Below are 56351 nucleotides of genomic sequence, written 5' to 3' on the forward strand. Positions count from 1 at the left end.
CGAATTCAAAAGAATTCTGTCCTGCTCCCTTTTTATTTTAATAAAACTTAATTAAAATTATCAGAAAGTGAAATATTTTTGATAATTTAATAATAATAAATTTTCATAAAATGATTTAAAATTGACACATCAAAACCGCTTACATTTATGGTAAATTAATAAAGGAACTGTATACATAGTATAGTTATCGATAAAATAATTGAATATCGTACGTATTGGGAGTGAACGGAATGTTTAAGTTTTTTCAAAAATTAGGTAGATCCTTAATGTTGCCTGTTGCTGTATTACCTGCAGGCGCAATTATTGTTGGTATCGGTAATTTGCTTAAAGCATTAAATGTATTACCAACAATATCACTATTCTTCACTACTGTAGGGTCAGCTATATTGGGCCAACTTGGTCTTATCTTCGCAATTGGTGTAGCAATAGGCATGGCTAAGAAAAACGATGGTGCAGTAGCATTAGCAGGTGCATTAGGATATGCACTGGTTGTAAAAGTATTATCTCCAGAGTTCATCGCACCATTATTTAACATCAAAGTAAGTGCTGTCAACGATGGATTTAGTAAGATGGATAATTCAAATGTATTTATAGGTATTATTATAGGATTAATTGCAGCATACTGTTATAACAAATTCAGTGATGTTGAATTACCAACAGCATTATCATTCTTTAGTGGTAAGCGTTTAGTTCCAATTATGACTGTTTTTTATTGTACATTTTTAATTGCGATTTTACTATTTGCTTGGCCATTTATTTACTCTGCAATTGTAGCTTTTGGTAAATGGCTAATTGGTTTTGGACCATTTGGGGCATTTTTATACGGCTTCTTCAACCGACTATTAATTCCTACTGGACTTCACCATGCATTAAATGCAGTGTTCTGGTTTGATACAGCAGGTATTAATGATATCGGCAAATTCCAAACTGGACAAGATGCTATTAAAGGTATCACTGGTCGATATCAAGCAGGATTTTTCCCAATTATGATGTTTGGTATGCCTGCTGCAGCGCTAGCAATGTATCATACTGCTGAATCAAGTCAGAAGAAACAAGTGTATGGTTGGTTTGTAGCAAGTGCTATTTCAGCATTTATGGTCGGCGTAACAGAACCGATTGAATTTGCGTTTATGTTTGTTGCACCAGTACTATTTGTGATTCATGCGTTATTAACAGGTTTATCATTATTTGTCGCAGCATTATTCCACTGGACAGCAGGCTTTTCATTTAGTGCAGGCTTAATAGATTATGCATTATCATTAATTAATCCTGTAGCTAACCACCCGTTAATGATTCTGGTTCAAGGGATTGTATTTTTCGCGCTATATTACTTTATCTTTAGATTTGTTATTAAAATATTTAATCTTAATACAATTGGACGTGGCGATAATTTATTAGCGGATCCTACAGCTAATACAACTGAAAATGAAGATACAAAAACTTCATCAAGTAAAAGTAAGTATTATCAATCTGCAAGTCAAATTCTTGAGGGGTTAGGTGGTAGTGACAATATTACTACGCTAACAAATTGTGCTACAAGATTAAGAATGGAATTAAAAGATAATTCTATAATTGATGAACAAAAAATTAGAAATGCTGGCGCAGTAGGTGTGACAAAAAGTGGTCAACATTCAGCACAAGTCATCATCGGCACACACGTACAACAAGTTGCGGATGAAATAGAAAAACAACTATAAATTGAAGAGAATCATTTTAAAAGTACGTCGACAGACACAATATGTCTTAGTGATTTGATAAGATATAAGCATATTGATAAATATATGTTGTTCAACTAACTGATGAATTTTAGGAGGCACCTATAATTCATCAGTTTTTTTATAATAGCAATATTGACATTAAGTGTGAAGACGTTAAGATTATAAGTATCAGAATATTCAAAAATAATGGAGCGAAAAAGCTATGAAATCAATACTATTTGATGTAGATGGTGTATTCTTAAGTGAAGAACGTTGCTTTGATACGTCAGCACTAACAATTGAAACACTACTTAAAAGTGAACAATTTTTAGGTATGGGTAAATCTTTTAAACTAAATGAATTAAATGACCAGCGTATTACTAAAATACGCAACAATATTTTTAAAAATGATATCATTCTAAATCGGTTAAAATCGATGGGGTTAAATTCAAATTGGGATATGTTATTTGTCGTTTTTAGTATTCATTTTATACAACTGTTGAAACAACTTTCATTACAAGAACGAGAAGAGATATTAAGCGAAAGTCATATCTCTGCTACAAACATGCGCGAAATTCAACCATTTATCGACAAAGCGTATCAAATTAATTATGAATTGCCTATTGCGTTTATTAATCAAAGTCAAAGTGGTAAAGATAATATTTATGCAGAACTAGAACGCTATGCGATGGAGCAGTTAAGTGTTAAAGATGCGAGTTTCTTCAAGCTCAAGGGACCATTATGGTATCTTACGAGAGACGTATACCAAGAGTTATACTTAGGATCTAACTTATTTGAACAAGTCGAACAAAAGCAACCGACGCTAAATGGCATAGACGGCTTTATTTATCACGAAACTGTGCTAAGACCTGTTGAAGAAATTCAATCATTACTTAACATGTTACAAGAGAAAGGCTATCATCTTGCTATTGCCACAGGTAGACCTAGAACTGAAACGTTAGTACCATTTGAATCACTTGGAATTAAATCATTCTTTTCAGATCAACATATTGTGACTGCAAGTGACGTAATGCAAGCTGAAAATGACTATCCTGACTTTGTACCACTTGGCAAGCCCAATCCGTTTTGTTATATTGCCACGTTAAATGGAAATAAAAAGGAAAATTATAAACAGTACATTACGGAACAAAATCACATAGTAAATAAAGAAGATGTAGTGATTGTTGGAGATTCATTGGCAGATTTATTTTGTGCTAAGCAAATAGGTGCCACATTTATTGGTACATTAACTGGGTTGAAAGGGCAAGACGCACGTGAGGAATTAGAACATTATGAAGCGGATTATATCGTCGACCATATAGGTTTAATTAAAGATATTTTATGCTAAAGTTAAAATTTTAAGTGTTTAAATTGTAAATTATAAATATTAAAAACCCCTTAATGATATAACGAAATCAATCATTAAGGGGTATAATCATGGGATTCACAAGATGTTTAATCTTAACTTAAGATAAATTATTTAACTGAAAGCGTAGTACCGTAAATTTTATTAAAACCACCTAAGCGGTATAATGCTTCAATGATTTCCTCTGTGACGGGTTGGTCAATAGATAATACCATCATGGCTTGGCCACCTTGTTCATTTCTTCCTAATGACATTGATGCAATATTTATATGATGTTCACCTAATAATTGGCCAGTCAAACCAACGATGCCAGGTTTATCACCATGATAAGAAACAAGTTGATAAGCATTAGGTTTAAAGTCAACTGAGTAATTATTAATACGTACAATGCGTGCTCCGAAACCAGCAATGACAGTGGCACCAATTTTAACTTCTTCTGAATCACTAATTAAGTGAACTTGAATATAATTGTTGAAAGTACCTTGTGATGCTCGTTTCTCTACGTTTCGTGTAACACCTTGTTCATTTAATAGTGCGAATGCATTAATGATATTGACACGGTCACCTAAATCTTGTTCTAATATTCGCTTAACAATTGAACGTGTAATTAAATCTGTTTCTTGTTTGGCTACATCACCATTAAATGTGACTTTGATTTCTCTTGGTGCACCATCAAGCAATTGAATGGCTAATTCACCAGATAACTCACCAATATCAATCCATTGTTGTGTTATGTCATCTATATCATTGAAACTAATTTTTGGTGCATTGACTGCATGAGTGACGTTTCCTTTTTCCAAAATATCTATTATTTCTTCTGAAACTGAAACTGCAACTTTTTCTTGAGCTTCTACTGTTGATGCGCCTAAATGCGGTGTCACAATAATTTTCTCATGTTCTAATAGCGGTGAATCGGTAGGTGGTTCATGTTCAAAGACATCTAATGCTGCACGCGCAATTTGGTTGTGATTCAGTGCATGCAATAATGCTTCTTCATCAATAATGCCGCCTCGAGCAACATTAATAATTTGTAATGTTGGCTTTGCTTTTGAAAAGAATTCCGCATTAACGATACCTTTTGTTTTAGGTGTTAATGGTGTATGAACAGTTACAAAGTCAGCTTGCTTTGCGATTTCGTCAATAGTAGCAAGTTTAACACCGAGTTGTTGCGCTTTATCTTCAGTAAGGTAGGGGTCATAAGCTAATACGTTCATACCGAAACTTTGAAGGCGTTGTGCTACACCGATACCAATTCGCCCAGCCCCAATGACACCTAATGTTTTTTGATACAGTTCTACCCCTTTGAATGCTTTACGATTCCACGCTTTATTTTTTAAAGATGCGTGTGCTTGAGGGATATTACGAGCCATCGCTAAAATCATCGCTACTGAATGTTCTGTTGCAGAGATGGTATTTCCATCAGGTGCATTAATTACAAGTATACCTTGTAGTGTTGCTGCATCAATATCAATATTGTCCACACCAACACCAGCTCGTGCAATCACTTTCAAGCTACTAGCGTGTTTAATCACTTGTTGGGTAACTTGAGTTTGGCTTCGAACGATTAAGCCCTCATAATCACCTATAATATTAATTAAAGCTTGTTCATCTAAATCCGTCTTAATATCTACGTGAAAATCAGGATGGTTTAATAAACTTTGTAAACCATCAGTTGAAATAGGATCTGAGACTAGAATGTTATGCTTCACTATGAATCACCTCTGAAAATTTTGTTATACCTTGTCCAATATAATTTGTCTGACGATAATCAGTAAGTATGACTTCTAATGCACTCACGACAGCTAGAATATCGAAAGGAGATACTTTACCCATATGTCCAATGCGTAAAATCTTTCCTTTTAATTTTCCTTGACCGCCAGCGATAGTGATATTGAATTTTGTTTTTAACGTTGACTTGATATGAGTCAGTTCGTCTTTATCTGTCGGTATAAACGATGTTACCGTAGGGGAAGCGAAATCATCTTCAACTAAAAGTTCCAAATCTAACGCACGTAATGCCGCTCTTAAACCATCTCTAATAATGTAATGACGTTTAATTGTGTTTTCAAAGCCTTCTGCATTAATTAAGTCAGCATAAGCGTTAACGGCTCTAAATAATCCAACATTTGGTGTGAAAGGGGTTGAGTCCTGCTGCAATGAATCAAAGTATTTATTTAAATTTAAGTAAAAGCGTGGTGTCGTAACTTCTTGGAAACGTTGCAATGCACGGTTAGAATAAGCTACGAAGGCTAGTCCGGGCGGTAGCATGATTGCTTTTTGGCTTCCAGAAACTAAAACATCAATGTAATCGCGTTTCAAGTTAACATCGACTGCACCAATACAACTAACTCCATCTACTATGAAATAGATAGCTTGATTGAATAGTTTCAACGCCTTACCTAATTCGGCTACAGGATGTAAAACAGCAGTTGAAGTTTCACAGAATTGTGTAAATACAGCTGTAATGGTATGTTCTAAATGACTGAGATATGTCATAAAATCATTTACATTAACGGGCTGTCCCCATTCTACGTTATAAATATGGACATTCGTGTAATACGTTTCTGCAATTTGTTTGAAACGATTACCAAATGCACCTGACACAATAACGACGAAATGATCATCAGGATTGACGATATTCAACATGCTTGCTTCTAAGACACTTGTCCCACTTGATGTTAAAATCATAACTTCATTATCAGTACCAAAAATGGGCTTCAAGTTGTTGAAGGCTTTTTTGGCGATGATTTCAAAATCTGGAGAGCGATGACCGACCATTGGCAATCCTAATGCATGATTAATTTCATTTGGAACTGGCGTAGGTCCTGGTGTTAATAATAGTGGTTCATAATAATTCATTAAAATTCCTCCCACGGTATAAGATTTTACCATTTTACCAAATATTCTGATAATTTAAAAGTGCAATCACCACCACATGGTTAGGCAAATGGTGATTGATGTTGTTTATTGTATGGTTGCTTGAATTTGAATTTCTACATTATTACGAATCGCATTTGATATCATGCAGTTGTGATCTGCGACTTCTAATAGTTTAGGTAGTCGATTTTCAAGTTTTTCCTTTTCTGATGAAGTGACTAAAATTTTTGGATAATGTGAAATCGTCGCCATCTTGAATTTGCCATTTTCAAATAGGGCGGTACCTATCGAATCATTTGTAATTTGAATGTTAGTAAATTTGGCTCTTTCTAATGTAGCTGCTAAAGAGATGATATAACAAGAAGATGCGGCAGAAACGAGTAATTCGTCAGGATTAGTACCTGTTCCGTTACCGCCGAGTGGTGCAGGTATGGAAATTTGTTCAGTAATCACATCGCCGCTAACAGTTCCAACTTCTTCGCGACCTCCACGCCATTGGGTTTGTATTTTAAAGTCATGCTTAACCATTTATATTTGACCTCCAGTTATATTATGGTAACTTTAGTGTAGTTTAAAGTGTGACATAATTAAAGAAAGGTGACTTCAATGAAAATAAATAGACCGAATCAAGCATTTCAAATCGTTGCGCATCGTGGTTTATCTAATCAATTTCCAGAAAATACACTACTTAGTTTTAAGGCTGCATTAATGCAACATGTTGATATGTTAGAAATTGATGTACATTTTAGTAAAGATCATCATTTAGTCGTTATACATGACGATACTATCGATCGTACTTCTAATGGTAAAGGTAAAGTCAAAGACTACACATTTGAAGAATTATCAACATTTGATTTTGGGATACAACATAATCCTTCTTTTATAAATACAAAAATTTCTAAATTTGAAGACGTATTATCCTTAAGTAAAAACTATTCAAAAACGTTACTTATTGAAATAAAAGTGCCACATCAGTATCCGGGTATTGAAGAAGCTGTTCTAAAAGCGCTTAAAGCTTATAATGTGCCTGAGCATAAAGCGATTATTCAATCGTTTGATGACACATCTGTGAAGCGGTTAAGGTCATTGGGAAGTGTGTATCCATTAGGGTTACTTGTTAGTAGAAAGAAATATTGGTATAAAGCTCCGGATTTTGAAGCAATATCACAGTACGCGAATTTTATTAATCCTAATTATAAATTAGTTACTTCTAAATTTATTAAAAATGCACACCGCCATTCATTGAAAGTTATACCGTACACTGTTAATCACTCGAAAGATGCTAAAAAACTAATACGTCTAGGTGTAGATGGCATCATATCTGATTTACCTGAAGCGCTCTTTAAGTTATAGAATTAAGCGAAAGGTTTATAAAAAAACCACCCATTCCATGAGGAAGGGTGGTTGTTCATTGTTATGAACTTATCTTGAGTAGTACTCAACGATTAATTGTTCATTGATTTCAGCTGGTAATTCGCTACGTTCAGGGAAGCGTACGAAAGTACCTTTTAAGCTATCTGCATCAAAGTCTAAGTATTCTGGTACGAAATTGTTAATTTCAACAGATTCTTTGATGATGTCTAAGTTTTGTGATTTTTCACGTACAGTGATAACTTGACCAGGTTTTAATGAGTAAGATGGGATGTCAACACGACGACCATCTACTTCAACGTGACCGTGACCAACTAATTGACGAGCTTGACGACGTGTACGAGCTAAACCTAATGAATATACAACTGCGTCTAAACGACTAGCTAATAAAATCATGAAGTTTTCACCGTGTACACCGTGTTGTTTACCAGCGATGTCAAATGTGTTACGGAATTGTCTTTCAGTCATGCCATATAAGTAACGTAATTTTTGTTTTTCACGTAATTGTAAACCATATTCTGATAATTTTTTACGTTGGTTTGGACCATGTTGTCCTGGTGCGTAAGGACGTTTTTCTAATTCTTTACCAGTACCGCTTAATGAGATACCTAAACGACGAGATTTTTTCCAGTTTGAACCTCTGAATCGAGCCATATTAAGACTCCTCCTTTTTCTTTTTTGTTGTTATGAATAAACAAAAAAGAGTGTTGCATGCCCAATAGGATATGTTGTTTTATGTGTCTTCACCTTATAGCGTCAGTTACGCGACACGTCCGCATTGGGAACAACATAGAGCTTATTGATATACAACTGCTATTTTCGTTAATTCACACAAAATCCATTGTAACAGTATTTATCAATGTGTCAATACTTTTTAATTAATTCGTTAGTTGTTTTTCGAGAACTTGAACAATATTTTCTAAACCTTGCTGATCTTCTATTGTAAATCGGTCTTTAATTGGTGCATCGATATCTAAAACACCTATAATGTCGTTGTTAACGTGGATAGGAATAACAATTTCAGATTTACTATTTGCATCACATGCAATATGGCCTGGAAAAGCATGAACATCTTGTACTAATTGTGTTTGATTCTCTGCTACTGCAGTACCACAAACACCTTTACCAATTGCAATATGAACACAGGCTGGATGACCTTGGAAAGGGCCAAGGATAAGCTCGTCATTGTCAATAAGATAAAAACCGACCCAATTGATTTGATCTAAATTATCATTTAACAGGGCTGATGTGTTACTTAAAATGGCAATAAGATTTTGTTCATCTTCAATTAAACTTTGAAGCTGCTTCATCAATAGATTGTAATTTGTTTCTTTTATTATTGGCATACACATACCTCATTTGTTATTTTTATTAAAATTATAAATGGAAAAATTTATTCTATCAATTCATTCATTTACTATTTTAATGAAAGCGGTAATTGCGTTATAATGATGATAATATAGGAGGAGAATGAGATGGTTTTATACACAATATTAGCAATAATTGTCATTGTTTTAATCATTGTAGGAATCATGTTTTATTTGCGTTCCAATAAACGAAAAGTTGTTGAAGACGCTGAAGAACGTAAATTAAAAGTTCAAAAATTACCTTTTGAAGAAAATTTAAAACAACTTTCTGCATTCAATTTAAAAGGTGAAACTAGAACGAAATATGATGCCTTTAAGCAAGACACCTTAGATTATACAAACAACTACTTAGCACCTGTGGAAGAGAAAATTCACGATGCTGAAATTCAACTTGATAAGTTTCAATTTTCTGGAGCACAAAGTGACATTGATGACGCACATGAGTTAATGGACAAATATGAGGCTGGCTACCAACAACAAGTTGAAGAAGTAAATGAAATCGTAGCTTTACATAAAGAAAACGATCAAGTTTTTGAAAAATGTAAAACGAATTATCGAGAAATGAAACGTGATGTTTTAGCAAACAGACATCAGTTTGGTGATGCTGCATCACCTCTTGAAAAGAGAATAGAATCATTTGAACCAGAACTTGAACAGTATGAATTACTTAAAGCGGATGGTAATTATGTTCAAGCACACAACCACATTATGGGGCTAAATGAATCGATGGAAGAAATTCAAGAATATATGGAAGAAATTCCGGAATTAATTCGAGAAGCGCAAAAAGAACTTCCTGGTCAGTTCCAAGATTTAAAATATGGTTGTCGTGATTTGAAGATGAATGGCTATGATTTAGATCACGTCAAAATTGATGGTACATTACAAAGTTTAAAAACAGAGTTAAATTTTGTGGAGCCAATGATTAGTCGTCTTGAGTTAGATAATGCAAATGATAAATTAGAACAAATCAATGATAAGCTTGATGAAATGTATGATTTAATTGAGCATGAAGTCAAAGCAAAAAATGAAGTTGAAGAAACTAAAGAACAAATCACTGATGAATTATTTAAAGCACGTGAAATGAACTATACTTTACGTACTGAGATCGACTATATTCGTGAAAATTACTTCATTAACGAAAGTGATGTTCATAGTATTAGACAGCATGAGAACGAAATTCAAAACTTAGTCGCTGTTTATGATGACATTCTTAAAGAGATGGCAAAATCTGCAGTCCGTTATAGTGAAGTCAAAGACAACTTAGAATATTTAGACGATCATGTTAAAGTCATTAACGAGGACCAAGAAAAATTACAAAATCATCTCATCCAATTGAGAGAGGACGAAGCTGAAGCGGAAGATAACCTCTTACGTATCCAATCTAAAAAAGAAGAAGTTTATCGTCGACTTTTAGCTTCAAACTTAACGAGTGTGCCTGAACGCTTCATTATTATGAAAAATGAAATTGATCATGAAGTACGTGAGACAAATGATCAATTTAGTGAACGCCCAATCCACGTTAAACAACTTAAAGATAAAGTTGCTAAAATTGTTATTCAAATGAATACATTTGAAGATGAAGCAAATGATGTATTGATAAATGCGGTATATGCAGAGCGCTTAATTCAATACGGAAACCGTTATCGTAAGGATCATAATAATGTAGATAAAAGTTTAAATGAGGCAGAACGCTTATTTAAGAATAATCGTTATAAACGCTCAATCGAAATTTCAGAACAAGCATTAGAAAGTGTAGAGCCTGGAATTACAAAATACATTGAAGATGAGGTAGCGAAAGGCTAGTTAAACTTTTAACGTTGTATATAACTTTATCGCGTTACTTTAAAATGAAACCTGTCTAATGAAAATAAATGTAAGCTACATCGCAATGTTGCAGTAGCGAATTGAATTGAGAATGAAGGTTAATGCAAATGTTCTCAAAGCCAGTCATCCTCGTAAGGGGTGGAACAATGAACTCTAATTGAGTTCTGTTCCACTCCTTTTTATATTTATCACTATGCTTCATACTAAAATGAATTTGATTATAAATTTATCTATTTCGAAGTTGAAGTATTGCTTTATAGATGAGTTTATTTAAATTTATGTTTGACGTCTTTTAATTTTATTTAAAAATAGTATAATGCTTTAGTATCTATTTTTGTAAAATATGTATATTAGAGTTCAATTTGACATAAATAAAATTAATAATTAAACGGAGAATGAAAGAGAGTGTTATAAGTGATATATTTTGACAATGCTGCCACTACAAAGCCCCATAGAGACGTGCTCGATTCATTTATTAAAGTTAATGAAGCGGTTTATTTTAATCCTAATAGTCCGCATAAGTGGGGGTTGCAAGCGGAAAAAGTGCTGCTACAGTCTAAGGAACGCATTCAAGCCATGCTACCCATTGGACAGAATACAGATGTTATATTCACAAGTGGAGCCACAGAATCTAACAATATAGCTTTAAAAGGGATAGCTTATAGAAAGAAACAGTTTGCTAATGAAATTATAACTTCTGTTCTAGAACATCCATCAGTTTTAGAAGTAATGAGACATTTAGAAGATGATGGTTTTAAATTAAAATATGTGAATATCACTTCAGATGGTCGTATCGATATCAATCATTTAGCATCGTTAATGAATGATAGAGTCGGGCTTGTTACTTGTATGTATGTCAATAATATTATGGGACAAATACAACCTATAGATGAAATAGTGACATTATTAAAAGATTATCCTAAAGCCCATCTACATGTAGATGCTGTTCAAGCATTGGGTAAAATTCCATTGCACCTTGAAGGGATTAATAGTGTAAGTTTCAGTGGTCATAAATTTAATGGACTTAAAGGTCAGGGATTACTATTAATTGATAATAAAGATAAATTAGAGCCCATTGTACATGGTGGAGGCCAAGAATATGGTATACGAAGTGGAACGGTTAACTTACCTATGAACGTCTCCTTAGTGAAAGCAATTGCTTTAGCACTAGATGATTTAAATGACCGTAACCATCGTATGCGTCATTTTAATAATGAGCTTCGTCAATTTTTCAAAAAATATAAAGGCGTTTATATTAATTCACCTGAAGATGGTGCACCACAAATATTAAATATTGCGTTCCCAGGGGTAAAAGGTGAAGTGTTAGTTAATGCATTTTCAAAATCTGATATTATGGTCTCAACGACAAGTGCTTGCTCATCTAAAAGAGGGAAATTAAATGAAGTATTAATGGCGATGGGAATTGCTGACAATAAAATAGAAGGTAGTATTAGATTATCATTTGGTGATTTGACTACAGAAGATGATATTAATCATTTTAAAGAAAAATTTGAAATAATATTTACAGAAATTAAGGAGTTGTTAAAGTAAATGAAGTTCGATCACTTATTAGTTAGATATGGAGAATTAACTTTAAAAGGAACGAATCGTAAAAAGTTTGTTAATGCATTGAAAGATAATGTGATTAAATCATTACAAACGATTGAGGGTACCCATGTAAAGGGGAAAAGAGATAGAATGTATATCTCATTAACTGAAGAAGCGGATGCGCAAGAAGCCATCGATCGATTAACTAAAATTTTCGGTATTAAATCGGTAAGTCCAGTGCATAAAACATCACAAGAATTAGAAGATATTAAAAAATTATGTGTTGATTTAGCTCAGGATTTCAAAGCGGGAGATACATTTAAGATTGATGTTAAACGTGTAGATAAATCATTCCCATTTGATACGTATGCATTACAACGTGAACTTGGAGGCACAATATTACAAGGCACGGAAGATATATCTGTAGATGTAAAACATCCAGATCATAATGTCAGAGTTGAAGTAAGAATGGATGGAGTTTATGTCTTTACACAAGTATTTGAAGGTGCCGGTGGTTTGCCAGTTGGTACAGGTGGTAAAACGCTCTTAATGTTATCAGGTGGCATAGATTCACCTGTAGCTGGAATGGAAATTATGAAACGTGGTGTAAACATAGAGGCGGTTCACTTCCATAGCCCACCTTTTACAAGTGAAAAGGCTAAAGACAAAGTGATTGAACTTACACGTATTTTATCAGAGAGAGTGGGACCAATTAAATTGCATATTGTGCCATTTACAGAACTACAGAAACAAATAAATAAAGTAGTTCACCCTAGATATACGATGACATCAACACGTCGCATGATGTTACGTGTAGCCGATATTGTATTAGAGAACGTTGGTGCACATGCGATTGTTAATGGTGAAAATTTAGGACAAGTTGCAAGTCAAACGCTAAAGAGTATGTATGCGATCAATGATGTCACATCTACTCCAATTTTGAGACCACTTGTTTCGTTAGATAAAGAGGATATTATTAAAAAAGCACGTGAAATAGGTACATTTGATGTGTCCATTCAACCTTATGAAGATTGTTGCACAATCTTCACACCAAAAAATCCTGTGACTGAACCAGATTTTGATAAAGTAGTTAAATATGAAAGTGTATTTGACTTTGATGACATGGTACAACGTGCGGCAGATAATATTGAAACCTTAACAATTAATAAAGATTATAAAAGTGAAAAAGACCAAAACACTGATGCATTAATGGATGAGTTATTTTAAAATAGAATAAACATACATTCAAATAAAGGGGAATTGCATCATGGAGATAACGTTAAATGTCATTTTAATTATTATTGCGTTTGGCTTCTTAGCTGCATTTATTGATGCTGTCGTAGGTGGGGGTGGCCTCATATCAATACCAGCACTATTAGCCATTGGAATGTCACCTTCTCTAGCTTTAGGTACGAATAAACTGGCTAGTTCGTTTGGCTCACTTACAAGCGCAATCAAGTTTATACGGTCGGGTAAAGTAGATTTAAACATTGTACTCAAACTTTTTCCATTTGTGTTTATCTTTGCAGCCTGTGGGGCGAGTTTAGCTACATTGTTGCCTGCACAAGTTTTGAAGCCATTAGTGATTATCATATTAACGCTTGTGCTTATTTATACAATATTCAAAAAAGATTGGGGAAATGTGCGCACCTTTTCAAAGCTGACAATTGGTAAAGCCATTATGTTTACATCTTTACTGTTACTAATTGGATTTTATGATGGTTTTTTAGGTGGGGGTACAGGTTCCTTTATGTTATTTGTGTTACTGATGTTTGGCTTTGATTTTTTGAGTGCAGCAGGTAACGCTAAAGTATTGAATTTTGCGTCCAATCTAGGTGCATTGGTTCTTTTTATTATTTTGGGCCAAGTTGATTTTGTATATGGATTGATTATGGCAGCGAGTATGGTGATAGGTTCCTTTGTAGGTGCACAATTTGCCATAAGTAAAGGTGTAGGATACGTCAAAATACTGTTTATCATTGTTACGGCGCTACTCATTTTGAAAAATACGTATGATTATATAATACAATTGTTACAACATTAACATGTATCAGTTCCAATTGATTGATTTCAGTTTTATGACTGTCGTATGATAACAATATAATGAAAATACTATAGGAGGTCATTTCATCATGACACAAATTACTTTTAAAAATAATCCAATTCATTTAACTGGTTCTGAAGTTTCAGAAGGGCAACAAGCGCCTGACTTTAAAGTACTGGATAATGATTTAAATGAAGTTAGTTTAGAAAATTATAAAGGTCAAAAGAAATTAATCAGCGTAGTACCTTCTATTGATACTGGTGTGTGTGATCAACAAACACGTAAATTTAATGAAGAAGCTGCACAAGAAGATGGCGTTGTTCTAACAATTTCTGCCGATTTACCATTTGCTCAAAAGAGATGGTGTGCATCTAATGGTTTAGATAATGTGATTACGTTAAGTGACCATAAAGATTTATCATTCGGACAACAATACGGTGTTGTTATGGAAGAGTTAAGATTATTAGCGCGTTCAGTCTTCGTATTAGATAGTAATGATAAAGTGGTTTATAAAGAATTAGTAAGTGAAGGTACAGACTTCCCTAATTTTGATGCTGCATTAGAAGCATACCGTAACATTTAATATTCAATTTAGATAATAGATATAACGTAAAAGTGTCCATATTTATTTCAATAATGCTATCTAAAGCTAGCGTTGATTATTTTACAGAAATAAACCTGATGGACACTTTTTTATTGGAGAGGATTAGGTATATGAGTGAAGAACAAACAGTGATGGAGAAGCTTTTCAAAACATTAGATGAAAATGCTAAAGCTTTAAATGAGCAAAATGGGCAAAGTTTCATTGAAAATTTAGGACTTGCAATGGAGGATGTATATCGCAATAAACGCGAATTGTTAGAACAAGCAACGTTGCAAGACCGTAGAAAGGCATTTCAATTTGCTTACTTAAGTTTAATGCAAGAGGAATCAATCCAAGCAAATCATCAGATTACGCCTGATTCGATTGGACTAATTCTTGGCTTTTTAGTTCAGAAATTTACTGAGAATAAAAACGAATTACATGTTGTAGATATGGCTAGTGGAGCTGGTCATTTAAGTGCTTCTGTTAATGAGGTGCTTAAAGACACAACAGTGATGCATCATCTAATTGAAGTAGACCCTGTATTATCAAGAGTGAGTGTCCATCTTGCTAATTTCTTGGAGATCCCTTTTGATGTTTACCCTCAAGATGCAATTATGCCATTACCATTAGAAGAAGCGGATATTGTGATTGGTGATTTACCGATTGGCTATTATCCTTTAGATGAGCGAAGCCATGAATTGCAATTAGGCTTTAAAGAGGGGCATAGCTACTCACATTATTTATTAATTGAACAAGCAGTCACTGCCTTAAAACAAACAGGTTTCACTTTTTTAGTCGTTCCAAGTAATTTATTTGAAGATGACAATGTAAAACAGTTAGAAAATTTCATTGCAACAGAGACAGAAATGCAAGCATTTTTAAATTTACCTAAGACGTTATTTAAAAATGAAAATGCGCGTAAATCAATATTGATCTTGCAAAAGAAAAAAGTGAATGAAACTAAGCCAGTTGAAGTATTATTAGCAAATATTCCTGATTTTAAAAATCCAAATCAATTCCAAGGATTTATTAGTGAATTGAATTCTTGGATGGAAGAAAATCATCCCAAAAAATAAACTGTGATATTCTTGAATTATGACTGTATTAATGGTTAAATAAATATGGATATTAATTAATAAATTGGAGGACAATATATATGTCTAGTTTAGTTTTAGCGATTAACGCTGGTAGTTCTTCTTTAAAATTCCAACTCATTAGAATGCCTGAAGAAACTATAGTAACAAAAGGTTTAGTAGAACGTATCGGTATTAAAGACTCAATTTTCACAATTGAAGTGAATGGTGAAAAAATTAAAAACGTTAAAGATATCAAAGACCATGAAGAAGCAATCAACATCATGTTAGATAGCTTCAAAGAACACGGTATCATTGATGATATTAACGATATTGCTGGTACTGGACATCGTGTCGTACACGGTGGTGAGTTATTCCCAACTTCTGCATTAGTTACTGACGAAGTTGAAGAAAAAATTGAGTCACTATGTGAATTAGCATCATTGCATAACCCAGCTAACTTAATGGGAATTCGTGCATTCAGAAAATTATTACCAAATATTCCACATGTCGTAGTGTTTGATACTTCATTCCATCAAACAATGCCAGAACAATCATATTTATATAGCTTACCTTACCAATATTATAAAGATTATGGCATTCGTAAATATGGTTTCCACGGCACAAGCCATAAATACGTGTCACAACGTGCAGCCGAAATCATGAATAAACCAATTGAAGAATTACGTATCATCTCTTGCCATATTGGTAATGGTGCTTCAATCGCGGCCATTGATGGCGGCGAATCAATTGATACTTCAATGGGATTCACACCATTAGCAGGTGTAACAATGGGTACACGTTCAGGTAACATTGACCCTGCATTAATTCCATTTATTATGCACAAAACAGGTCAAAGTGCTGAAGAAGTGCTTAATGTATTAAACAAAGAATCAGGTTTATTAGGTATTTCAGGTACTTCAAGTGATTTACGTGACCTTGAAAGTGATGCTGAAGAAGGTAAAGAGCGTGCGCAATTAGCATTAGATGTATTCGCTTCTAGAATCCACAAATACATCGGCTCTTATGCAACAAGAATGCATGGTGTAGATGTAATTGTCTTCACAGCTGGTGTAGGTGAGAACTCTTCAACAGTGCGTGCGAAAGTATTAGAAGGATTAGAATTCATGGGCATCTATTGGGATCCTAAGAAAAATGAAGCAATTCATGGTGAAGAAGGATTTATTAATTACCCACATTCTCCAGTTAAAGTTATTGTTATTCCAACAAATGAAGAAGTTATGATTGCTAGAGATACAGTTAAATATGGCGAATTATAATCGTTAGGAAGATAAAATCAAAAAGCACAAAAATGATTGTTGTTTTAAACATCATTTTTGTGCTTTTTTTATGATTACAAATTCGATTCATTGTTTAAAATGAGTATGAGCATGCTTGAGTGATACCATCGACTTCCTACGGTTTAGCTGTATGATATGACAGTAGTAATATTATTTTAGGACTCCAAGAAATTTTAACAGGGACTAATGTTGTATTGGTGATAAATAAAAAATGAGATAGAGCATTAAACTCTATCCCATTCATGATTACATCGATTGTGCTTTAATCTTATGAATATTGTTGTCTAAATTCAGGTGTTGCAACTTCAGGTTGGAAATCTTCAGGAATTTCTTCTGTACGTACAACTAATACATCACATGGTGCATGACGAACGATAGCCTCTGATACAGAACCTACGATAAATCGTTCTACTGCGTTTAAGCCTGAAGTACCACACATAATTAAATCGGCACCTAATTCACTTGCTAATTTCTTAGGGATGATAGCTTTTGGAGAACCAAATTCTAATCGAGTTTCGACATTAGTTACGCCTGCGCGTGTTGCTACTTCTTGGTAACCTTTCAATAATTCTTCAGAGAAACTTTTAGATTTCTCAGTGAATTGTGCATCATATACTTCATAAGAAGAATATGTTCTTGAATCGATAATGTTCACTATAGTTAATTTAGCGTCATTACGTTTAGCTACGTCTACTGCTTTATTGAAAGCCCACTCAGCTTCGTGTGAACCATCAACTGCGATTAAAATGTTTTTGTATGTTAACATCTTAATAACCCCCTTAGCTTTTCTTACTTATATTTTACCACAAATTTCAGAATATTTATTCTTTATATTTTAACAATAATGTGTACTTTTTCTGATTGCGCTTTCATTGGTTTAGCGTTACGATAGTGATGGAGGTGGATGGAATGAAAATTGGTATTCCAAAAGAGATAAAAAATAACGAAAATAGAGTTGGTTTATCACCAAGTGGTGTACATGCATTAGTAGAACAAGGTCATACTGTACTTGTTGAGAAAGATGCTGGGTTAGGTTCATTCTTTGAAGATAAAGACTACAAAGATGCAGGTGCTGAAATTGTATCTGAACAATCATCTGTATGGGATGTAGAAATGGTTATCAAAGTTAAAGAACCATTAGAAGAAGAGTATAAATATTTCAAAGAAGACTTAATCTTATTTACATACTTACATCTTGCTAATGAAGAAAAATTAACTCAAGCGTTAGTTGACAATAAAGTCGTAGGTATTGCCTATGAAACGGTTCAATTACCTGACCGTTCATTACCATTATTAACACCAATGAGTGAAGTTGCAGGACGTATGTCTGCACAAGTTGGATCACAATTCCTACAAAAATTTAACGGTGGAATGGGTATTTTACTTGCCGGTGTACCTGGGGTACCAAAAGGTAAAGTAACTATTATCGGTGGCGGTCAAGCTGGTACAAATGCAGCGAAAATCGCATTAGGTTTAGGTGCCAACGTTACTATTTTAGATGTTAATCCTAAACGTTTAGCTGAATTAGATGATTTATTTGATGGCCGTGTGAACACAATCATGTCTAACCCATTAAATATCGAAAATGCTGTTAAAGAAAGTGATTTAGTTATCGGTGCCGTATTAATTCCTGGTGCCAAAGCACCTAACTTGGTAACTGAAGACATGATCAAACAAATGAAAGATGGATCAGTTATCGTCGACATTGCTATTGACCAAGGTGGTATTTTTGAAACGACTGACAAAATCACAACACATGATGATCCAACATATGTCAAACATGGTGTTGTTCACTATGCTGTTGCTAATATGCCAGGTGCAGTACCACGTACGTCTACAATTGCATTAAATAATGCAACATTACCATATGCGCAATTATTAGCAAGTAAAGGCTTCCGTGAAGCATTTAAAGCTAACCATGCGTTATCATTAGGTTTAAATACTTACAAAGGACATGTTACACATAAAGGTGTAGCTGAAGCCTTTGGTTTAGAATATACTTCTATCGAAGAAGCACTTAAAGAAGATTAATAAACGATTGTAATAAAAATAATCCAGTTGTTTATAGATTATCTTAGTCTATAAGTACAACTGGATTTTTTAAATTTTATTTATCGTAATGTGTCAGAATTTCACAACCATCTTCAGTGACTAATATATCATCCTCAATACGAACGCCTGCAACATTCGGTACGTAAATTCCTGGTTCAATCGTAATAACCATTCCAGCTTCAAGTAAATTCGTATTGCTACTTGAAACATCTTGGTATTCATGTTCTTCTAAGCCAAGACCGTGGCCTAATCGATGTGGGAAATACTCACCATATCCAGCGTTACTGATGATATCTCTAGCAATTTGATCGATATCTTGTAAAGGTACACCTGCTTTTATGGCTTTTATAGCGCTTGTTTCCGCTTCTAAAACAATTTTATAAATGGTTTGTGCTTCTTCAGAAGGGGTACCAAATTTAACTGTGCGTGTCATATCACTGCAATAGTGATTGTATATTACACCTAAATCAAATAATACATATTCATCATTGACTAATTTTCGGTCACCTGGTGTTCCATGAGGTGAAGCAGCGTGATCACCAAATAGTACCATTGTGTCGAAACTCATTTCACTCACACCATATTTTTTGATTTCATTTTCAATGTGATTAACAACTTCTCGTTCTGTTATACCAACTTTTAAGAATGCTGTTCCGATTTCAATACACTTATCGGCTAGTTTTGCAGCTTCACGAATATTTTCGATTTCTGAATCATTTTTAATGTTACGTAAATCTTTGATTGTTTGATCAATATCACCATAGTGTTGTACGCCAAAGTTCTGAGTTAATTCACGTTGACGTTTGACAGTTAAATGTTCGCTTTCAATTAATAATTTATTAAATGAGCGTGGTTCAATTTCAAATGGATTCTCAGTGTCCAAATAACCAATGATTTTTCCATCAAACGAAGAACGTTTCACTTCTTCAACTTCCATCTTAGGACAATATAACGTTTGACTTCCATCTGAAGTAATTAAAAGAGCGAATAATCTCTCATGAGGTTCACTTCTATATCCAGTGAAGTAGAATACATTCAGTGGCGTTGTTATCCATGCCGCATCAGCTTTCGCTTGGTTTAATTGTTCAATTATTGTTTCAATTTTACTCATCTAATCATCTCCATTAAGTATTTAGTTTAATTTTACGTCTAATTGAACGATAATTCAAAATGATTTAATAAAGTAAGGTTTATTTCCAGTTTATGTTATAAGTTTTTATAGCTAGGGTATAATACAATTAATCAAGCTATAGGAGGCTATAATTATGAAACTTTCTTTTCATGGTCAATCAACGATTTATTTTGAAGGTAATGGTAAAAAAGTAATTGTAGATCCATTTATTTCAGGTAATGACAAATGTGATTTAGATGAACAAACCTTAGATGTAGATTATATCATCTTAACGCATGGTCATGCTGATCACTTTGGGGATGTAGTAGAATTAGCAAATCGTAATCACGCAACTGTAATAGGCTCTGCTGAGTTACAAGGGTATTTAAGCACTTATTATGGTGTAGAAGACGTGCATGGCATGAATATTGGTGGGAAAGCAACATTTGATTTTGGTAGTGTAAAATACGTACAAGCTTTCCATAGTTCTAGCTTTACGCATGAAAATGGTATACCGGTATATTTAGGAATGCCTATGGGACTCATTCTAGAAGTAGAAGGTAAAACAATTTATCACATGGGTGATACAGGATTATTTAGTGATATGAAGTTAATCGCTGATAGACACCCAGTTGATGTTTGCTTTGTTCCGATTGGCGATAATTTTACAATGGGTATTGATGATGCGAGCTATGCCATCAATGAATTTGTAAAACCAAAAATCTCTGTTCCTGTACATTACAATACATTCCCTTTAATTGAACAAGATCCTCAGCAATTTAAAGATGCAGTTCATGAAGGTGAGGTACAAATATTAGAACCTGGTGAATCAGTCACTTTCTAATTTAATCGTAAATGAATTTATAAATCATTTCATAATGCACACAAAAGAGGCTGGGACATAGTCATATGTCTCAGCCTATTTATCATTTTGGCAGTAGGTGGCTGATTTGAAAATAAACTTAAATCAAGCTTTTTCAAACCTAGCCCTCCTTAACGGCCAGACCCAGGCGACGAGAACTTCACTAAGAAATTCTACAAACAAAGCCGGATGGGGAGGACAACGAATTTTGTTATTTCTGTCCCGCTCCCTAGTAAATTAATTTTTATTTCAAACAGTTTACTAACTATTTTACAATTAATACAGGGATGGTAGCACGTTTTGCTACTTTGTGACTTACGCTTCCTAGTACGAATTTTTTCTGTGATTCAGCTTTACGGTTACTCAATACAACAATTTCGTATTTACCGCTATTTGCGTGTTTTACTAATTCATCTTTAGGGTTTCCACGTACAATGATTTGATCGTAATCAATGCCATAATTTTCTAAAGTAGTACGTGTTTTTTCTAATAATCGACTACGTTTCTCAGTCAATTCATTAATATGTGTACCAGCTTTAATTGATGCTTGGGCATCTTGCTCACCAATCGCATTTAAAATAGTTACTACAGTATCTGGACCTGCCAATTTTGATACTTCTTTTAACGCTTTCTCATTTTTTAATTGAGTATCTACACCTAATAAAATATTTTTATACATAGGTCATCCCTCCTCACATTCAATTATATATAAAATATTTTAATTTTACCAATGTATATAATTAAAATAATTAAATATTTAATTTACATAACTTGATTTAATATTTAATAAAAAATCAAACTCATTATGCTTATTTAAGACGGATGAATTTGCATTTTCTAAATCGATTTTTTTGGCTTAAAAAGTTATAATAAATACAACACTGTACATTATAAAGAGGTATTTCAATGACTAAACATGAACAAATCATAGCATACATAGAATCATTAAATGTTGGCCAAAAAATTTCTGTCAGGAAAGTTGCCAAAGCAATGAAAGTATCAGAGGGGACAGCATATAGAGCTATTAAAGATGCGGGTCAACTCGGATTAGTAACTACCATAGATAGAGTTGGTACAGTACGTATTGATAAAAAGAACCGAGAAGAAATTGAAAATTTGACGTTCAAAGAAATATTAAAAATAATTGATGGCGATATCATCGGTGGTAAAAATGGATTATCGAAAAGTGTTTCTAAATTTGCGATTGGCGCTATGGAACTTAAAGATGTCGTTAAGTATTTAAGTCATCATACACTTTTAATTGTTGGGAATAGACCAGATGTTCAATTAGAAGCTTTAAAAAGAGGGAGTGGCGTACTGATAACAGGCGGTTTTAAAACCACTCAAAAGATTATTGATTATGCCAATAAACATGATTTACCAATCCTATCTTCAAATTATGATACATTTCTAGTAGCAAATATTATTAATAGAGCGATGTATAACCAAATGATTCGAAAAGAAATTCTAATCGTAGAAGATATCGTAAAACCGATTAATGATATGACAGTTGTTTTTGATGAGATGGGAATAAAAGATTATAAATCACGTGCAAAAGTAACTGGACATTCCAGATTTCCTGTTGTAGATAAGGATTGGAGATTAGTTGGTATCGTTACGAGTAAAGAAGTTATTCAAATGAATGCCGATGATACGATTGCTAAAGTGATGACTAAACGTCCTATCAATGTGGAATTAAACACAACAGTAGCGAGTTGCGCACATATTATGATTTGGGAAGGTATTGAAATATTACCAGTAACACAAAATAAAAAAGCGATAGGTGTCATTACGAGAGATGATGTTCTAAAAGCAATGCAACTGATTGGCAGACAACCCCAAATCGGTGAGACCATTAATGATCAGATAGCAAAACATATCACAATTGCCCAAAATGCTATTTCAGTGGAAGTATCTCCATTATTGACGAATCAGTACGGTACACTCAGTAAAGCCGTCTTCGTTGCAATTATTGAAGAGACAATTAAACACCAATTACGTAAATATAAAAAAGTCGATGTAATGATTGAAAGTTTAAACATTATTTATATTAAAACAGTGCCTATCGAAGCATCTATAAGCGTAGAATACGATATGCTTGATGTTGGACGTAATTTTGCTAAATTAGAAGTCACGATGTTAAGCGGTAATGATAAAGTAGCGAATGCGATGATTATTTGTCAGATGTTCGAAGATATGCAAAATAATTAATTTTTGAAGAAATATTTTTAGAAGGAGATTTTACAATGGTAGAAATTTTTAATGAGATTATGAAGAAAATAAAAGAAGCGAATACAATTATTATTCATAGACACGTAAGACCCGATCCAGATGCTTACGGTTCTCAACTTGGATTGAAGTTGTATCTTGAACGTAAGTTTCCTGAAAAAAATATTTACTCAACTGGTGAAGGAGAGCCATCTTTATCATTTATAGGAGAGTTAGATACAGTCGAAGATAATGTATACAACGATGCACTCGTCATAGTCTGTGATACAGCTAATGCACCTCGTATTGATGATCAAAGATACGCTAACGGACAAGCGTTAATTAAAATCGATCATCATCCGGCAATCGATCAATATGGGGAAATCAATTATGTTAATACAGAAGCATCATCAACAAGTGAAATTATATTTGATTTTATTACTCATTTTAATGATCTTAGCATTATCGATGAACATGTCGCACGTGTATTATATCTAGGTATAGTGGGGGATACTGGACGTTTCTTATTCAGTAATACATCGACGCATACGATGGAAGTCGCTAGTCAATTATTAGCATTCCCATTTAATCATAATGCTGAGTTAAATAAGATGTCAGAAAAAGATCCTAAATTAATGCCGTTTCAAGGATATATTTTGCAGCATTTTGAGCTTTCAGATTCCCATGAATATTGTCAAATTCGAATTACAAATGATGTATTAAAACAATTTAATATCCAACCCAACGAAGCATCTCAATTTGTAAATACTGTAGCAGATATTAGCGGTCTGAAAATATGGATGTTTGGTGTAGACGAAGGGGATCAAATTAGATGCCGCATTCGCTCAAAAGGGATTACTATTAATGATATCGCTAATCAATTTGGTGGTGGAGGACACCCTAATGCGTCCGGTGTATCTGTATACAGTTGGGACGAATTTGAAGACTTAGCGCAAGCATTACGCCAAAAATTATAAAATTTAGAAAGGAAGTCATCAATGGTTGCACACTTAAATCTTCATACAACCTACGATTTATTGAATTCTAGTTTGAGAATTAATGATGTAGTCAAAAAAGCACAGCATAATCAATATGATTCGTTAGCAATTACTGACACTAATGTTTTATATGGCTTCCCTAAATTTTATGATGCTTGTATAAAAGCCAATATTAAACCAATTTTTGGAATGACCGTACACGTAACGGACGGTTTATATACAATAGAAACTGTGATTTTGGCGATGAATAATGATGGTCTAAAGTCACTGTACCAACTCTCTTCTGCGATAAAGATGAAACAAAAAGATGTCATCTCTATTGATTGGTTAAAACGCTATGCAAGCAATTTGGCAATTATTTTCAAACAAGCAGATCAATCACATTATGCCATTATTGATCAATTCAGTGATCACGACTATATATATATTAATCATTCAAGTGATATAACTTTTTATAACCAATTAAAAATAGTATGGCTTGAAAATGCGCGTTATTTGAATGAAGAAGATGTAGAAACCATAACTGCGCTTGAGGCGATTAAAAACAACTCTAAGTTGGATTTAGTTCATGAAACTGAAAGCATGGGAGAACATTTTCCGAATCAAGATGATATAGCGTCATTAAATGTAACGACAGAAGTGTGGGATAATACACTCGAATTGGCCAATATGTGTAATGCCAATATAGAATATCATCAAAATTTACTACCTAAATTTGATGCGCCATCAGGTGATTCCTCTAAACAGTATTTATGGTCTCAATTACAATCGCGTTTACAGAAGTTTGGATTACATCAAGATGAACGTTATATCCAAAGGTTGAATCATGAATATCAGGTTATTACGGAAATGGGCTTTGAAGACTACTTCTTGATTGTAAGTGATTTAATTCATTATGCTAAAACACATGATGTAATGGTTGGACCTGGACGTGGTTCTTCAGCGGGATCGCTAGTAAGCTATTTGTTAGGTATCACAACCATCGATCCTATTAAATTCAACCTACTATTTGAGCGATTTCTAAATCCAGAACGTGTGACAATGCCAGATATTGATATTGATTTTGAAGATACAAGGAGAGACAAGGTCATCCAATATGTACAAGACAAATATGGACACCATCGTGTCTCAGGTATCGTAACTTTTGGGCATCTATTAGCTAGAGCAGTTGCAAGAGATGTGGGCCGTATTATTGGTTTTGATGATACGACATTAAATGAGATTTCTAAATTAATTCCTCATCAACTTGGAATAACATTAGACAAGGCATATGAAGATGAGCGATTTAAACAGTTTGTACATAGAAATCATAGACATGAGAAATGGTTTGAATTAAGTAAAAAATTAGAAGGATTACCCAGACATACTTCTACGCATGCAGCAGGTATTATTATTAATGATCAACCATTATATGACTATGCACCGTTGACATTAGGAGACACAGGTTTACTAACGCAATGGACGATGACAGAAGCAGAGCGCATTGGTTTACTTAAAATTGACTTTTTAGGATTGAGAAATTTATCTATTATTCATCAAATTGTGACTCAAGTGAAAAAAGATTTAAATATCTCTATTGAAATTGAATCTATACCATTTGATGATGACGATGTGTTTAAACTGTTGTCTAGAGGCGATACAACTGGTATTTTCCAACTTGAATCAGATGGCGTAAGAAAAGTTTTGAAAAGATTACAACCTGAACATTTTGAAGATATCGTTGCAGTTACTTCGCTTTATCGACCAGGACCTATGGAAGAAATTCCTACATATATTTCACGAAGACATAACGAAAGTGAAATTAACTGCTTACATCCTGATTTAGCTCCTATACTTAAAAGTACGTATGGCGTTATCATCTATCAAGAACAAATTATGCAAATAGCAAGTAAGTTTGCGAGCTTTAGTTATGGTCAGGCAGACATATTACGCCGTGCAATGAGTAAAAAAAATAGAGCTGTCTTAGAAAGTGAAAGACAACACTTTATCGAAGGCGCGATGAAAAATAATTATGATAAAACAATAAGTAAACAAATCTTTGACTTAATACTCAAATTTGCTGATTATGGGTTCCCTAGAGCACATGCAGTAAGCTATTCTAAAATTGCTTATATTATGGCATATTTAAAAGTACATTATCCAAATTATTTTTATGCAAATATCTTAAGTAATGTAGTTGGAAATGAAGCTAAAACCGCTGCTATCATTGACGAAGCTAAAAATCAACATTTAAAAATTTTACCACCTAATATTAATGAAAGTCATTGGTATTATAAGGCTACTCAATCCAATATTTATCTATCTTTAGGTGCTATCAAAGGTGTTGGTTATCAAAGCGTGAAATCAATTGTAGATGAAAGATATGAAAATGGTAAATATAAAGATTTCTTTGACTTTGCTAGACGCATACCGAATCGCATTAAAACTAAAAGATTACTTGAATCATTAATACTAGTAGGTGCTTTTGATTCATTTGGAAAGACACGTGCAACATTAGTAGGTGCCATTGATCAAGTGTTAGATGAAGTATCAGATGTAGAACAAAATAATTTATTGTTAGACATGTTAACACCAAAGCAATCTTACACTGACAAAGAAGAATTTAGTGATCAAATGATTAGTAATTATGAAATGGAATACCTAGGTTTTTATATCTCTAATCATCCAGTGGAAAAGCAATTCAAACAAAAACAATATTTAGGGATCTATACACTAGGTAATGTCCTAAACAACAAACCGATATTAATTCAAGTGGATCAAATTAAACAGATTAGAACAAAAAATGGTCAAAATATGGCGTTTTTAGTTCTAAATGATAGCCGTCATGTTATGGATGCAGTTCTGTTTCCGGATAAATTCAAACGTTATGAAACACAATTAAACGAGAAGGAAATGTATATTGTGTGGGGAAAATTTGAGAAGAGGAACCAACAATTGCAACTCATTATAAATCAAATTGATTCTGTTGAGCATTTTGAATCAACAAAAATTAAAGAAGCCGCACAGATAGTTTTAAGAAACATTCAACACATAGAAGCTATAAAACAGCAACTCAATGCAGAACCTAATGGCCAAATGATTCATGTCAATATATATAACGAAAAGACTGGTCAACTTGATTATTTAGGAAGTTTGACTAAAACACCAGTTACGATTACAAACTTTATTAAAGGGTTTGAACCGAGTGATATAAGAATTTTATAACTTTTATGTCTAAAAAAATTATGATATAGTAAACTGATGATTTATAAAATAAAGTCATCAGTTTATTTTTTGTTAAAAAATTTTAAATAAAGCGTATATAAATTCATTATACTGATTAAATTGTCGGTATATTAGCAAATAAATAGGGGTTGATTTAATGTCTTTAAGAGATGATGCATTACAAATGCACAAAGAAAACCAAGGTAAGTTGGAAATAACACCTAATATTAAAGTTACTAATAAAGAAGAGTTAAGTTTAGCCTACTCACCAGGTGTAGCAGAGCCATGTAAAGAAATCCATGAAGATCCAAGAACGGTATACGATTACACAATTAAAAGAAATACCGTAGCGGTCGTCACTGATGGTACCGCGGTACTAGGTTTAGGTAATATAGGCGCATCAGCGAGTATTCCAGTTATGGAAGGTAAAGCTGTTCTATTTAAAAGCTTTGCCGGAATTAACGGTGTACCTATCGCTTTAGATACGAAAGACCCTGAAGAAATTATTAGAACTGTAAAATTAATTTCACCAAACTACGGCGGTATCAATTTAGAAGATATTTCAGCACCTAGATGTTTTGAAATAGAGGATCGTCTTAAAAAAGAAACAAACATTCCAGTATTTCATGATGATCAACATGGTACAGCAATTGTGACGATGGCAGGTTTAATCAATGCGTTAAGAATTGTAGATAAAGACTTATCCGATATCAAAGTTGTGTTAAATGGTGCAGGTGCAGCAGGCATTGCAATAGTTAAATTGTTAGATTCTTATGGTGTTAGAAACATGATCATGTGCGATTCAAGAGGTGCCATTTTTGAAGGACGTTCGTATGGTATGAATGATACTAAAGATTATGTTGCTAAATTCACTAACAAAGATAAGATTGAAGGATCATTAAAAGATGTAATCAAAGATGCTGATGTATTTATAGGTGTTTCAGTTGCCAACTTACTATCTAAAGACATGGTTAAATCAATGGCTGATGACGCAATTATATTTGCAATGGCCAATCCTGATCCAGAAATTAAACCAAATGATGCAAAAGAAGCGGGTGCTAAAGTTGTAGGTACAGGGCGCTCAGATTTCCCAAATCAGATTAATAATGTATTGGCATTCCCGGGTATTTTTAGAGGCGCCTTAGATACTGAATCAACACATATCAATGAAGATATGAAAAAAGCAGCAGTTGAAGCAATTGCGAACTTAATAGAAGCTGATGAACTCAACCCAGATTATTGTATTCCAGGGCCTTTCGATAAAAGAGTGGCACCTTCAGTTGCACGAGAAGTCGCTAAAGCGGCTATGGAAACTGGTGTAGCAAGAATAGAGGTTGATCCACAAGCGGTTTATGATAAAACAATGCAATTAACAGATTTGAAATAACCTAGAAGGGCAACAATTTTTATATAGAAACACAGACATGTATAATTGAGACATTATGATATAACGTATCCATAATGTCTCGCTCATATTTTATGTTCGATATTATTATTTCAGAATGTAAACAATTAATGTTGTGTGGTTAGGTGGAGGTTTAAGAATGTTTAAAGACTTTTTTAATCGCAGTAGTAAAAAGCGAAAATATTTAACAGTCCAAGACTCAAAACAAAATGAAGTACCAGCAGGCATTATGACAAAATGTCCTAAATGTAAAAAAATAATGTATACAAAAGAATTAAATGAAAATCTGAATGTATGCTTTAACTGTGATCATCATATTGCATTGCCTGCATATAAGAGAATTGAAGCAATTACTGATGAGAATAGTTTCGTTGAATTCGATAAAGGTATGACATCAGCTAATCCATTAGACTTCCCTGGTTACCAAGAGAAAATTGAAAAAGATCAACAAAAAACAGATTTAAGTGAGGCAGTTGTGACTGGTACTGCCAAATTAGAGGGTATTGAATTTGCTGTTGCAGTTATGGATGCTAGATTTAGAATGGGAAGTATGGGATCCGTTGTTGGTGAAAAAATATGTCGAATTATAGATTACGCTACAGAACATAGACTACCGTTTATTTTATTTTCTGCAAGTGGTGGTGCAAGAATGCAAGAGGGGATTATTTCGTTAATGCAAATGGGTAAAACGAGTGTTTCCTTAAAACGACATTCAGATGCGGGATTACTTTATATTTCATATCTAACGCATCCAACAACTGGTGGTGTTTCTGCAAGCTTTGCTTCTGTTGGTGACATCAATTTAAGTGAGCCTAAAGCATTAATAGGATTTGCTGGTCGACGTGTCATTGAACAAACTATAAATGAGAAACTTCCAGATGATTTCCAAACTGCAGAGTTTCTACTTGAACATGGACAATTAGATAAAGTTGTTCATCGTAAAGAAATGAAAGATACACTTGCCCAGTTATTAAAAATGCACCAAGAGGTGAAAAAAGATGCTTGATTTTGAAAAACCACTTTTTGAAATAAAAAATAAAATTGAATCACTTAAACAATCTCAAGAAAAAAATGATGTCGATTTACAGGATGAAATTGATTTACTTGAGGCATCACTTGAAAGAGAAACTAAAAAAATATATACCAATCTCAAGCCATGGGATAGAGTACAAATTGCACGTCTTCAAGAAAGACCTACAACATTAGATTATATCCCGTATATTTTTGATTCATTTATTGAATTACATGGTGACCGTAATTTTAGAGACGACCCTGCGATGATAGGTGGGATTGGCTATTTGAATGGAACACCTGTCACAGTAATAGGCCAACAACGAGGTAAAGATACTAAGGATAATATTTATCGTAACTTTGGGATGGCTCACCCTGAAGGATATCGTAAAGCCTTAAGATTAATGAAACAAGCTGAGAAATTTAATAGACCTATCTTCACATTTATAGATACTAAAGGTGCCTATCCAGGTAAAGCTGCTGAAGAGCGAGGGCAAAGTGAATCTATTGCTAGAAATTTAGTAGAGATGGCTTCATTAAAAGTACCTGTTATAGCAATTGTCATCGGTGAAGGTGGTAGTGGTGGCGCACTCGGCATTGGCATTGCAAATAGAATTATGATGCTTGAAAATAGTACCTATTCTGTTATTTCTCCAGAAGGGGCCGCAGCACTATTATGGAAAGATAGTTCATTAGCTAAAATGGCTGCCGAAGCGATGAAAATCACTGCAAAAGATTTATATCATTTAAAAGTGATAGACAGCGTTATTGATGAACCATTAGGTGGTGCACATAATAATGTAGAGCAACAAGCGGTTGAAATTAAAAAGGCCTTCATTAATCAATTAGAACAATTGCAATCATTAAGTAGTGATGAACTCGTTGAAAATAGATTTACGAAATTTAGAAATATTGGTTCTTTTATTGAAAATTAATAAAGGAATTAATGACTATAATAACTTTCAAATTTAAATATCAATTTACATCAATTCACTGAGCAATGAAAGAACTTATATAATCTATAATGTTCTTGTCATTCTTAAGCGGGTGGGACGAAAAATTCGTATAGAATTTTGTCCCACCTTTTTTCTGTATCATTATAAATTTTCTTTATAAAACGTTTACATCAATTTTATACACCTATATTGATGGAACACTAAAAAAAATTGTGGTAATTTATTATTAAAGAGAAATCTAGTTAGGAAAGGGAATGTCGTCATGAAGAAAATTGCAGTTTTAACTAGTGGTGGAGATTCACCAGGCATGAATGCTGCTGTAAGAGCAGTTGTACGTAAGGCGATTTATAACAACATTGAAGTTTATGGAATTTATCAAGGTTATCAAGGATTGCTAGATGATAATATTCATAAATTAGAATTGGGTTCAGTAGGGGATACAATTCAACGTGGAGGTACTTTCCTTTACTCTGCAAGATGTCCTCAATTTAAAGAGGCAAGTGTAAGACAAAAAGGTATAGAGAATTTACACAAACGTGGTATTGAAGGACTCGTAGTTGTCGGAGGAGACGGTAGTTACCGAGGTGCCCAACGTATTAGTGAAGAAACTAAAGATATTAAGACAATTGGTATCCCAGGTACAATTGATAATGATATTAATGGTACTGACTTCACTATTGGATTTGACACAGCATTAAATACGATTATTGATAGTGTTGATAAGATCAGAGATACTGCTTCAAGTCATGCAAGAACATTTGTTGTTGAAGTTATGGGGCGTGATTGTGGTGATTTAGCACTTTGGGCTGGATTATCAGTAGGTGCTGAAACAATATTAGTTCCAGAAGCGAATACAGACATTAAAGATATCGCTGAAAAGATAGAAAGTGGTATCAAGCGTGGTAAGAAACACTCAATCGTGATGGTAGCTGAAGGAAGTATGAGTGGTCAAGAATGTGCGGATCAATTGATGAAATATATTAATGTTGATGCACGTGTATCTGTATTAGGTCACATTCAACGTGGCGGTAGCCCATCAGGTGCCGATAGAGTATTAGCATCACGTTTAGGTGGTTATGCTGTTGACCTATTAATGCAAGGTCGTTCTGGACAAGGAGTTGGTATCATGAATAATAAATTGACTGCTACACCATTTGATGAAATCTTCAATGGCAACGACCATAAATTTAATACAGATATTTATGAATTAGCGAAAGAGTTATCTATTTAATTTAGGAGGCTTTTTAAAATGAGAAAGACTAAAATTGTATGTACAATTGGACCTGCATCAGAGTCTGAAGAAATGTTAGAAAAATTAATGAAAGCTGGTATGAACGTAGCGCGTTTGAACTTCTCTCATGGTAGTCATGAAGAACATAAAGCACGTATTGATACGATTCGTAAAGTAGCAGATAGATTAGGTAAAACAATCGGTATCTTATTAGATACAAAAGGACCTGAAATTCGTACTCATGACATGAAAGATGGCTTAATTATGCTTGAAAAAGGCAAAGAAGTAATCGTAAGTATGTCACAAGTTGAAGGTACACCTGAAAAATTCTCAGTAACTTATGAAGACTTAATTAATGATGTACAAGTAGGGTCATACATCTTACTTGATGATGGTTTAGTTGAATTACAAGTTAAAGACATCGATAAAACTAAAGGCGAAGTTAAATGTGATATCTTAAACACTGGTGAATTAAAAAATAAAAAAGGTGTTAACTTACCTGGCGTAAAAGTTAATTTACCTGGTATTACTGATAAAGATGCTGACGATATCTTATTTGGTATCAAAGAAGATGTTGATTATATCGCAGCTAGCTTTGTACGTCGTCCTAGTGATGTTTTAGATATTCGTGAAATTTTAGAAAGAGAAAATAATCATAACATTACTATTTTCCCTAAAATTGAAAACCAAGAAGGTATTGATAATATCGAAGAAATATTAGAAGTATCTGACGGTTTAATGGTAGCTCGTGGTGATATGGGTGTTGAAATACCGCCTGAATCAGTACCAATCGTACAAAAAGATTTAATTAGAAAATGTAATAAATTAGGTAAACCAGTTATTACTGCAACACAAATGTTAGATTCAATGCAACGTAATCCACGTGCAACCAGAGCAGAAGCAAGTGACGTTGCCAATGCGATCTATGATGGTACTGACGCTGTGATGCTTTCAGGTGAAACTGCTGCAGGTTTATATCCTGAAGAAGCTGTTAAAACAATGAGAAATATTGCTGTTTCTGCTGAAGCTGCTCAAGATTACAAAAAATTATTATCAGACCGTACTAAATTAGTAGAAACTTCATTAGTTAACGCTATTGGTGTATCAGTTGCACATACTGCATTAAACTTAAATGTTAAAGCGATTGTTGCGGCAACTGAAAGTGGTTCTACAGCTGTAACAATTTCAAAATATCGTCCTCATTCAGATATTATTGCAGTTACACCAAGTGAACATACTGCGCGTCAATTAGCTTTAGTTTGGGGTGCATATCCTGTCATTAAAAAAGGACGTAAAACTACGGATGACTTATTAAATAATGCAGTTGCAACTGCAGTCGAAACGGGTCGCGTTACAAATGGTGACTTAATCATTATCACTGCTGGTGTACCTACTGGTGAAAAAGGTACAACTAACATGATGAAATTACATTTAGTTGGCGATGAAATTGCTAAAGGGCAAGGTGTAGGTCGTGGATCTGTTGTTGGTAAAACAATAGTTGCAAACAGTGCAAACGATTTAGAAGGTGTAGATTTAAGTGAGTCAATTATTGTAACAAACTCTGTAGATGAAACATTAGTACCTTACATTGAACAAGCGGTTGGCTTAATCACAGAAGAAAATGGTATCACTTCACCAAGTGCAATTATTGGTCTTGAAAAAGGTATTCCAACAATTATTGGTGTTGAAAATGCGACTAAAGAATTAAAAGATGGTATCTTAGTAACCGTCGATGCAGCCCAAGGTAAAATCTTTGAAGGGTATGCAAATGTTCTTTAATCTTTGATGATAAAAGCACAATTGCGTAGTGTATGAGACGCTTAAAGAATCATTATGATTAGTTAAAGTGTACAATATAAAATATATTATTTATGCTACATTGCTAAACCACAGTAGTTGACTAGAATTGGAATATTTTTGCGAAAGATGTTTTTCAACATTTTAGTCTTCGATACGGGAGTGAGACAGTGAACACTGTGCCACTCCCGTTCTGTTTTTGCTTAGAAGTTTAGGAAACTTAGAGAAACTCATTTTGAATAAGTTTATTTTTTATGGTAATATAGCATGGATAAAATTAGAGATATTAATATAAGAAGGTTTAATAATTATGAAAGAAAATTTTTGGAGTGAATTACCACGTCCTTTTTTTATTTTGGCACCAATGGAGGATGTAACTGATATTGTTTTTCGTCACGTTGTAAGTGAAGCTGCAAGGCCTGATGTTTTTTTCACTGAATTCACTAACACTGAAAGTTTTTGTCATCCAGAAGGTATCCATAGTGTACGTGGAAGGTTGACTTTTAGTGAAGATGAACAGCCAATGGTAGCCCATATATGGGGAGATAAACCAGAGCAATTTAGAGAGATGAGCTTTGGTTTAGCGGACATGGGATTTAAAGGTATAGATTTAAATATGGGATGTCCTGTTGCTAATGTGGCTAAGAAAGGAAAGGGGTCTGGTTTAATACTAAGACCAGAAACTGCGGCAGCAATTATTCAAGCAACAAAAGCAGGAGGCTTACCAGTAAGTGTAAAAACACGTCTAGGATATTACGATATCAATGAGTGGAGAGATTGGTTAAAGCATGTCTTTGAACAAGACATTGCAAACTTATCAATCCATCTCAGAACGCGTAAAGAAATGAGTAAAGTAGATGCTCATTGGGAGTTAATTGAAGCGATTAAAGCGTTAAGAGATGAGATTGCCCCAAATACGTTACTAACGATTAATGGTGACATTCCTGATAGACAAACTGGACTAGAACTTGCGACCAAATATGGTGTAGATGGCGTTATGATTGGTAGAGGGATTTTTAATAATCCTTTTGCTTTTGAAAAAGAACCTCGTGAACACTCAAGTAAAGAATTATTGGATTTGTTTAGATTACATTTAACATTGTTTGAAAAATATAGTAATGATGAAAGCCAACAATTCAAAAGTTTACGAAGATTTTTCAAGATATACGTAAAAGGTATCAAAGGTGCTAGCCAATTACGTCATCAATTAATGAGTACAGAGTCTGTTGATGAAGCACGTGCGCTATTGGATGAATTCGAAGCTAATATTACAGAAACTATAGATTGATCTTCGAGCCGACATAGACACTATCTCAACAGTAGTGATAACAATAAAAGGCCAGTAGATGAATTATTATCAATTCATCTACTGGCCTTTTTAGGTCTTAATCAATGTTTCAACTATTTAGTACGTTTTGCAACTTGTCTATATCTTAAGTACATTAAACCTAATAGTACAAACCATATAGGAGTTAGGAAGATAGCATTTCTAGTTGTTTCATTTACAAATAATAAACAAAATACTAAGAAGAAGAATACTAAAATCGCATAACCCATGTATTTACCACCAGGAAGTTTATAAGATACAGTTTTATGTAACTCTGGATTTTTTCTGTGATAATTAATATAAGCAATAATAATTAATGCCCATACGATAATAAATAATACAGTCGAAATAGTAGTTACATACGTAAACACTAATGTAGCGTCAGGGAATATATAGTTTAATAACGCTGTAACTAATAATAATGCTGATGAACCAATGATAGCAAAATGAGGAACACCATTTTTATTTGTACTTCTAAAGATTGGTGGTGCTTGGTCTTGTTCAGATAATCCGAATAGCATACGGCTATTTGAGAATATACCACTATTACAAGATGAAGCTGCCGCAGTAAGTACTACAAAGTTGATTAATCCAGCAGCGAAAGGAATACCTATTAATGAGAATAATCTAACAAATGGACTCTCATTAGGATCAACTTTATCCCAAGGGATAATAGACATGATAACTGCTAATGCACCCACATAGAATACTAAAATTCTTAAAGGTACAGCATTAATCGCTTTTGGAATTGTTTTTTCTGGGTCTTTAGTTTCACCGGCAGTAACACCAATCATTTCAATACCTACGAATGAGAATAACGCCATTTGGAATGACATAAAGAAACCAGATGCACCATTAGTAAATATGCCATGTTTATATAAATTTGTGAAACTAGCATGTCCAAATTGTGTTTTATAAGCAATTAAAATCATCACTAAACCTACAACAATTAAAGCAATAATTGTTATGATTTTGATAATAGCGAACCAGAATTCTAATTCGCCAAATAATTTAGCACTTAGTAAATTAAATAGCATTAATATAAGTACACAAAATAGTGCACTGATCCAGTTAGGAATTGCAGGGAACCAGAAACTAACGTACTTAGCAACCGCTGTAACTTCTGCCATACCTGTTATAATCCAACATAACCAATATGTCCAACCAGTAACGAAACCAGCAAACGGTCCTATGTATTCATTTGTCACGTCGGCAAAAGATTTGAAGCGAGTATTTTGAATAATAATCTCACCTAAGCCTCTCATAAACATGAACAACATGAAACCTATAATAATATAAGTTAATAGAATAGATGGACCAGTCATTGCTATGGTTTGACCTGCTCCCAAGAATAACCCAGTACCAATAGCGCCGCCAATAGCAATCAATTGCACATGACGATTACTCAATCCTCTTTGTAATTTTTCTTCAGCCATAAGACAACTCCCTTACATTTAATTAATATTATTATGCACCTATATGTTCAATTCGACAATTATTTTTCTAATATTTTCTAAAAATTCCTTTAAATTTTGATTAAATAATTGTAATCAAGCTTGATAATAAAAATGAAATTTTCAATATTTTCTCATTAATTACATAATTTGAATTGGATTGAATGCTTATATAATGGCGTTTATTGGGTATTTGAGTAAAAATAAGTCTATTAAATTAAAGTTAATTACCATTTATTGAGCGATATATAATCGTTCACAAAAGTTATTTGTTTGGCTATAATGATACTTGAAAGCCATTACATTATGTATAAGAAAAGGGGAATTACTTATGGCAGAATTACAAAAAGGTTTAGAAGGGGTAATTGCAGCTGAAACAAAAATCAGTTCAATTATTGATAGTCAATTAACATATGCGGGATATGATATTGATGATTTAGCAGAAAATGCATTATTTGAAGAAGTCGTGTTCTTATTATGGAACTATAGACTACCAACACAAGATGAATTAGATGCATTGAGAGAAAAATTAAATCATTATATGACTTTAAATCCGAGAGTTTATAAACATTTTGAAGAATATGCGACGGATAATGTGCATCCTATGACGGCATTACGTACATCTGTATCATATATTGCACACTTTGATCCTGATGCTGAAAATGAAACAGAAGAAAATAGAAAAGAAAGAGCCATTCGTATTCAAGCTAAAATTGCTTCTTTAGTTACAGCGTTTGCGCGTGTTCGTGAAGGAAAAGAACCTGTTAAACCAAATCCTGATTTAGGGTATGCAGCGAACTTCTTATATATGCTAAGAGGGGAATTACCTACAGATACTGAAGTTGAAGCATTTAATAAAGCTTTAGTATTGCACGCAGACCATGAACTTAATGCTTCTGCATTTACAGCTCGTTGTGCCGTTTCTTCTTTATCTGATATGTATTCAGGCATTGCAGCTGCAGTAGGTTCATTAAAAGGACCATTACATGGTGGTGCGAATGAACAAGTTATGAGCATGCTTTCTGATGTTAAATCAGTAGATGAAGTGGATGCTTACTTAGATGAAAAATTCAAAAACAAAGAAAAAATTATGGGATTCGGTCACAGAGTTTATAAAGACGGAGATCCTAGAGCCAAATATTTACGTGAGATGAGCCGTAAAATTACTTCTGAAACGGGTAGAAGCGAATTATATGATATTTCAATTGCTATTGAAAAGCGTATGAAAGAAGAAAAAGGCCTTATTCCTAATGTCGATTTCTTCAGTGCTACGGTATATCATAGTATGGATATCCCACATGATTTATTTACGCCTATATTCGCAGTAAGTCGTACATCAGGTTGGACTGCACATATTCTTGAACAATATCGTGACAATAGAATTATGCGTCCAAGAGCAAATTACATCGGTGAAACAGATCGTAAGTATATACCAATTGAAGAAAGATAAATAATAAAGTCAAATAGATTCACAATATTTGGAGGTAAAATTATGTCAGCTGAAAAAATTACAAGATTAAATGATGGATTAAACGTCCCTAATGAACCAATTATTCCTTTTATAATTGGTGATGGTATTGGACCAGATATTTGGAAAGCAGCAAGCCGTGTTATCGATGCAGCTGTTGAAAAAGCTTATAACGGTGAGAAACGTATTGAATGGAAAGAAGTTCTAGCTGGTCAAAAAGCTTATGACGAAACTGGTGAATGGTTACCTCAAGAAACATTAGATACAATAAAAGAATATTTAATTGCGATTAAAGGACCATTAACTACGCCAATCGGTGGTGGTATTCGTTCATTAAATGTTGCTTTACGTCAAGAGTTAGACTTATTTACTTGCTTACGTCCAGTACGCTGGTTCAAAGGTGTACCTTCACCTGTTAAACGTCCACAAGATGTAGATATGGTAATCTTCCGTGAAAATACTGAAGATATTTATGCTGGTATTGAATTTAAAGAAGGTACTGATGAAGTTAAAAAAATAATTGAGTTCTTACAAAATGAAATGGGTGCTACGAATATTCGATTCCCAGAAACTTCAGGTATTGGTGTCAAACCAGTTTCTAAAGAAGGTACTGAGCGATTAGTTAGAGCAGCAATCCAATATGCAATCGATAATGACCGTAAAACGGTAACGCTTGTTCATAAAGGTAATATCATGAAATTTACTGAAGGTGCATTCAAACAATGGGGCTATGATGTAGCACATAATGAATTTGCTGATAAAGTATTTACATGGCAACAATATGATGAAATAGTTGAACAAGATGGTAAAGATGCAGCTAATCAAGCGCAAGAAAAAGCAGAACAAGATGGAAAAATCATTATTAAAGATTCAATTGCTGACATTTTCTTACAACAAATTTTAACTCGTCCAGCCGAACATGATGTTGTTGCTACAATGAATCTTAACGGTGACTATATTTCAGATGCTTTAGCCGCTCAAGTAGGTGGTATTGGTATCGCACCTGGTGCAAACATTAACTATGAATCTGGTCACGCTATTTTTGAAGCAACACATGGTACAGCACCTAAATATGCTGGTTTAAATAAAGTTAACCCATCTTCTGAATTGTTAAGTTCAGTGTTAATGTTAGAACATTTAGGCTGGCAAGAAGCTGCTGATAAGATTACTGATGCAATTGAAGCGACAATCGCATCTAAAGTTGTAACTTATGATTTTGCACGCTTAATGGATGGCGCTACTGAAGTATCTACTTCAGATTTCGCTGATGAATTAATTAAAAACTTAAAATAAGTCAATCAGTGAACAAGGCTTAGTTGTTTATACAAAATAATCTTAGTTAAATCATGATAATTAGATAGTTAGCGATACATCTGAGTAAGGCTTTATTTAAACCCTTTCTCGAAGTTGCTATCACTCAAAGGAGTGGAACTTGGTATTCAAATAAATCCAGTTCCATTCCTTTTTTATTAAAAATTAGTTGAATAATTTTATATTTTCTTAACAATATTTAAATAAGAGTAATACAAATACTCAATAATTAGAAAAAGATAATTTGATTGTTAAGATTATGTAAATTTAATATGTTGTATGTTATTTTTGTTTTAACTTCCGTTATAATGAAATTAAAATGTTATATTTATTCAGGGAGGCACATTATGTCACAAAAAGTATTAGTGGTTGACGATGAGCAATCAATTGTAACTTTATTAAAATATAATCTTGAAACGGCTGGTTACATCGTTGAAGTAGCATACGATGGTGAAGAAGCTTTGGAAAAGGTAAACGAAATTCAACCAGAACTTGTCGTTTTGGATGTAATGTTACCTAAAAAAGATGGTATTGAAGTATGTAAAACAATACGTTCTGATAAAAATTTAGTTCCTATTTTAATGCTAACTGCAAAAGATGATGAGTTTGATCGTGTATTAGGATTAGAATTAGGTGCAGATGACTATATGACAAAACCTTTTTCACCGAGAGAAGTAGTTGCAAGAGTGAAGGCTATCTTGAGAAGATCTAAATTTGCTAGTGAAATTGAAAAAGAAGATGTTGATGATGAGGATATATTAATTGAGAACATTCGAATCAGACCTGAGTTCTTTGAAGTTTATAAAGATGATGAGTTATTAGAACTTACGCCTAAAGAGTTTGAATTACTATTATATCTCATAGAGAGACAAGGGCGAGTAATTACCCGTGAACATATGTTAAATTCAGTTTGGAATTATGAATTCGCAGGCGATTCTCGAATTGTTGACGTTCACATTAGCCATTTGCGAGATAAGCTCGAAGAGAATCCAAAACAACCTAAATTAATCAAAACTGTTCGTGGACTTGGTTATAAATTAGAAAGACCTAAGGCTTAATGCTCAAATTTCATCATCGGTTATTATTATTATTAAGTACAATTACCATTATCAGTTTTATTGGTTTAGGTATCATTATTCATCATACAATTTATCAAATATTATCAACAGCGCAAGTCACAGAGCTCAAACATGTTTCCGAAAATTTCCTTAAATTAAACAAACAAAATGACAATAAGGAAATAAAGAACATTTCAGCTAATCAAAATCTAATCGTTAAGATTACTAAAAACGGAGAAGTCATTTATCAATCAGGGAATCAACATAAATTTAATAATAACATTGATAATGAAGCTAACCCGTCTAATATTATTTATAATCGAGAAAACGGACAGGTTAGATATACATTCAAAACGGTTATTAATGATAAAACGGTATACATAAGTGGGATGAATACTGAAATTCTTGAATTACAGAAGAGTATGTGGAAGTATTTATCTTTAATTGGAATTATTGTTCTTTTAGCAATATATTTGGCAGTTAGAAGCATTCATCGTACATATATTAGACCGATTAATGAGGTTACTTATGCGACTTCGTTAATCGCTGATGGCTATTATCATGTTCGCGTGCCTGAAAGTAATGTCAAGGAGACCAAAGCACTGTTTGTTACAACTAATGATTTGGCTAGACGCTTACAAAAGCTTAATAATAAGCAAAAAATGCAATCCAATCGTTTAAAAACTACATTAGAAAATATTCCGAGTTCCGTTTTAATGATTGACAAACATGGCGAAATCGTAGTTGCAAACCACGCCTATTATGATTTGTTTAGACCAAATGGTAAGGTTGAAAATAAAAAGTATACCTCATATTTAGATACTAAAATTCAACAATTGATTTTAGAAAGTTTTAAAACTGAAAAGCCACTCTATGAGCAAATTGAAATCGTATTAAATAACGTTCATCATAAATATTTTGATCTATCTTGTGTTCCGATACTTAGTAAATCTAAAAAGAAATTACAAGGTATGGTTGTTGTTATGCATGACATCACAAATCTTAAAAAATTAGAAAACTTACGACGTGAATTTGTGGCAAACGTTTCTCATGAACTTAAAACGCCTATTACTTCTATTAAAGGTTTTGCTGAAACATTAATTGAAGGTGCAAAAAACGATGAACAGTCGCTTGATATGTTTTTAAACATCATTTTAAAAGAATCTAATCGTATTGAGTCTCTTGTTGCGGACCTATTAGATTTATCTCATATCGAACAACAAACTGAGATAGAAACATCGTTTGTGAATCTCTCAGAACTTGCTTATACTACAATTGATAATCTACAAAACCAAGCAAGATATAAAAATATTAGCATTTTGCCTGAAATTGAAAAAGATATCATCATAGAAGCACATGAAAATAAAATGGCACAAGTCATTACTAATTTACTTTCAAATGCGATTAATTATTCACTTGAAAATAGTGACGTTATTGTAAGAGTTTATAGAAAAGGACTTGAAGTTAACTTAGAAATTCAAGATTTTGGCATAGGAATTGAGAAGAGTGACCAAAACCATATTTTCGAAAGATTTTATCGTGTAGATAAAGCGAGAAGTAGAGATTCAGGTGGCACAGGTTTAGGGTTGTCTATAACGAAACATATTGTCGAAGCACATCATGGTACAATAAATGTTGAAAGCAATATTGGTGAAGGTTCGTTATTTAGAGTTTCATTCATAGATGAACAAAAATAATATTTCATCCATTAAGGCCTTTCGTTCATATTCAATGATTCAATTGATTAATGAAACGAGAGTGCCTTTTTATTTACAGAAATTTTTAACCTAACAGAGACTTTTGAAGAAACCATACATTCGTTAACGAACTCTGAATATGCTAAAATATAATAAAATCACTCTGGAGGTATACGCTTTGAATAAACTAGTTTTAATTGATGGTAATAGTTTAAGTTTTCGAGCATTTTATGCATTACCACTTCTTTCTAACAAAGCAGGAATACATACGAATGCAATATATGGTTTTGCGATGTTACTTGAAAAGATTTTAAGAGAAGAACAACCAAGTCATTTTTTAGTTGCGTTTGATGCAGGCAAAACTACATTTAGACATTCAAAATATAGTGAATATAAAGGCGGTAGACAAAGCACGCCACCGGAATTAAGTGAACAATTCCCGTATATTCGACAACTATTGGATACGTATCATATCAAACATTATGAGTTAGAGAACTACGAAGCTGATGATATCATTGGTACATTAAGCAAAGAAGCAAATGAGCAAGGATTTGAAACAATCATTGTTACAGGTGATAGAGACTTAACTCAACTCGCTACTGATCATGTAACCATCTATTACACTAAAAAAGGTGTTACAGATGTCGATCATTATACTCCAGAATTTATTAATGAAAAATATGATGGGCTTGTGCCTAGTCAAATTATTGATATGAAGGGACTCATGGGTGATACATCTGATAACATCCCAGGTGTTGCTGGTGTGGGTGAGAAGACAGCTATCAAGTTATTGAAACAATTTAATACGGTTGAAGGTGTCTATGAAAATTTAGATGCAGTTTCAGGAAAAAAATTAAAAGAAAAACTTGAGAATAGTCGTGACGATGCATTCATGAGTAAAGATTTAGCAACAATAAATAAAGATAGTCCAATTGAAGTAGCACTTAAAGATACTAAATTAGATAATCAAGATGATAATCAAGATAAAATTGAACTATTTAAAAAGTTAGAATTCAAACAATTATTAGCTGATATCGATAGTAATCCATCAGAAGAATCTCAAGAAGACAAAGTATTTGAAGTTCATCATGATTTCAACAAGATTAATTTTAATGATTTAAAAGAAGCGGTCATCCATATTGAAGTGGATGGTACCAATTACTTACAAGATGCTATTCTCAAATTTGGCTTCTACAATGGCGTGGAACACATTGTTATTCCTGCTGATCAACTTAAAGATTATCCAGAACTGATTGATTGGCTAGAGAATGAAACTACAGAAAAGGTAGTTTATGATGCTAAAAAGACATACGTGGTTGCGCATAGATTAGACATTGATATTAAAAATATTGTGTTTGATGTTATGTTAGCTAGTTATATTATCGATCCATCAAGAACAATTGAAGATGTTAATTCGGTTGTTAGTAACTATAAACAAAACTATGTTCAAGATGATGTGTCAATCTATGGAAAAGGAAAAAAACGACACATTCCAGAAGATTCGGTTTTAGATAAGCATATTGCATCCATTACTGAGGCAATTCATGCTTGTAAACCTGAAATGGTTGATGAACTAAAATCTCATCAACAAATAGAGTTATTGCTAAACTTAGAACTTCCATTAGCGCGCATCTTGAGTGAAATGGAAGAAACTGGCATTTACACTGATGTTAATGATTTGAAAGAAATGCAGTCTGAAATTCAAGAGAAATTAGATTTATTAATCAGTAATATACATGAGGCAGCTGGAGAAGAATTTAATATTAATTCTCCTAAACAACTAGGTGTAGTCCTATTTGAAACATTGGAATTACCAGTCATTAAGAAAACTAAAACAGGTTATTCTACTGCGGTTGATGTGTTAGAACAACTACAAGGTCAACATCCTATCATTGATTACATTTTAGAATATCGTCAATTATCTAAATTACAATCTACCTATGTTGAAGGGTTACAAAAAGTAATTAGTGATGATAATCGCATTCATACCCGCTTCAACCAAACGTTAGCACAAACGGGACGTTTATCAAGTGTAGATCCAAACTTACAAAATATACCTGTTCGTCTTGAAGAAGGACGTAAAATTAGAAGAGCCTTCAAACCCACTTCTAATGACAGTGTGATTTTATCAGCAGACTATTCTCAAATTGAATTACGTGTGCTTGCGCATATCACTCAGGATGAAAGTATGAAAGAGGCATTTATTCACGAAAGAGATGTCCATACTGCAACTGCAATGAAAGTATTTGGAGTAGAAGCGGAAGAGGTTGATGCGCTAATGCGTAGACAAGCCAAAGCTGTTAACTTTGGCATCGTTTACGGTATTAGTGATTATGGTTTAAGTCAAAGCTTAAATATTACGCGAAAAAAAGCAAAAGCATTTATCGATGATTATTTAGCCAGTTTTCCAGGTGTAAAACAATATATGTCTGACATCGTTAAAGATGCTAAAGCCGATGGATTTGTGAAAACATTATTGCATCGTCGTAGATATATTCCTGATATTAATAGTCGAAACTTTAATTTAAGAGGATTTGCTGAACGTACAGCTATGAATACGCCAATACAAGGTAGCGCAGCAGATATTATTAAGTTAGCAATGGTTGAATTTGATAAACAAATAAAACAAACGTCATACCATGCGCAATTGTTATTACAAGTACACGATGAGTTGATTTTCGAGGTGCCAGCAAATGAAGTAGAGGATTTCAGTTTGTTTGTTGAAGAAATTATGGAACACGCACTACAATTAGATGTACCGCTAAAAGTAGACTCTAATTACGGAGCTACATGGTATGATGCAAAATAGAAAGAGGAATTAGAAATGCCAGAATTACCAGAGGTTGAACATGTAAAGAGAGGGATTGAACCTTATATCTTAAATACGACAATTAAAAGTGTGACATTTTCGAGTAAAGTGATAGAAGGAAAACAACAAGGAAAAGAGACCATCATTAAAGGTATCAACTTGGATGGGTTCCGATTGAATAGCGAAGGGTATGCTATACAATCTGTGGAACGTAGAAGTAAATATATTGTTTTCACAATTCAAAAAAACCAAACGCAACGTATTATATTAAGTCATTTAGGTATGGCGGGAGGCTTTTTTATCGTTGATAAATTATCAGATATTAGTACACCAAATTATCGAAAACATTGGCATGTTGTATTTCACTTAGATAATGGTAAACAACTAGTATATTCGGATATCAGACGATTTGGTGAGTTAAGAAATTTGGCGTCTTTCCAAGATTACCCTGCTTTTCTTGATATTGCACCTGAACCATTTAATGATGATGCATTAAATCACTTTTTAAATCGTATTAAACTTAAAAAATATCAAAATAAACCCATTAAACAAATGCTACTTGATCATAAGATGATAGCAGGATGTGGCAATATTTATGCGTGTGAAGCTTTGTTTAGAGCAGGTGTATTACCAGATCGGAAAGTTAAACAAACTTCAGACCAAGAACGTCAAATGTTGTTTTACTATGTTCAAGAAGTGTTAAAAGAGGGTATAAACAACGGTGGTACTAGCATTTCAGATTATCGTCATGCAGATGGTAAAACAGGAGAAATGCAATTACATTTAAATGTATATAAACAAAAGACATGTAACGTTTGTGGGCATGATATTGAGCAAAAGGTAGTGGCTACACGTAATAGTCATTTCTGCCCACATTGTCAGAAATAAAGGTGAGTGAATATTTATGCCAAAAGTAATAGGATTAACAGGTGGTATTGCCACAGGTAAATCAACAGTTTCTGAATTATTGACAGCATATGGTTTTAAGGTTGTAGATGCTGACATTGCTTCAAGGCAAGCTGTTGCAAAAGGAACGAAAGGTTTAGAACAAGTGCGTACTGCTTTTGGTGAACGTGCTATCACAGATGAAGGTGAAATGGATCGTCAATACGTAGGAGAAATTGTGTTTAATCATCCAGAAAAGCGTATCGAGTTAAATGATATCGTGCATCCAATAGTTAGAGAAATAATGGAAAAAGAGAAACAAAACTATCTTAATCAAGGTTATGATGTCATTATGGATATTCCACTCCTTTTTGAAAATGAATTACAGGATACAGTGGATGAAGTATGGTTAGTTTATACATCTGAAAGCATTCAAATAGAGAGATTGATGGAACGTAATCAATTGTCACTTGAAGATGCTAAAGCGCGTGTATATAGCCAAATTTCAATTGATAAAAAAAGCAGAATGGCAGATCATGTTATAGATAACCTAGGAGATAAGTTAGAACTTAAACAAAATTTAGAACAACTATTAACTGAAAAAGGGTTTATCAATAGAGAAATATAAATTCTATGTGACTCAATTTATAAATTATAGCTCTAGTAGACGAAACATGCTTAAACTTTAATTTTTGCATTATTACGTTTATTAGAGCTTTTTGCTAATTTAAAATAATCAGCTTAAAAAAATTTTTTAAAATCATCAGAAAACGCTTTCAAATTTTCGTTATTATGTTACACTAATTTTATAAAGTATAACATATAAACAAACAATCAAGGGGTGCTTTAAATGTCAACAAATATAGCAATTAATGGTATGGGTAGAATTGGTAGAATGGTGTTAAGAATCGCTTTACATAAAGAAGACTTAAATATTGTAGCGATTAACGCAAGCTATCCACCTGAAACAATTGCGCATCTAATTAATTATGATACTACTCATGGTAGATTCGATAAGAAGGTTGAACCTATTGAGAATGGTATCCGTGTCGATGGACATGATATTAAACTTGTGTCTGACCGTAACCCTGAAAATTTACCTTGGGAAGCGTTAGATATTGATATCGTTATTGAAGCTACGGGTAAATTTAATCATGGTGACAAAGCGATTGGACATATCAAAGCTGGGGCTAAAAAAGTATTATTAACTGGACCATCTAAAGGTGGACATGTACAAATGGTAGTTAAAGGGGTAAATGATAATCAATTAGATGTTGAAGCGTATGACATTTTTAGTAATGCGTCATGTACAACAAACTGTATTGGACCGGTAGCTAAAGTTTTAAATGATCAATTTGGTATTGTTAATGGACTTATGACAACAGTTCATGCAATTACAAATGATCAAAATAATATAGATAATCCACATAAAGACTTACGTCGCGCACGTTCTTGTAACGAAAGTATTATACCAACGTCAACTGGTGCTGCTAAAGCTTTAAAAGAAGTACTACCAGAATTAGAAGGTAAACTTCATGGTTTAGCTTTACGTGTACCAACTAAAAACGTTTCACTTGTTGATTTAGTGGTTGATTTAAAAGAAAACGTAACAGCAGAACAAGTTAACGATGCATTCCGTAATGCAGGTTTAGATGGTATTCTTGATGTGGAAGATGCACCTTTAGTTTCAATGGACTTTAATACTAACCCTAATTCAGCAGTCATCGATGCTCAAAACACAATTGTAATGGGTGATAATAAAGTAAAAGTGATTGCATGGTACGATAACGAGTGGGGTTATTCAAATAGAGTAGTTGAAGTTGCTCAACAAATTGCCAAATTAATTGGTTCTGAAAATGTTGCGACTGCGAAATAATAAATTTTAACAGTCGAATATCGCGAGACTATTAAATCTTTTAACTAAGATTAAATAGTCTCGCTTTTTTGTTTTATATCATTTAGATACAAACCTTTTACATAGTATTAGAAATTAAGGTATAGGTTATACGTAAATTAGAATTTTTATTAAATTTTTTAAATTTTAGTGTTTTTTTAATGCGCATTGGACTTCTTTTGTCTAGAATGCTTTTATAGTATAATGAATCATAATCTATTCAAGAGGGTGAAAGAAATGAAATGCCCAAAATGTAGTTCAACGCATTCGCGTGTTGTTGATTCAAGACATGCAGATGATGCTAATGCAATTAGACGTAGAAGAGAATGTGAAAATTGTGGCACTCGATTTACGACATTTGAACATATAGAAGTAAGTCCATTAATTGTGGTTAAGAAGGATGGGACGCGAGAACAATTTTTAAGAGAGAAAATATTGAATGGACTTGTTAGATCATGTGAGAAGCGACCTGTACGTTATCAGCAATTAGAGGATATTACGAATAAGGTTGAATGGCAATTACGTGATAGCGGCCAAACAGAAATTTCTTCTAGAGATATTGGAGAACATGTAATGAATTTATTAATGCATGTTGATCAAGTATCTTATGTAAGATTTGCTTCAGTATATAAAGAATTTAAAGATGTTGATCAATTATTAGCATCAATGCAAGGGCATCTTGAATGATAATAAACGGAGTGATATATAAATGAGTTTGCACTCATATGAATATGGTTTAAGCCCGCATGACGGTTATAAAGTGTATCGTCAGTTCCAATTTAATCATAATCATTTGGAGATACTTAATCGATTGTACATGCCCTTAATAGGTGCACAAGCTATAGGTACTTATCACTTTATGAACCAATTTGTGAACAGTGATGAAACATTAACGCATTATACAATCATGAATGAATTAAAATTGAATTTGGCAGAATTTCGTCAATATATGGATTTATTAGAAGCAATTGGTTTGATTAAAACATATGTAAATCACGATGAACAACAATCATTTTTCATTTATGAATTAGTACAGCCACCTACGGCATATCAATTTTTTAATGATCCTATGTTATCTGTTTACTTATATAATCAAGTTGATAAACAACGTTATAAAAGCCTAAAAAATTATTTTAAAAAGCAAGAACCTGATTTAAATGGCTTTCAACAAGTTACGCGCAAATTCACTGATGTATTTAAAGTACCTCATGCTAATGTTCCTATAGATGCATCATCAATAAAAAAAGAAAAGTCGTACAATGGTATTGATTTATCTAATGTGTCATTTGATTTTGAAATTTTAAAAGAGATGCTACGTAACCATTTTATTAGCGATGAAATTATTACTAAAGAAACCAAAGATTTAATAGTTCAATTGGCGACATTATATGGTTTAACAGAAGATGCTATGAAGCGTATTATTTTAAATTCAATAACAAGTAATCAACAGTTATCGCATGAAGAAATTAGAAAACATGCCCGTTCGTATTATTTGATTGAACATAATCAACAATTACCTGAGCTGGAACCAAAAGGTAGCAGTGAAAGCCAAAGTGAAGTTACTCATATTCGTCAAGCTACATCGTCAGAACAAGTCACTACAGATAATAATTGGTTGCAATTGTTAGAAGAAACGAGCCCAATTGATATGTTGACATCTTGGTCTGGGTCAGAGCCAACATTCCAACAAAAGAAAATGGTTGAAGAATTAATTGAAAGAGAAAAGTTAAACTTTGGTGTTATAAATATTTTGCTTCAATTTGTCATGTTAAAAAATGATATGAAATTACCAAAGACATACATTTTAGAAATTGCATCAAACTGGAAGAAATTGGGCATTAAGTCTGCAAAAGAGGCATATGACTACGCATTAAAAGCTAGTGAGCAAAAAGCCGATTACAAAGGCAACGATAAATCTCAATCAAGAAAACGATATGCTAAATCTCGAGAAATCGTATCTAGAGAGAAAACGCCAAAATGGTTGAAAAATAGAGGACAGGAAAAACAGGAAAAAGCACTAACCAAAGAAGAACAGGAACGTTTTGAAAAAGAACGCGCTGCATTCCGTGAACAACTCATACGTGATTGGGAGGAGGATTAAATGAAGTCATTTAATAGTATTATCAAGGCAAATGGAGATTTAGAGAAACGAATTGCTAAGATCAAGCAGCAAGTCATAAATGACCCTGCTGTAAAAGTATTCTTAAATCAGCATCAATCTGAATTGACGAACGACATCATTGATAATGATCTGAATGTATTACAAGAGTATAAAGATCAACAAAAGATTTATGATGGTCATGATTACGAACACTGTCCGAATTTTGTAAAAGGACATGTTCCTGAATTATATGTGGAGAATCATAGAATAAAAATTCGTTATAATAAGTGTCCATGTAAAATTAAACATGATGAAGAAAAATTCAATGCGCATTTAATAACTTCACACCATATGCAACGCGATACATTAAACGCTAAGATGAAAGATATCTACGATTCAGATATACATCGACTAGCTATCGCTAAACATGCGAATGATATGTGCAAGCAATTAGTTAATGGCGAGAAGGTAAAAGGTATGTATATTCATGGTCCATTTGGAACTGGTAAGTCGTTTATCTTAGGTGCAATTGCAAACCAACTTAAAGCTAAAAGTATCGCCTCAACGATTGTTTATTTACCTGAATATATTCGTACGCTTAAAAGTGGTTTCAAAGATGGTAGTTACGAAACTAAGTTACAACGCATAAGAGAAGCTAATATATTAATGATAGATGATATTGGCGCAGAAGAAGTGACACCATGGGTGAGAGATGAAGTGATTGGTCCATTGTTACACTATCGAATGGTCCAAGAACTTCCAACATTTTTCTCATCAAATTTAAATTTTGACGAGTTAGAGCATCATTTATCGATTACGCGTGAAGGTGCAGAAGAAACGAAAGCAGCTAGAATTATAGAAAGAATTAAAACATTGTCAACACCATATTATTTAGATGGTAAAAATTTAAGAAATAATTGAAATTTAAAATAACTATTGTATAATTAAGATAAATCTTAATCATTGAAATAGTTGAAGATATGATAATTTAATCCATGTTATACAGCGAGCTAATATTTAGGATGAGAATTTAGCTAACATATTAAGTTATTACTCCTTCATTATTAGGTATTGGTAATCAATGCCCGGCTCAAGACCGTTATCTTAAGCAGAGATGTTTAGCAATTGCTAAATAACTAGGGTGGTACCACGACAAACTCGTCCCTTTTTTAGGGGGGCGAGTTTTTTTATTTCAACGAAAATAGAATTTAATTACGGAGGTTTTATAAATGGATCAAATCAATGTTCAATTTCCAGATGGTAATTCGAAAGCGTATGATAAAGGAACAACAACTGAAGATATAGCACAATCAATTAGCCCAGGATTAAGAAAAAAAGCTGTGGCTGGTAAATTTAATAATCAAATGGTGGATTTAACAAGACCATTAGAAGAAGATGGAAGTATTGAAATTGTAACACCTGGTAGTGATGAAGCACTTGAAGTTTTACGCCATTCTACTGCACATTTAATGGCTCAAGCTTTAAAACGTTTATACGGTGATGTGAAATTTGGTGTTGGACCGGTTATAGATGGCGGTTTTTATTATGATTTTGATATGGACGAAAAAGTTTCATCAGATGACTTTGAAAAAATTGAAAAAACAATGAAACAAATTGTTAATGAAAATCATAAAATTGAACGCAAAGTTGTATCTAGAGATGAAGCCAAAGCTTTCTTCAAAGATGATCCATATAAATTAGAATTAATCGAAGCTATTCCCGAAGATGAGAGTGTAACGTTATATTCTCAAGGTGAATTTACCGATTTATGTCGCGGTGTGCACGTTCCTTCAACTTCTAAAATCAAGGAATTTAAGTTACTTTCAACTGCTGGTGCCTATTGGCGTGGAGACAGTAATAATAAAATGTTACAACGTATTTATGGTACAGCCTTTTTCGATAAAAAAGATTTAAAAGCACATTTAGAAATGCTTGAAGAACGTCGTGAACGAGATCATCGCCGTATTGGTAAAGATTTAGAACTATTCACTAATAACCAATTAGTAGGGGCTGGATTACCATTATGGTTACCAAACGGTGCTACAATCCGTCGTGAAATTGAACGCTACATTGTTGATAAAGAGGTAAGTATGGGATATGACCATGTTTATACACCTGTATTAGCAAATGTGGAGTTATATAAAACGTCTGGACACTGGGACCATTATAGAGATGATATGTTCCCACCAATGAAATTAGATGAAACAGAAGAGATGGTATTACGACCTATGAACTGTCCGCATCATATGATGGTTTATAACAATCGTCCACATTCTTATCGTGAATTACCTATTCGTATTGCTGAGTTAGGTACTATGCATAGATATGAAGCGAGTGGTGCTGTATCAGGATTACAACGTGTACGTGGAATGACATTAAATGACTCTCACATTTTTGTAAGACCTGATCAAATCAAAGATGAGTTTAAACGTGTTGTAAATATGATTCAAGAAGTATATAGAGACTTTGGCTTTGAGGATTATACATTTAGATTAAGTTACAGAGATCCTGAAGATAAAGAGAAATATATGGATGACGATGAAATGTGGAATAAAGCTGAAACTATGCTAAAAGAAGCGGTTGATGAGATGGGATTACCATACGTTGAAGCGATTGGCGAAGCGGCATTCTACGGTCCAAAACTAGACGTACAGGTTAAAACTGCTATGGGTAAAGAAGAAACATTATCTACTGCGCAAATTGATTTCTTATTACCAGAAAGATTTGAATTAACTTACATCGGTAGTGATGGTGAAAATCATCGACCAGTCGTTATTCATCGTGGTGTCGTTTCAACTATGGAACGTTTCGTAGCCTTCTTAACTGAGGAAACAAAAGGTGCCTTCCCAACATGGTTAGCACCAAAACAAGTTGAAATTATCCCAGTTAATGTAGACTTACATTATGATTATGCTAGAAATTTACAAGATGAATTAAAATCACAAGGTGTTCGTGTAGAAATTGATGACCGTAATGAAAAAATGGGTTACAAAATACGTGAAGCCCAAATGCAAAAAATACCTTACCAAGTTGTAGTAGGCGATAAAGAAGTTGAAAATAACGAGGTTAATGTACGTAAGTATGGTTCTCAAGATCAAGACACAGTTGAAAAAGATGAATTCATTTGGAATTTAGTTGATGAAATTCGTTTGAAAAAACGCAGATAGTCTTGATAAAAAAGACAGCATAATGTATATTACTATATAGTTAAATAAAAAAGAGTTAGAGGTTGCGTCTTTAATGAGTAACACTTCAGAAGTTATTAGGGAACGTATGTTGAAAGTGTGAAAGGTAAAGATGCCGAAATGAATGATATCCTTAAAGATCATTTGTTGGGACAGTTATCGAACAGAAACTGTACTGTCACAATTTGTGATGTGCTACCGAAATAGATTAAGCAAATGGTTGCATATCTTAAGGTATGCAACCATTTTTATATGCTTTAAAAAGTATTAAAAAATGGTTTGAAAGTATTGATTGAATGCGTTCATAATCATCGCATAACACAACAAAACGATTTTAGTTAGCCTCTACTGTAAGAAAGGGAGCTTCTATGAGAAAAGTAGAAAGTCAAAATGACGGTATCAAAAGAGGATTGAAAGATCGCCATATTTCTATGATCGCTATGGGAGGATGTATAGGAACTGGATTATTCATGACATCTGGTGGTGCAATACATGATGCTGGTGCATTAGGTGCTTTAATTGCGTATGCCATTATAGGTGCGATGGTGTTTTTCCTAATGACATCTCTTGGTGAAATGGCAACTTATCTACCGGTTTCTGGATCATTCAGTACTTATGCAACACGATTCGTAGATCCATCTTTAGGATTTGCGTTAGGATGGAATTATTGGTTTAACTGGGTTATTACAGTTGCAGCGGATGTTACAATTGCTGCTCAAGTTATTCAATATTGGACACCTATGGCTGGCATTCCAGCTTGGATATGGAGTTGTATTTTCTTAGTCATTATATTCGCTTTGAATTCTTTATCAGTGAGAGTTTATGGAGAAAGTGAATATTGGTTCGCATTAATCAAAGTCGTAACAGTTATCATCTTTATCGTCATTGGTTTGTTAACGATATTAGGTATCATGGGTGGCGAATTTGTAGGCTTTGATACATTTACTAAGGGTGAAGGACCTATTTTAGGTGGCAACCTAGGCGGCAGTTTATTATCAATTCTAGGTGTATTCTTAGTTGCTGGATTCTCATTCCAAGGTACTGAATTAATTGGTATAACTGCTGGAGAATCTGAAAATCCAGAGCGCGCAGTACCAAAAGCCATTAAACAAGTATTCTGGAGAATATTACTATTCTATATTTTAGCGATATTTGTTATTGGTATGTTAATTCCTTATGATAGCAATGCTTTGATGGGTGGCGATGACAATATTGCTACGTCACCTTTTACATTAGTATTCAAAAATGCTGGTTTAGCCTTTGCAGCATCATTTATGAATGCAGTTATTTTAACTTCTGTATTATCTGCAGGTAACTCAGGTATGTATGCATCAACACGAATGTTATATTCTATGAGTAAAGATAAATTAGCTTTCCATTCATTTGGTAAAACGAATAAATATGGTGTGCCATACTTATCATTATTTGCGACAGCGATTTTAGTTGTTATTATCTTCTTAGTCCAAAAACTAAGTGGTGACGCATATGAATATATTGTTGCTGCAAGTGGTATGACAGGCTTTATCGCATGGGTTGGTATTGCGATTAGTCATTATAGATTTAGACGCGCATTTGAAAAACAACATCACAGTAAGAGAGAATTAAAATATAAAGCAAAATGGTTCCCATTCGGTCCAATTTTTGCAGGGATACTTTGTGTGATTGTTATCATTGGGCAAGATGTTGATTTCATTAAAACAGGTCATTTTGATTTAAATCGATTTGTTATCACATACATGGGTATTCCAGTATTCTTAGTGTTCTTTATTTATCATAAATTAAGATATAAAACTAAGATGATTCCATTGGATAAAGTAGACTTAAGACAAGATGTATCAATGGATGAAGTAAAACATCATTAAATTAAAAATATTTGTTGACTTATACCACATACACTGATATGATTAATAACGTTGAATACGAAACGTACCAAGTAGAAACACCCGTTTCTCACCTGTAGCGACGCATCAAGCAGTTGGCAGGTTAATCATGTCACACATTATATGTGTATGAGAGAAGAGCGGGCATTCTATGTTCGCTCTTTTTGCTTGGAAAATTTCGTAAAATTTTGGGAGGTGTCAACCATAGCAAAAGATCAAACGCAAGTTAACGAAAAGATTCGCGCTAAAGAATTACGTTTAATTGGCCAAAATGGTGACCAAATTGGTGTTAAATCAAAACGAGAAGCATTAGAAATGGCTGAACGTGTTGAATTAGATTTAGTAGTTGTAGCACCAAATGCTAAACCACCTGTTGCGAGAATTATGGATTATGGTAAATATAAATTCGAACAACAGAAAAAAGAAAAAGAAATGAAAAAGAAACAAAAAGTTATCAATGTTAAAGAAATACGCTTAAGTCCAACTATTGAGGAACACGATTTCCAAACTAAGTTGAAAAATGGTCGTAAATTCTTATCTAAAGGCGATAAATGTAAAGTTTCTATTCGTTTTAGAGGTCGTGCAATTACGCATAAAGAAATTGGTCAACGCGTATTAGAAAAATTCGCTGACGAATGTAAAGATATTGCCACTGTTGAACAGAAACCTAAAATGGAAGGGCGTCAAATGTTTATCATGTTAGCGCCTGTTAACGAAAAATAATTCATTATTATTAGGAGGAAATGAATCATGCCAAAAATGAAAACTCACCGTGGAGCAGCTAAACGTGTTAAAAGAACTGGTTCAGGTCAATTAAAACGTTCAAGAGCTTTCACATCTCACTTATTCGCAAATAAAAACACTAAACAAAAACGTAAATTACGTAGAGCTAAATTAGTTTCTAAAAGCGATATGAAACGCGTAAAACAATTATTAGCTTATAAAAAATAATTGTCATTAATAAACGAACGATAAATCATTGTTATATCTAAGGAGGAATTTAATATGCCACGAGTTAAAGGTGGAACAGTAACAAGAGCACGTCGTAAAAAAACGATTAAATTAGCTAAAGGTTACTTCGGTGCTAAACACACATTATATAAAGTAGCAAAACAACAAGTAATGAAATCAGGTCAATACGCTTTCCGTGACCGTCGTCAACGTAAACGTGACTTCCGTAAATTATGGATTACACGTATCAATGCAGCTGCACGTCAACATGACATGAGCTATTCAAGATTAATGAACGGCTTGAAAAAAGCAGACATCAATATTAACCGTAAAATGCTTTCTGAAGTAGCTATTTCAGATGAAAAAGCATTCGCTGAATTAGTATCTAAAGCTAAAGAAGCTTTAAAATAAGGCTCTACGTCAAATCGGACTGATGAGTCCA

44 protein-coding genes, 2 pseudogenes, 1 riboswitch and 1 other annotated feature are annotated in these 56351 nt (G+C 33.4%); of the genes and pseudogenes, 37 read left to right on the top strand and 9 right to left on the bottom strand.

Annotated features, from left to right (window positions below):
* The first annotated feature begins 230 nt into the window (after positions 1–230).
* Together nagE and HMPREF3239_RS11685 are read left to right on the top strand one after the other, a co-directional pair.
* Positions 231–1697: an N-acetylglucosamine-specific PTS transporter subunit IIBC gene (gene nagE / locus HMPREF3239_RS11680; RefSeq protein ID WP_070855693.1), complete on the top strand. Its 1467-nt coding sequence runs from the start codon at positions 231–233 to the stop codon at positions 1695–1697.
* Between the two features lie 223 nt (positions 1698–1920).
* Positions 1921–3045, top strand: coding sequence for an HAD family hydrolase (locus HMPREF3239_RS11685; RefSeq protein WP_070855694.1), 1125 nt, complete (start codon positions 1921–1923; stop codon positions 3043–3045).
* A 128-nt stretch (positions 3046–3173) separates the two neighbouring features.
* Here HMPREF3239_RS11685 and serA read toward each other — a convergent pair whose 3' ends face one another.
* The 3 genes from serA to HMPREF3239_RS11700 form a co-directional block, all read right to left on the bottom strand.
* Positions 3174–4772 (bottom strand): phosphoglycerate dehydrogenase, encoded by a 1599-nt coding sequence (gene serA / locus HMPREF3239_RS11690; RefSeq protein ID WP_070855695.1) that lies wholly within the window; start codon positions 4770–4772, stop codon positions 3174–3176.
* Positions 4762–5922, bottom strand: coding sequence for a pyridoxal-phosphate-dependent aminotransferase family protein (locus tag HMPREF3239_RS11695; protein ID WP_070855696.1), 1161 nt, complete (start codon positions 5920–5922; stop codon positions 4762–4764). Before HMPREF3239_RS11695 ends, serA begins: the two co-directional genes overlap by 11 nt.
* 105 nt (positions 5923–6027) lie before the next feature.
* Positions 6028–6468, bottom strand: coding sequence for an OsmC family protein (locus tag HMPREF3239_RS11700; RefSeq protein WP_070855697.1), 441 nt, complete (start codon positions 6466–6468; stop codon positions 6028–6030).
* A gap of 78 nt (positions 6469–6546) precedes the next feature.
* On the opposite strand from HMPREF3239_RS11700, the gene HMPREF3239_RS11705 reads away from it, so the two are divergent.
* A complete protein-coding gene (locus HMPREF3239_RS11705) occupies positions 6547–7293 on the top strand; it encodes a glycerophosphodiester phosphodiesterase (protein WP_070855698.1) in 747 nt (248 codons plus the stop codon).
* A 69-nt stretch (positions 7294–7362) separates the two neighbouring features.
* Here the strand turns inward: HMPREF3239_RS11705 and rpsD are convergent, their stop codons facing one another.
* A complete protein-coding gene (gene rpsD, locus HMPREF3239_RS11710; protein WP_011275505.1) occupies positions 7363–7965 on the bottom strand; it encodes a 30S ribosomal protein S4 in 603 nt (200 codons plus the stop codon).
* 224 nt (positions 7966–8189) lie between these two features.
* Positions 8190–8657, bottom strand: a complete 468-nt coding sequence (locus tag HMPREF3239_RS11715; RefSeq protein WP_070855699.1) for a GAF domain-containing protein — start codon at positions 8655–8657, stop codon at positions 8190–8192.
* A 129-nt stretch (positions 8658–8786) separates the two neighbouring features.
* On the opposite strand from HMPREF3239_RS11715, the gene ezrA reads away from it, so the two are divergent.
* The 7 genes from ezrA (at position 8787) to HMPREF3239_RS11750 (ending at position 17033) form a co-directional block, all read left to right on the top strand.
* Entirely contained in the window at positions 8787–10481 is a 1695-nt protein-coding gene (gene ezrA, locus HMPREF3239_RS11720) for a septation ring formation regulator EzrA (protein ID WP_053029630.1), read from the top strand.
* A gap of 435 nt (positions 10482–10916) precedes the next feature.
* Positions 10917–12053 (top strand): cysteine desulfurase family protein, encoded by a 1137-nt coding sequence (locus HMPREF3239_RS11725; RefSeq protein WP_070855700.1) that lies wholly within the window; start codon positions 10917–10919, stop codon positions 12051–12053.
* On the top strand, positions 12054–13277 hold the full coding sequence (gene thiI, locus HMPREF3239_RS11730) for a tRNA uracil 4-sulfurtransferase ThiI (RefSeq protein WP_070855701.1): 1224 nt from the start codon (positions 12054–12056) through the stop codon (positions 13275–13277).
* Between the two features lie 40 nt (positions 13278–13317).
* Positions 13318–14094 (top strand): sulfite exporter TauE/SafE family protein, encoded by a 777-nt coding sequence (locus tag HMPREF3239_RS11735; protein ID WP_070855702.1) that lies wholly within the window; start codon positions 13318–13320, stop codon positions 14092–14094.
* Positions 14095–14182: 88 nt separating this feature from the next.
* Positions 14183–14677: a thiol peroxidase gene (gene tpx, locus HMPREF3239_RS11740; protein ID WP_053029626.1), complete on the top strand. Its 495-nt coding sequence runs from the start codon at positions 14183–14185 to the stop codon at positions 14675–14677.
* A 131-nt stretch (positions 14678–14808) separates the two neighbouring features.
* On the top strand, positions 14809–15756 hold the full coding sequence (locus HMPREF3239_RS11745) for a class I SAM-dependent methyltransferase (protein ID WP_053029625.1): 948 nt from the start codon (positions 14809–14811) through the stop codon (positions 15754–15756).
* A gap of 80 nt (positions 15757–15836) precedes the next feature.
* Entirely contained in the window at positions 15837–17033 is a 1197-nt protein-coding gene (locus HMPREF3239_RS11750; protein ID WP_070855703.1) for an acetate kinase, read from the top strand.
* 289 nt (positions 17034–17322) lie between these two features.
* On the opposite strand, the gene HMPREF3239_RS11755 is transcribed toward HMPREF3239_RS11750, so the two are convergent.
* A complete protein-coding gene (locus tag HMPREF3239_RS11755) occupies positions 17323–17820 on the bottom strand; it encodes a universal stress protein (RefSeq protein ID WP_053029623.1) in 498 nt (165 codons plus the stop codon).
* A 143-nt stretch (positions 17821–17963) separates the two neighbouring features.
* Between HMPREF3239_RS11755 and ald the strand changes: the two genes are divergently transcribed.
* A complete protein-coding gene (ald, locus tag HMPREF3239_RS11760) occupies positions 17964–19085 on the top strand; it encodes an alanine dehydrogenase (protein ID WP_053029622.1) in 1122 nt (373 codons plus the stop codon).
* A 76-nt stretch (positions 19086–19161) separates the two neighbouring features.
* Here ald and HMPREF3239_RS11765 read toward each other — a convergent pair whose 3' ends face one another.
* Entirely contained in the window at positions 19162–20217 is a 1056-nt protein-coding gene (locus HMPREF3239_RS11765) for a M24 family metallopeptidase (RefSeq protein WP_053029621.1), read from the bottom strand.
* 154 nt (positions 20218–20371) lie between these two features.
* Here HMPREF3239_RS11765 and HMPREF3239_RS11770 point away from each other — a divergent pair, with 154 nt between their 5' ends.
* On the top strand, positions 20372–21061 hold the full coding sequence (locus HMPREF3239_RS11770; RefSeq protein WP_070855704.1) for a metal-dependent hydrolase: 690 nt from the start codon (positions 20372–20374) through the stop codon (positions 21059–21061).
* Positions 21062–21344: 283 nt separating this feature from the next.
* Here the strand turns inward: HMPREF3239_RS11770 and HMPREF3239_RS11775 are convergent, their stop codons facing one another.
* Complete coding sequence (locus HMPREF3239_RS11775) at positions 21345–21758, bottom strand: universal stress protein (RefSeq protein WP_070855705.1); 414 nt, start codon at positions 21756–21758, stop codon at positions 21345–21347.
* A 227-nt stretch (positions 21759–21985) separates the two neighbouring features.
* Here HMPREF3239_RS11775 and HMPREF3239_RS11780 point away from each other — a divergent pair, with 227 nt between their 5' ends.
* The 9 genes and pseudogenes from HMPREF3239_RS11780 to HMPREF3239_RS11820 all read left to right on the top strand — a co-directional run bounded on the left by HMPREF3239_RS11780 (position 21986) and on the right by HMPREF3239_RS11820 (position 35177).
* Positions 21986–23290 carry a DRTGG domain-containing protein gene (locus HMPREF3239_RS11780; protein WP_070855706.1) on the top strand — a complete coding sequence of 435 codons (1305 nt, stop codon included), beginning with the start codon at positions 21986–21988 and terminating at the stop codon, positions 23288–23290.
* Positions 23291–23325: 35 nt separating this feature from the next.
* Positions 23326–24264 carry a DHH family phosphoesterase gene (locus HMPREF3239_RS11785; RefSeq protein ID WP_070855707.1) on the top strand — a complete coding sequence of 313 codons (939 nt, stop codon included), beginning with the start codon at positions 23326–23328 and terminating at the stop codon, positions 24262–24264.
* Between the two features lie 21 nt (positions 24265–24285).
* A pseudogene (locus tag HMPREF3239_RS11790) lies at positions 24286–27316 on the top strand (DNA polymerase III subunit alpha); the annotation flags it as partial.
* 330 nt (positions 27317–27646) lie between these two features.
* Positions 27647–28876 carry an NADP-dependent malic enzyme gene (locus tag HMPREF3239_RS11795; RefSeq protein ID WP_070855709.1) on the top strand — a complete coding sequence of 410 codons (1230 nt, stop codon included), beginning with the start codon at positions 27647–27649 and terminating at the stop codon, positions 28874–28876.
* 157 nt (positions 28877–29033) lie between these two features.
* Positions 29034–29900 (top strand): acetyl-CoA carboxylase, carboxyltransferase subunit beta, encoded by an 867-nt coding sequence (accD, locus tag HMPREF3239_RS11800; RefSeq protein ID WP_053029614.1) that lies wholly within the window; start codon positions 29034–29036, stop codon positions 29898–29900.
* Positions 29893–30840: an acetyl-CoA carboxylase carboxyltransferase subunit alpha gene (locus HMPREF3239_RS11805; RefSeq protein WP_070855710.1), complete on the top strand. Its 948-nt coding sequence runs from the start codon at positions 29893–29895 to the stop codon at positions 30838–30840. The genes accD and HMPREF3239_RS11805 overlap by 8 nt, the downstream gene beginning before the upstream one ends.
* A 283-nt stretch (positions 30841–31123) precedes the next feature.
* A complete protein-coding gene (pfkA, locus tag HMPREF3239_RS11810; protein ID WP_053029612.1) occupies positions 31124–32092 on the top strand; it encodes a 6-phosphofructokinase in 969 nt (322 codons plus the stop codon).
* Between the two features lie 18 nt (positions 32093–32110).
* Positions 32111–33871 (top strand): pyruvate kinase, encoded by a 1761-nt coding sequence (gene pyk, locus HMPREF3239_RS11815; RefSeq protein ID WP_053029611.1) that lies wholly within the window; start codon positions 32111–32113, stop codon positions 33869–33871.
* 328 nt (positions 33872–34199) lie between these two features.
* Positions 34200–35177, top strand: a complete 978-nt coding sequence (locus tag HMPREF3239_RS11820; protein ID WP_070855711.1) for a tRNA dihydrouridine synthase — start codon at positions 34200–34202, stop codon at positions 35175–35177.
* 113 nt (positions 35178–35290) lie between these two features.
* On the opposite strand, the gene HMPREF3239_RS11825 is transcribed toward HMPREF3239_RS11820, so the two are convergent.
* Positions 35291–36652, bottom strand: a complete 1362-nt coding sequence (locus tag HMPREF3239_RS11825; RefSeq protein WP_053029609.1) for an amino acid permease — start codon at positions 36650–36652, stop codon at positions 35291–35293.
* A 349-nt stretch (positions 36653–37001) separates the two neighbouring features.
* On the opposite strand from HMPREF3239_RS11825, the gene HMPREF3239_RS11830 reads away from it, so the two are divergent.
* From HMPREF3239_RS11830 to rplT, 16 genes and pseudogenes are all read left to right on the top strand, one after another.
* Positions 37002–38120: a citrate synthase gene (locus HMPREF3239_RS11830; protein WP_053029608.1), complete on the top strand. Its 1119-nt coding sequence runs from the start codon at positions 37002–37004 to the stop codon at positions 38118–38120.
* 42 nt (positions 38121–38162) lie between these two features.
* Positions 38163–39431 carry an NADP-dependent isocitrate dehydrogenase gene (gene icd, locus HMPREF3239_RS11835; protein ID WP_070855712.1) on the top strand — a complete coding sequence of 423 codons (1269 nt, stop codon included), beginning with the start codon at positions 38163–38165 and terminating at the stop codon, positions 39429–39431.
* 365 nt (positions 39432–39796) lie between these two features.
* Positions 39797–40507 carry a response regulator transcription factor gene (locus HMPREF3239_RS11840; protein ID WP_037536805.1) on the top strand — a complete coding sequence of 237 codons (711 nt, stop codon included), beginning with the start codon at positions 39797–39799 and terminating at the stop codon, positions 40505–40507.
* Positions 40507–42204, top strand: coding sequence for a two-component system histidine kinase PnpS (gene pnpS, locus HMPREF3239_RS11845; RefSeq protein WP_070855713.1), 1698 nt, complete (start codon positions 40507–40509; stop codon positions 42202–42204). Before HMPREF3239_RS11840 ends, pnpS begins: the two co-directional genes overlap by 1 nt.
* 178 nt (positions 42205–42382) lie before the next feature.
* Entirely contained in the window at positions 42383–45013 is a 2631-nt protein-coding gene (gene polA / locus HMPREF3239_RS11850) for a DNA polymerase I (RefSeq protein WP_070855714.1), read from the top strand.
* Positions 45014–45028: 15 nt separating this feature from the next.
* Positions 45029–45901 (top strand): bifunctional DNA-formamidopyrimidine glycosylase/DNA-(apurinic or apyrimidinic site) lyase, encoded by an 873-nt coding sequence (gene mutM / locus HMPREF3239_RS11855; protein ID WP_070855715.1) that lies wholly within the window; start codon positions 45029–45031, stop codon positions 45899–45901.
* Positions 45902–45917: 16 nt separating this feature from the next.
* Positions 45918–46526, top strand: a complete 609-nt coding sequence (gene coaE, locus HMPREF3239_RS11860) for a dephospho-CoA kinase (RefSeq protein ID WP_053029603.1) — start codon at positions 45918–45920, stop codon at positions 46524–46526.
* 222 nt (positions 46527–46748) lie between these two features.
* Positions 46749–47774: a type I glyceraldehyde-3-phosphate dehydrogenase gene (gap, locus tag HMPREF3239_RS11865; RefSeq protein ID WP_070855716.1), complete on the top strand. Its 1026-nt coding sequence runs from the start codon at positions 46749–46751 to the stop codon at positions 47772–47774.
* A 255-nt stretch (positions 47775–48029) separates the two neighbouring features.
* A pseudogene (gene nrdR, locus HMPREF3239_RS11870) lies at positions 48030–48501 on the top strand (transcriptional regulator NrdR).
* Complete coding sequence (locus tag HMPREF3239_RS11875; RefSeq protein ID WP_070855717.1) at positions 48502–49893, top strand: replication initiation and membrane attachment family protein; 1392 nt, start codon at positions 48502–48504, stop codon at positions 49891–49893. It begins immediately after the preceding pseudogene.
* Positions 49894–50814 (top strand): primosomal protein DnaI, encoded by a 921-nt coding sequence (gene dnaI / locus HMPREF3239_RS11880; protein ID WP_070855718.1) that lies wholly within the window; start codon positions 49894–49896, stop codon positions 50812–50814.
* A 308-nt stretch (positions 50815–51122) separates the two neighbouring features.
* Positions 51123–53060 (top strand): threonine--tRNA ligase, encoded by a 1938-nt coding sequence (thrS, locus tag HMPREF3239_RS11885; protein ID WP_070855719.1) that lies wholly within the window; start codon positions 51123–51125, stop codon positions 53058–53060.
* Between the two features lie 48 nt (positions 53061–53108).
* Positions 53109–53284: riboswitch (Lysine riboswitch) on the top strand.
* 162 nt (positions 53285–53446) lie between these two features.
* Positions 53447–54940, top strand: coding sequence for an amino acid permease (locus tag HMPREF3239_RS11890; protein ID WP_053029598.1), 1494 nt, complete (start codon positions 53447–53449; stop codon positions 54938–54940).
* 63 nt (positions 54941–55003) lie between these two features.
* Positions 55004–55131: a sequence feature (ribosomal protein L20 leader region), on the top strand.
* A 22-nt stretch (positions 55132–55153) separates the two neighbouring features.
* Positions 55154–55681, top strand: coding sequence for a translation initiation factor IF-3 (gene infC / locus HMPREF3239_RS11895; protein ID WP_053029651.1), 528 nt, complete (start codon positions 55154–55156; stop codon positions 55679–55681).
* A 27-nt stretch (positions 55682–55708) separates the two neighbouring features.
* Positions 55709–55909, top strand: coding sequence for a 50S ribosomal protein L35 (gene rpmI / locus HMPREF3239_RS11900; RefSeq protein WP_070855720.1), 201 nt, complete (start codon positions 55709–55711; stop codon positions 55907–55909).
* 54 nt (positions 55910–55963) lie between these two features.
* On the top strand, positions 55964–56320 hold the full coding sequence (gene rplT, locus HMPREF3239_RS11905; protein WP_011275545.1) for a 50S ribosomal protein L20: 357 nt from the start codon (positions 55964–55966) through the stop codon (positions 56318–56320).
* Positions 56321–56351 lie beyond the last annotated feature (31 nt).

Origin of the sequence: Staphylococcus sp. HMSC34C02 (assembly GCF_001838705.1) — a bacterium.
Taxonomy (GTDB): domain Bacteria; phylum Bacillota; class Bacilli; order Staphylococcales; family Staphylococcaceae; genus Staphylococcus; species Staphylococcus borealis.

Coding starts and splice junctions, on each gene's coding strand:
- nagE (WP_070855693.1), top strand. CDS start 231: ATGTTTAAGTTTTTTCAAAAATTAGGTAGATCCTTAATGTTGCCTGTT.
- HMPREF3239_RS11685 (WP_070855694.1), top strand. CDS start 1,921: ATGAAATCAATACTATTTGATGTAGATGGTGTATTCTTAAGTGAAGAA.
- HMPREF3239_RS11695 (WP_070855696.1), bottom strand. CDS start 5,922: ATGAATTATTATGAACCACTATTATTAACACCAGGACCTACGCCAGTT.
- HMPREF3239_RS11700 (WP_070855697.1), bottom strand. CDS start 6,468: ATGGTTAAGCATGACTTTAAAATACAAACCCAATGGCGTGGAGGTCGC.
- HMPREF3239_RS11705 (WP_070855698.1), top strand. CDS start 6,547: ATGAAAATAAATAGACCGAATCAAGCATTTCAAATCGTTGCGCATCGT.
- rpsD (WP_011275505.1), bottom strand. CDS start 7,965: ATGGCTCGATTCAGAGGTTCAAACTGGAAAAAATCTCGTCGTTTAGGT.
- HMPREF3239_RS11715 (WP_070855699.1), bottom strand. CDS start 8,657: ATGCCAATAATAAAAGAAACAAATTACAATCTATTGATGAAGCAGCTT.
- ezrA (WP_053029630.1), top strand. CDS start 8,787: ATGGTTTTATACACAATATTAGCAATAATTGTCATTGTTTTAATCATT.
- thiI (WP_070855701.1), top strand. CDS start 12,054: ATGAAGTTCGATCACTTATTAGTTAGATATGGAGAATTAACTTTAAAA.
- HMPREF3239_RS11735 (WP_070855702.1), top strand. CDS start 13,318: ATGGAGATAACGTTAAATGTCATTTTAATTATTATTGCGTTTGGCTTC.
- tpx (WP_053029626.1), top strand. CDS start 14,183: ATGACACAAATTACTTTTAAAAATAATCCAATTCATTTAACTGGTTCT.
- HMPREF3239_RS11745 (WP_053029625.1), top strand. CDS start 14,809: ATGAGTGAAGAACAAACAGTGATGGAGAAGCTTTTCAAAACATTAGAT.
- HMPREF3239_RS11750 (WP_070855703.1), top strand. CDS start 15,837: ATGTCTAGTTTAGTTTTAGCGATTAACGCTGGTAGTTCTTCTTTAAAA.
- HMPREF3239_RS11755 (WP_053029623.1), bottom strand. CDS start 17,820: ATGTTAACATACAAAAACATTTTAATCGCAGTTGATGGTTCACACGAA.
- ald (WP_053029622.1), top strand. CDS start 17,964: ATGAAAATTGGTATTCCAAAAGAGATAAAAAATAACGAAAATAGAGTT.
- HMPREF3239_RS11765 (WP_053029621.1), bottom strand. CDS start 20,217: ATGAGTAAAATTGAAACAATAATTGAACAATTAAACCAAGCGAAAGCT.
- HMPREF3239_RS11770 (WP_070855704.1), top strand. CDS start 20,372: ATGAAACTTTCTTTTCATGGTCAATCAACGATTTATTTTGAAGGTAAT.
- HMPREF3239_RS11775 (WP_070855705.1), bottom strand. CDS start 21,758: ATGTATAAAAATATTTTATTAGGTGTAGATACTCAATTAAAAAATGAG.
- HMPREF3239_RS11780 (WP_070855706.1), top strand. CDS start 21,986: ATGACTAAACATGAACAAATCATAGCATACATAGAATCATTAAATGTT.
- HMPREF3239_RS11785 (WP_070855707.1), top strand. CDS start 23,326: ATGGTAGAAATTTTTAATGAGATTATGAAGAAAATAAAAGAAGCGAAT.
- HMPREF3239_RS11795 (WP_070855709.1), top strand. CDS start 27,647: ATGTCTTTAAGAGATGATGCATTACAAATGCACAAAGAAAACCAAGGT.
- accD (WP_053029614.1), top strand. CDS start 29,034: ATGTTTAAAGACTTTTTTAATCGCAGTAGTAAAAAGCGAAAATATTTA.
- HMPREF3239_RS11805 (WP_070855710.1), top strand. CDS start 29,893: ATGCTTGATTTTGAAAAACCACTTTTTGAAATAAAAAATAAAATTGAA.
- pfkA (WP_053029612.1), top strand. CDS start 31,124: ATGAAGAAAATTGCAGTTTTAACTAGTGGTGGAGATTCACCAGGCATG.
- pyk (WP_053029611.1), top strand. CDS start 32,111: ATGAGAAAGACTAAAATTGTATGTACAATTGGACCTGCATCAGAGTCT.
- HMPREF3239_RS11820 (WP_070855711.1), top strand. CDS start 34,200: ATGAAAGAAAATTTTTGGAGTGAATTACCACGTCCTTTTTTTATTTTG.
- HMPREF3239_RS11825 (WP_053029609.1), bottom strand. CDS start 36,652: ATGGCTGAAGAAAAATTACAAAGAGGATTGAGTAATCGTCATGTGCAA.
- HMPREF3239_RS11830 (WP_053029608.1), top strand. CDS start 37,002: ATGGCAGAATTACAAAAAGGTTTAGAAGGGGTAATTGCAGCTGAAACA.
- icd (WP_070855712.1), top strand. CDS start 38,163: ATGTCAGCTGAAAAAATTACAAGATTAAATGATGGATTAAACGTCCCT.
- HMPREF3239_RS11840 (WP_037536805.1), top strand. CDS start 39,797: ATGTCACAAAAAGTATTAGTGGTTGACGATGAGCAATCAATTGTAACT.
- pnpS (WP_070855713.1), top strand. CDS start 40,507: ATGCTCAAATTTCATCATCGGTTATTATTATTATTAAGTACAATTACC.
- mutM (WP_070855715.1), top strand. CDS start 45,029: ATGCCAGAATTACCAGAGGTTGAACATGTAAAGAGAGGGATTGAACCT.
- coaE (WP_053029603.1), top strand. CDS start 45,918: ATGCCAAAAGTAATAGGATTAACAGGTGGTATTGCCACAGGTAAATCA.
- gap (WP_070855716.1), top strand. CDS start 46,749: ATGTCAACAAATATAGCAATTAATGGTATGGGTAGAATTGGTAGAATG.
- HMPREF3239_RS11875 (WP_070855717.1), top strand. CDS start 48,502: ATGAGTTTGCACTCATATGAATATGGTTTAAGCCCGCATGACGGTTAT.
- dnaI (WP_070855718.1), top strand. CDS start 49,894: ATGAAGTCATTTAATAGTATTATCAAGGCAAATGGAGATTTAGAGAAA.
- thrS (WP_070855719.1), top strand. CDS start 51,123: ATGGATCAAATCAATGTTCAATTTCCAGATGGTAATTCGAAAGCGTAT.
- HMPREF3239_RS11890 (WP_053029598.1), top strand. CDS start 53,447: ATGAGAAAAGTAGAAAGTCAAAATGACGGTATCAAAAGAGGATTGAAA.
- rpmI (WP_070855720.1), top strand. CDS start 55,709: ATGCCAAAAATGAAAACTCACCGTGGAGCAGCTAAACGTGTTAAAAGA.
- rplT (WP_011275545.1), top strand. CDS start 55,964: ATGCCACGAGTTAAAGGTGGAACAGTAACAAGAGCACGTCGTAAAAAA.